Genomic DNA, 57,671 nt, shown 5'->3' on the forward strand with positions numbered 1-57,671 from the left:
GCCCCCGCGGGGCCCCCCCCGGGCAGTTCCCCCGCCCCCCCCCCCCCCCCCCCCCCCCCCCCGCGGGCCCGGCCCCCGGCGGGGCGCCCGCGCGGGGGGGGGGGGGGGGGGGGGCGCCGCGGGGCCCCCCCCCCCGGGGGCGGGCTGGCGCGGCGGCGTGCGCCGCACCGGGGAGGCGCGGCGCACCGACGTCGAGCTGCCGCACTTCCCGGGCCGGGTCACCGTGCTCACCCAGCTCAGCACCGAGGACGAGCGCCTCGCCGCCGAGCTGGGCCTGGAGCGCGGCGACTGGCGCACCGTGCTGTGCGGCGAGCACGTGCCCGCCGTGTTCGACCGGGTGCGCGGGACGGACCGGGCCACCGCGATCGCCGACCTGCGCCGGGCGAGCCTGCTCGACCTGGCCGGGCGCTCCCGCTTCGTGACGATGACCGTCCGCGCGGACGGGGAACGCGGTGGTGCGCCCGAGTCCCGCACCGCCGTGCTGCACGGGGCGGGCAACGCCGAGCTCAGCGGGGAAGTGGCGGCCGCCGCCGTCGCCGCGGTGCTCGCCGGGACCGTCCCGGCCGGGCGGCACTACGCCGCGGACGTGCTCGACGCGCGCGCGGTGGTCGCCGAGCTGTCCGCCCGGGTGACCTGGCCCGCGGACGACGACGAGGAAGGTGTGCTGTGAACGTGCCCCTGGACGCGCTGCGGCGCGTCGAGCGGACCAGCCTGGCCGCGATGCTGCGGGTGCTGCGGGACGCGGTGGGTGCCCAGCCCGCGAGCGAAGCCCAGCCCGTCACCGAAGCCCAGCTCCGCCGCGCGCTGCGCGTCGCACCCCGCCACGAGTGGCTGCTGCGGCGCTGGCTCGTCGCGCTCAGCGAGGAAGGTCTGCTCACCGCCGAGCAGGACCGCTACCGGCTCGCCGAACCGTCCGGGATGGACGTCGACGGGCTCGCCGCCGACTACCGGGAACTCGGTTTCCCCGACGGCATGGCGCGGTTCCACCGCGCCGCGCTGGACCGGCTCCCGGAACTGCTGCGCGACGAGGTGCGCGCGCAGGACCTGCTGTTCGACGGGGACGACGTGCTGGACGCGCTCACTGCCTACCAGCGCAACGCGTTCACCGACCACCTCAACGAGACCTGCGCCGCGCTCGTGGTCGCCGCCGCCTCCCGGCGCGCCCCGCTGCGCGTGGTGGAGCTCGGCGCCGGAGGCGGCGGGACCACCGAGGCCGTGCTGCGCGCGGTGCGGGCGGCCGGGGCGCCGGTCGAGCACCGGTTCACCGACGTCTCCCGGCTGTTCGCGCCCGTCGCGCAGCGGCTCGGGCTGGCGGCGGAACTGCTCGACGTGGACGCCGACTTCGCCGCGCAGGGCTTCGCGGCGGGCAGCGCCGACCTGGTGCTGGCCGGCAACGTGCTGCACAACGCCCGCCACCTCGGCGAGACCCTGGCGCGCGTCCGCGCACTGCTGGCGCCCGGCGGGGAGCTCGTCTGCACCGAGTCGGTGCGGGACAACCGCGCGATGCTCACCTCCATGCAGTTCCTGCTGTCCGCGGAGGACGGCCGGGATCGGCACACCGACCGGCGCGCCGCGAGCGGCGAGGTGTTCCTGGACGACGCCGGGTGGCGTGCCGAACTGCGCGCCGCCGGGTTCGAGCTGCGGGCCGTGCACCCGGAACCCGGGTCGCCGTGGGCGGCCGCCGGGCAGCTGCTGTTCCACGCGGTGCGCCCCGGCGCGGCGGACGTCGCCGACGTGCTGGCCGAGCTCGGCGACCGCGTCGTGCTGGAGACCGGCACCGCGACCCGGACCGCCGCGCGGCTGCGGGCGGCGCTGGGCGGGGAACCGGAAGCGGACGAGCGGGTGCGCGGCCTCCTCGCCACGCTCGGCGCGGGCACCGGCCTCGCCGCCGCGCTCGGCCCGGAACCGGGACGCACCGGCGTGCTCACCGGCGACGGGGCGGCCGCGGTGTGGTCGGCGGGCGGAACCGCCGTGCTCGGCGACCCGGCGGCGACGCCCGCCCGGCTGCTGGCCTGGCTGGAGCGTTCCGAGGTGGAGACCGCCGTGCTGCCCGCCGAGCAGGCGCGGGCCCTCCCGGACCTGCCCGCCGCGCTGATGACGGACCTGTCCGCGCTGCGCCGGGTGGTGCTCACCGGCGCCGAGCTCACCGCGGCGGAGGCGGCCGCGTGGGCGGAGCTGGACGTGGAACCGCGCGGTGCCGTCGCGCCCCGACCGGCCGGAGATCTCGCCGCGGACGTGGCGGCCGCCGCCGACGCCGAGATCGCCGGGCTCGACCAGGACGCCGCCCTCGACGCGCTGCGGCTGGTGGACGCGGCGGCGCTGCGCTCCATGCTCGCCGCCCTGGTGCGCGCCGGATGGTCCGCCGCGGCAGGTGGAACCGACTCGGCGGAGCGGATCCTCGACGCCGCCGCGGTCGCCCCGGAGCACCGGGCGCTGGTGCGTCGCTGGCTGGTCGAACTGGCGCGGGAAGGGCTGCTGGTGCACCGCGACGGCGGCTACGCGCCCGTGCCGGAGCACGCGGAACTCCTGCGGATCGACGATCCGTGGCGGGAAGCGCGGGAGCGCTGGCTGGCCGCGTTCGGCGCCGCCGAGACCGTGGACTACGCGCGCGGCAGCGCCGAAGCGCTGCCCGAGCTGATCACCGGCCGGGCGCAGGCGGTGCTGCTGCTGTTCCCCGAAGGCCGCACCGACCTGGCCCGCGCGCTGTACCGGGAGAGCATCACCGCCCGCTACCAGCAGCGCGCCGTGGCCGCTCTCGTCGCCGAGTCCGTCCGGCGCGCGGCCCGACCGCTGCGGGTGCTGGAGGTCGGCGCGGGCACCGGCGCCACCACCGAGGTCGTGCTCGACGCGCTCGGCGGCGCCCGGGTGGACTACCTGTTCACCGACGTGTCCCGGTTCTTCCTCGACCAGGCGCGGCAGCGCTTCGGCGCCGCGGTGCGCTACGGGCTGTTCGACCTCGACGCCGAGCCGGACGCGCAGGACTTCGACGGAGGCCCCTTCGACCTCGTCCTCGGCGCGGGGGCGTTGAACGCGGCCACCGACACCGACGCCTCCGTGCGTCGGCTTCGCGGGCTGCTCGCCCCCGGCGGGCTGCTGGTGCTCACCGAACCGACCACCGAGGAGCACTGGGTGATGGCCTCGCAGGGCCTGCTCATGGCCGACGCGCACGACGACCGCGCCGGGTCCGGAGCCACGTTCCTGTCGCTGCCGCAGTGGCGCGCGGTGCTCGACCGCGCCGGGCTGCACCGCGAGCTGGAACTCCCGCCGCCCGGGCACGCGCTGGAACCCCTGGGGCACCGCGTGTTCGTCGCGCGCGCCTGAACCTCCCCGCTACGAAAGGAAGAACCCATGTGCGGCATCACCGGTTGGGTGGCGTTCGACGACGACCTGCGGGCCCACCGCGACATCGTGGAGGCCATGACCCGCACCCTCGCCGACCGCGGACCCGATGACGGCGACGTGTGGCTGGACCGCCCGGTCGCCCTCGGCCACCGCAGGCTCGCCGTCATCGACCTGCCCGGCGGCCGCCAGCCGATGCGGGTGGAGACCCCGAGCGGGCCGGTGGTGCTGGTGTACTCCGGCGAGACCTACGACTTCACCGAGCTGCGCGAGGAGCTGGCAGGCCGCGGCCACCGCTTCGCCACCGCCTCCGACACCGAGGTGGTGCTGCGCGGCTACCTGGAGTGGGGCGAGTCCGTCGCCGAACGGCTCAACGGCATGTACGCCTTCGCCATCTGGGACGGCAGGCACGAGCGGCTGGTGCTGGTGCGGGACCGGATGGGCGTGAAACCGCTGTACTACCACCGCACGCGCGACGGAGTGCTGTTCGGCTCCGAACCGAAGGCGGTGCTGGCGAACCCGGCGTTCCCGCGCCGCGTCGACACCGGCTGCCTCCGTGAGCTCGTCGGGTTCACCAAGGCCCCCGGCTGGTCGCTGTGGAAGGACCTGCACGAGGTCGAACCGGGCACGGTGCTCACCGTCGACCGGGACGGGATGCGGGAACGCACCTACTGGCGGCTGGAGACCGCGCCGCACACCGACGACGCGGAGACCACGATCGCCCGGGTCCGCGAGCTGCTCGGCGACGTGGTGCCCCGCCAGCTGGTGTCGGACGTGCCGCAGTGCGTGCTGCTGTCCGGCGGCCTCGACTCCAGCGCCATCACCGCGCTCGCCGCCCGGCACCTGGCCGGGCAGGGGCGGGCGGTGCGCTCCTACTCGGTGGACTTCGCGGGCTACGAGGAGAACTTCCGGCCCGACGAGTTCCGCGAGACCCCGGACTCGCCGTTCATCCGCGACGTCAGCGCGCACGTCGGCTCCCGGCACCGGGACGTGGTGCTGGACTCGAAGCTGCTCGGCACGCCCGAGCTGCGGCGGGCGGTGGTGGCGGCGCGGGACATGCCGATCGGGCTCGGCGACATCGACAGCTCGATGTACCTGCTGTTCCAGGCGATCCGCGAGGAATCGACCGTCGCGCTCTCCGGCGAGTTCGCCGACGAGCTGTTCGGCGGCTACGTCTGGTTCCACCACCCGGCCGCGCGCGACGCCGACACCTTCCCGTGGCTGGCGTTCCAGAACACCTACACCGCCGACCGCACCGGGCCGCTGCGGCCGGAACTGCGGCAGGCGCTGGACATCGGCGGCTACGTCGCCGACCAGTACGCGGACGCCGTCGCCCGCGTCGAGCACCTCGACCACGAGGACGCCGCCGAACGACGCATGCGCACCAGCAGCCACCTGCACATCACCCGCCTGGTGCGGGCGATGCTGGACCGCAAGGACCGGATGTCGATGGCCGTGGGCCTGGAGGTCCGCGTCCCGTTCGCCGATCACCGCCTCGTGGAGTACGTCTACAACGCGCCGTGGGCGCTGAAGACCCACGACGGCCGGGAGAAGGGCCTGCTGCGCGGCGCCGTCGCCGACCTGCTGCCGGAATCCGTGGTGCGGCGGGTGAAGAGCCCCTACCCGTCCACTCAGGACACCCGGTACGCGGAGGAGTTGCAGCGCCAGACCCGCGACGTGCTCGCCGAACCCGACCACGCCGTGTTCGAGGTCTTCGACCGGGACTGGCTGCGCGGCACCGCCGAACGCGATCCGGCCACCGTCACCGGGGAGGTCCGCACCGGGCTCGAACGCGCCCTCGACTTCTACCACTGGGCCGACCTGTACCGGCCCGAACTGGAACTCGCATGACCACGACCGAAAGCGGGGGAACCGCCATGACCGACCTCCTGGAACCGCTCGTACTGGACGAGGACTTCGTGCAGCGCTCGCACGAGGTGACCGCGCGGCTGCGCGAGACGACGCCGGTGCGGTTCGTCGTGCTGCCCGGCGGTTTCCCGGTGTGGCTGGTCACCGGCCACGCCGAGGCCCGCGCCGCGATGACCGATCCGCGGCTGAGCAGCCACCACGTCTACGACCGGCTGGAACGGATGCGGCTGGCCGCGGCCGGTGCCGGGGAGGACGCGGAGAGCCTGTTCGCCCCGGAGCTCGCGCAGAACCTGCTCAACCTGGACCCGCCGGACCACACCCGGCTGCGCAAGCTCGTCTCCGCGGTGTTCACCACCCGCTCGGTCGCCCCGCTGCGCCCCCGCATCGAGGAGATCACCGACGAGCTACTGGACGCGATGGCCGCCGCGGGGGAGGCGGAACTGCTCGCCGACTACGCCTACCCGCTGCCGATCCGGGTGATCTGCGAGCTGCTCGGCATCCCGTTCGCCGACCGGGACCGGTTCACCGACTGGTCCCGCACCATGGTCGCCGCGACCACCCCGGCGGAGGTCGGGGCCGCGTCCAAGCTGATGGCCGGCTACCTCGGTGATCTGGTGGAGGCCAAGCGGGCTGACCCCGGCGAGGACCTGCTGTCGCGGCTGGTGCACGTGAGCGAGGACGGCGACCGGCTGTCCCGGGACGAGCTGATCTCCACCGCCGTCGTGCTGCTGACCGGCGGTTTCGAGACCACGGTGAACCTGATCAGCAGCGGGATGCTGGCGCTGCTGCGCCACCCGGACCAGCTGGCGCTGCTGCGCTCCCGGCAGGACCTGCTCGGCGGGGCGGTGGAGGAGTTCCTGCGGTACGAGACGCCGAACAACCTGTCCTCGCCGCGCTACGCCACCGAACCGGTCGAGCTGGGCGGGGTGGAGATCCCCGCCGGGCACTTCGTGATGGCCTCCTGGCTGTCGGCGAACCGCGAACCCCGCTTCGCCGACGCGGACCGGCTCGACATCACCCGCAAGCCGGGCGGGCACCTGGCCTTCGGCCACGGCATCCACTACTGCCTCGGGGCGCCGCTGGCCCGGCTGGAGGGCGAGATCGCCTTCGGCCGGTTGCTGGCGCGCTTCACCGACGTCGAGCTCGCCGTGCCGGAGGAGGAGCTGCGCTGGCGGTTCAGCACCGCCATGCACGGCCTGGAAACCCTGCCGCTGCGGCTGCGCTGACCCCGCTGGAGGAACGAGACATCATGGCTCCGCTCGAAGGAACCACCGGCTGGCCCGCCGACTTCGCCGCCCGCTACCGCGAAGCCGGGTACTGGGCCGGGCGCACGCTCGGCGGCCTGCTGCGCGACTCGGCGCGGCGCGCACCGGAGCGCACCGCGCTCGTGGACGGCGACCGCCGATGGGACTACCGGGAGCTCGACGACGTCGCCGACCGGGTCGCCGCCGGGCTCCGCGCGCACGGCATCGCGCCGGGCGACCGCGTCCTGGTGCACCTGCCGAACGTCGCCGAGTTCGCCGCGCTGCTGTTCGGCTGCGCCCGCGCCGGTGCGGTGCCGGTGCTCGCGCTGCCGCCGCACCGGGAGACCGAACTGGTGCACCTGGCCGAGCTCGCCGGTGCCGTCGCCTACGCGATCCCCGCCGAGCACGGCGGGTTCGACCACCTCCCGCTCGCCGAGGCCGTCACCGCGGGCGCCCCGTCGGTGCGGCACGTGTTCGTCGTCGGCGGCGATCCGGGCCGGTTCACCCCGTTCGACGCGCTCACCGCCGCCGAACCGGGGGACCGCGCCGACGACGCCGCGCCGGAGGACGTCGCGGTGCTGCTGCTGTCCGGCGGCACCACGGGACTGCCGAAGCTGATCCCGCGCACCCACGACGACTACGCCTACAACGCCCTCGCCAGCGCCGAGGTCTCCGGGCTGGACGCGGCATCGGTGTACCTGGCGGCGTTGCCCGCGGCGCACAACTTCGCGCTCGCCTGCCCCGGTCTGCTGGGCGCGTTCGCGGTCGGTGCGACGGTCGTGCTCAGCCCCGGCGGTGACCCGGAGACCGCGTTCCCGTTGATCGAGCGGGAACGGGTCACGGTGGTCGCGCTGGTGCCGCCGCTGGTGCTGGTGTGGCTGGACGCCGCCGAGCTGTTCCGGCCGGACCTGTCCAGCCTGCGGTTGCTGCAGGCCGGTGGATCGCGGCTCAAGGACGATCCCGCCCGCCGGGTGCGGTCGGTGCTGGGCTGCGCGCTGCAGCAGGTGTACGGGATGGCCGAGGGCCTGCTCAACTTCACCCGCCTCGACGACCTGGACGAGCTGGTCATCGGCACCCAGGGCCGGCCGCTGTCCGCAGATGACGAGGTGCTGGTGTGCGACCAGGACGGCGACCCGGTCCCCGACGGCCAGGTCGGCGAGCTGCTGGTCCGCGGTCCGTACACGCTGCGCGGCTACTTCCGCGCCGAGGCGCACAACGAGCGCTCGTTCACCGCCGACGGCTTCTTCCGCACCGGCGACCTGGTGCGGCGGCTGCCTACCGGGCACCTCGTCGTGGAGGGCCGCAGCAAGGAGGTGATCAACCGCGGCGGCGACAAGATCCCCGTCGAAGAGGTGGAGAACCACCTGCTGTCCCACCCGGCGGTGCACGACGTGGCGCTCGTCGGCTTCCCCGACGAGGCGATGGGGGAGCGCAGCTGCGCGTTCGTGCTCGCCGCGGGCGAACCGCCGAACCGGCGCGACCTGGTGGAGCACCTGCGGCGGCTCGGCGTCGCCGCGTTCAAGCTGCCGGACCGGGTGCGGGTGCTGGAGTCCTTCCCGCGCACCGGCCTCGGCAAGGTCGACCGGCGGGCGCTGGCGGAAGGGCTGGTGCGGCCGTGACCGTGGAGACTTACCCGTTCAACGCGGCGGAAGGGCTCGACCTCGCCCCCGCCTACCGGCGCGCCCAGCGCACGCCGGGCCCGGTCCGCGTGCAGCTGCCGTTCGGCGAACCCGCCTGGCTGGTGACCCGCCACGACGAGGCCCGGTTCGTGTTCGCCGACCCGCGCTTCAGCCGGGCGATGGCGCAGGAGCGGGATTCGCCGCGCACCACCCCGCACAACCCGGTCGGCATCGTGACGATGGATCCGCCGGAGCACACCCGGGTGCGCACCCTCGTCGCGAAGGCGTTCACCGCGCGCCGCGCCGAACGGCTGCGCCCGTGGATCCGAGAGCTGCTGCACGAGCGCATCGACGCGATGGCGGCGCCTGCCGACCTCGTGGCCGAGCTGGCGCTGCCGGTGCCGATCGCCGTCATCTGCGAACTGCTCGGCGTCCCGGCGCGGGACCGGGACCGCTTCCAGGGGTGGAGCGAGGCGGTGCTGTCCACCAACGGGCTGCCACCGGAGCAGATCGTCGAACGCACCGGGGCGCTGCGGACCTACGTGGCCGAGCTGATCGCGGCCCGCCGCGACCGGCCCGCCGACGACCTGATGTCGGGGCTCGTCGAAGCGCGCGACGAGCAGGACCGGCTCTCCGACCTGGAGCTGGAGCAGCTGTGCATCGCGCTGCTCGTCGGCGGCTACGAGACCACCGCCTCGCAGCTGGCCAACTTCGCGCACCTGCTGCTCCAGCGGCCCGGCGGTCTCGTCGAGCTGGCCGCCGGCCCGGACCGGGACCGCCGCGCCGCCGCCTGGGTGGAGGAGCTGCTGCGCTACGTGCCGATGGCCGCCGCCGCGGCGATGCCGCGCTACGCCCGCGAGGACGTGGCCGTCGGTGGACAGGTGGTGCGCGCCGGCGAGCCGGTGCTGGTGGCGATCGGTGCCGCCGACCGCGATCCCGGGCGCTATCCGGACCCCGACGTGCTCGACCCGGACCGGGATTCCCGCGGGCACCTGGCGTTCGGGCACGGCGTGCACCACTGCGTCGGCGCCGCGCTGGCGCGGATCGAACTGCAGGAGAGCGTGCTGGCGCTGGCGGAGCGGCTGCCCCGGCTCCGCCCGGCGGGCGAGGTGCGCTGGAAGACCGGGCTGTTCTTCCGCGGCCCGCAGACGTTGCCGGTGACCTGGTGAGGAAAGGGGCCATGACCGTGCCCGCACACGACCCGACCGACCTCGCGGCGTTCCGCGCCGAAGTGGCGGAACTGCTGGACCTGCCCGCCGACGGGATCTCCGACGCGGAGAACCTGATCGCCCTCGGCCTGGACTCGATCGCGATGATGCAGCTGGCCGCGGGACTGCGCCGCCGCGGGCGCGCCGTCTCGTTCGGCGACCTGGCGGCCGAACCGACCTTGGCGGCCTGGGGAGCGCTGCTCGGCGGTGGCGCGGCAGTGTCCGAAGTGGACTCGATGGCGGCCGGAACCGCACGAGGCGAGTCCGATGTGGACGAAGGGGCGCCGTTTCCGCTCGCGCTGATGCAGCACGCCTACTGGGTCGGCAGGCGCCCCGGCCAGCGCCTCGGCGGCGTCGCCGCGCACTTCTACGACGAGTTCGACGGCCGCGGCGTCGACCCGCACCGGCTGGAGGACGCGGTGCGTGCCGTGCTGCGCAGGCACGGCATGCTGCGGGTGCGGATCCTCGACGACGGCACCCAGCGGATCCTGCCTGCCAGCCCGTGGCCCGGGCTCACCACACACGACCTGCGCGGTCTGTCCACTTCGGATGCTGAAGCTGAGCTGGAGCTGATCCGCGCCGAACTCTCGCACCGCAGGCTCGACATCACCGCGGGCGAGGTGTTCGACGTGCGGTTGTCGCTGCTGCCCGGCGGGCGCACCCGGGTGCACGTCAACCTCGACATGATCGCCGCCGACGCGCTGAGCCTCCGGGTGCTGCTCGCCGACCTCGCCCGCCACTACCTCGGTGAGGGCGAGCCGGAACCGCTGGCGTACGGCTACCCGCGCTACCTCGCCGACCGCGCCGCCCGCCGCAGCGCCGCCGACGCGGCCGCCGACCGCGAGCACTGGCGGACCCGGCTGCCGGAACTGCCCGGCCAGCCCGAACTGCCCGCCGCGGGCGACTCCGCCGACGACGCCACCGTCGTCGTGCGACGGCACCGGCTGCTCGGCCCCGACGAGGTGGCCCGCTGGGAGACCGCGGCCCGCGGGCACGGGTTGACGCCCGCGATGGCGCTCGCCGCCGTGTTCGCCGAAACCCTCACCGCGTGGAGCGCGCAACCCCGTTTCCTGCTGAACCTGCCGCTGTTCGACCGGGAACCGCTGCACCCCGACGTGGCCGGGCTCGTCGGCGACTTCACCTCCTCGGTGCTGCTGGAGTGGGACGGCGCCGCGCCCGGCACGTTCGCCGAGCGGGCCGGGCGGGTGCAGGAGCGGTTCCACGCCGACGCCGCGCACGCCGGGCACTCCGGCGTCGAAGTGCTCCGCGACCTGTCCCGCGCCCGCGGCGAGCAGCAGCTCGCGCCCGTCGTCTACACCAGCGCGCTCGGGCTCGGGCCGCTGTTCCCCGACGCGGTGCGCCGCGCGTTCGGCGAGGCGTCCTGGATCATCTCGCAGGGGCCGCAGGTGTGGCTGGACGCGCAGGTCACCGAACTGGACGGCGGCCTGCTGGTGAACTGGGACGCCCGCGAGCACGCGTTCGCGCCCGGCGTGCTCGACGCGATGTTCACCGCCTACTCGGACCTGCTGGACCGGCTGCTCGCCGACGACGCGGCCTGGACCGCCCCGCCGCCGCGGCTCGCGCCGGACGCGCAGCTCACCGCCCGCGCGCCGGGCGGCGACGCGCCGGAACCCCGGTGCCTGCACACCGATTTCTTCCGCCACGCCCACGAGGACCCGGGCGCGATCGCGCTGCGCTGGGGCCGCGGCGGGGAGCTGAGCTACGGCGACCTGGCCGGGCGGGCGCTCACCCTCGCGGGCGCGCTGCGCGCCCGTGGCGCCGGGCCGGGTGAACTGGTCGCGATCTCGCTGCCTAAGGGGCCGGAGCAGGTCGTCGCCGCGCTCGGCGTTCTGGCCACCGGCGCCGCCTACCTGCCGCTGCCGGTGGACCACCCGCCCGCGCGCCGGGAGCGGGTGCTCGCCTCCGCCGGAGCCCGGATCGTGGTCGACGCGGACTTCCCGGTGCACGGCGCGGCACCGCTGCCCGCACCCGCCGCGACCGCGCCGCGGGACCTGGCCTACGTGCTCTACACCTCCGGTTCCACCGGGGAACCGAAGGGCGTGGAGATCACCCACGCGGCCGCGATGAACACCATCGGCGACCTGGTGGAGCGCTTCGGCCTCGACGAGCGGGACCGCACCCTCGCCGTGTCCCGCTTCGAGTTCGACCTCTCCGTGTTCGACGTCTTCGCCCCGTTGAGCGTCGGCGGTGCCGTGGTGTGCGTCGAGCAGGACGCGCAGCGCGACGCGACGAGCTGGCTGGACTCGGTGCACCGCCACGGCGTCACGGTGCTCAACTGCGTGCCGACGCTGCTGGACATGCTGCTCACCGCCTGCGACGAGCGGCCGCTGCCGCTGCGCGCGGTGTTGCTCGGCGGGGATCGGGTCGGCACCGACCTGCCCGGCCGGCTCGCCGCCCGCGCCCCCGGTTGCCGCTTCGCCGGGCTCGGCGGCACCACCGAGACCGCCATCCACTCCACCGTCCAGGAGGTCGTCGGCGACGCGGTCCCGGCGAGCTGGAGCTGCGTCCCGTACGGCGAGCCGCTGCGCGGCGTCAGTTGCCGGGTCGTCGACGCGCTCGGCCGGGACTGCCCCGACCAGGTGCCCGGGGAGCTGTGGATCGGCGGCGCGGGAGTCGCCCGCGGCTACCGGAACGACCCGGAGCGCACCGCCGACCGGTTCGTCGAGCACGCCGGGGTCCGCTGGTACCGCACCGGCGACCGCGCCCGCTACCTGCCGGACGGCGGTATCGAGTTCCTCGGCCGCGCCGACCACCAGGTCAAGATCCGCGGCCACCGCGTCGAACTCGGCGGCGTCGAAGCGGCGCTGGCCGCGGCGGAGGGCGTGACCGGCGCGGTCGCGGTGCTCACCGGCGGCAGGCTCGGCGCCGCGGTCACCGGCGCGGCCGACCCGGAGCGGGTGCGGGCCGCGCTCGCCGAACGGCTGCCCGCGCACATGCGGCCCGACCTGCTCGTGGTGCTGCCCGCGTTCCCGCTCACCACCAACGGCAAGCTGGACCGCGCCGCGGTCGCCACCGCCGTCGCCGAGCAGGACACCGCCGTACCGGAGCGGATCAGCCCGCCGCGCGGCGCCGTGGAGCCGGCCGTGGCCGCGGCGTGGCGCGACGTGCTCGACGTCGCGGAGGTCGGCCGCGAGCAGGACTTCTTCGCGCTCGGCGGAGATTCGCTGCTGGCGACCAGGGTGGTGGCGCGGCTGCGCGCCGACGGGTTCGCCGGTGCCGGGCTCGGGGCGCTGTTCGAGAGCCCGGTGCTAGCCGATTTCGCCGCGGTGGTGGGGGAATCCGCTGCTGAGGTGGCGGGTTCCGCCGCCGCGTCGAGCGGATCCGTCGCGCCCGCCGTGCGCACCGACCCCGCGGCCCGCTTCGAACCGTTCCCGCCCACCGACGTGCAGCTGGCGTACTGGCTGGGCCGCGCGGACGGCTTCACCCTCGGCGGCGTCGGCTGCCACTTCTACCGCGAGTACGACGTCCCCGACCTGGACGTCCCGCGGCTGGAGGAGGCCGCGAACCGGCTCATCGCCCGGCACGAGATGCTGCGCGCCGTCTTCGACGAGCGCGGCGAGCAGCGGGTGCTGCCCTCGGTCGGCCGGTTCCGGATCGCGGTCACCGACGCCGGCGACGACCCGGAGCGGGCGTTCGCCGAACTCCGCGAGACCTGGTCGCACCACGTCTTCGACTCCGCGCACTGGCCGCTGTTCGGCATCGCGGCCTGCCGCGCCGGGGACCGCACCCGGCTGGCGATCGGGATGGACAACCTGGTGCTGGACGCGTTGAGCATCCTGCACTTCTACGCGGAGCTCGCCGCGCTCTACGCCGACCCGGACGCGGAGCTGCCGCCGGTCGGCCTGTCGTTCCGGGACTACGTACTCGGTGCGGAACCGGACCCGGCGGAGCTCGCCGCGGCCCGCGAGCACTGGGCGCGCGCGGTCCCGGAGCTGCCGCCCGCACCGGAGCTGCCGCTGGCGGTGGACCCGGCGCGGGTCGTGCGGCCCCGGTTCACCCGGCGCGCGGCGACGATCGACGCCGCGGACTGGGCGGTGCTCGCCGCGCGCTCCGCCGAGCACGGCGTCACCCCGTCGGCGGTGCTGCTCACCGCGTTCGCCGAAGTGCTCGGGCAGTGGAGCGCCCGGCCGGACCTGACGCTGAACCTCACCCTGTTCGACCGCCGCGAAGTGCACCCCGACGTGCAGCGGGTGTTCGGCGACTTCACCTCGCTGCTGCTGGTCGCCTGCCGGCCGGAGGCCGCGGACAGCTGGCTGGACCGCACCCGGCGGGTGCAGGGCGAGCTGTGGCAGGCGCTGGACCACCGCAGCGTGTCGGCGGTGCAGGTGCTGCGCGAACTCGCGAAGCGCACCGGCGCCGCCGAGGTCACGATGCCGGTGGTGTTCACCAGCGCGCTGGGCGTGTCGGCGGGCACCGAACCCGGCGATCCGTTCGGCGAGCAGGTCTGGGGCATCACCCAGACCCCGCAGGTGTGGCTGGACCACCAGGTGGTCGAGCGCAGCACCCCCGGCGGCACCTGCGTGGACCTGAACTGGGACGCGGTGGAGGAGCTGTTCCCGGCGGACGTCCTGGACGAGATGTTCGACGCCTACCTGCGGCTGCTCGCGCACCTGGTGCGGCGGCCGTGGCGGGATCGGGTCCCGGAACTGCTGCCCGCGGCGCAGCGCGCCGCGCGGGAACGGGTCAACGACACCGCGGCGCCGGAGCGGGAGCCGCTGCTGCACGCGCCGTTCTTCCGCCGTGCCACCGAGGATCCTGCCGCGGTGGCCGTGCTCGGCGACGAGGGCGAGCTCGCCAGGGGCGCGTTGGCGGAGCGCGCGCTGCGGATCGCCGCGCTGCTGCGCGACCGCGGCGTCGAACCCGGTGCGGCGGTGGCGATCTCGCTGCCCAAGGGCGTCGACCAGATCGCCGCGGCGCTCGGCGTGCTCGCCGCGGGCGCGCACTACGTGCCGATCGGCGTGGACCAGCCCGCGGTGCGCCGCGACCGCATCCTCGGTTCCGCGGGTGTGGCGCTCGCGATCGTCGAGGACGAGGTGGACTTCCCGGTGCCCACCGCCACCGTCGCCGAAGCCGCGGCCGGTCCGGTCGCGGAACCGGTGGCGGTGGACCCGGAATCGCTCGCGTACGTCATCTTCACCTCCGGATCCACCGGGGAACCGAAGGGCGTGGAGATCACCCACCGGGCGGCGGCGAACACCGTCGAGGACGTGGTGCGGCGCTTCGGGATCGGTTCGCGGGACCGGGTGCTGGCGGTGTCGGCGCTGGAGTTCGACCTGTCGGTGTTCGACCTGTTCGGGCTGCTCGGCGCCGGGGGAGCGGTGGTGTCGATCGCCGAGGACGAGCGCCGCGCGCCCCGGCGGTGGGCGGAATCGGCGGCCCGGCACGGGGTGACGGTGTGGAACTCGGTGCCGATGCTGCTGGACGTGCTGCTCGACGTGGTCGACGGCGGTGCTCCGACACCCGCCGCGCTGCGGCTCGCGCTGCTGTCCGGGGACTGGGTGGGGCTCGACCTGCCGGACCGGCTGCGCGCCGCGGTGCCGGGCGCGGACCTGGTCGCGCTCGGCGGGGCCACCGAGGCCGCCATCTGGTCGAACGCCTTCGAAGTGTCCGGAGTGGACTCGGAGTGGCGGTCGATCCCGTACGGTTTCCCGTTGCGCAACCAGCGGTTCCGCGTCGTCGACGAGCTCGGCCGAGACCGGCCGGAGTGGGTGCCGGGCGAGTTGTGGATCGGCGGCACCGGGGTCGCGCGCGGCTATCGGGGCTCCCCGGAGCTCACCGCCGCGAAGTTCCTCGACGACGGCGAGCACCGCTGGTACCGCACCGGTGACCTCGGCCGCTACCGGCCCGGCGGGCTGCTGGAGTTCCTGGGGCGCCGCGACGACCAGGTGAAGGTGCGCGGCTACCGGGTGGAGCTCGGCGAGGTCGAATCCGTGGTGGCCGAGCACCCGGCCGCCTCCCGCGCGCTGGCGGCGACGGCGGGCGACGGCTCCTCGCGGCGCGTCGTCGTGGGGGTGCTGCCCGGCGAGGTGGTACCGGACCCGGCCGAGATCCGGGCCTGGTGCGCGGACCGGCTGCCGGTGCACATGCTGCCGGACCAGGTGCTGCTGCTCGACGAGGTCCCGACGACCGCGAACGGCAAGCTCGACCGGGCACGGGTCGCCGAGCTGGCGGCGGCCGACGACGGCGTCGCCGAACCCCCGGCGGGCCCGGTGGAGCAGGCGGTGGCCGCGGCGTGGAGCGAACTGCTGCGCACCCCGGTGACCAGCAGGGACGCCAACTTCTTCGGTCTCGGCGGGGACAGCGTGCAGGCGATCCGGTTCATCGAGCTGGCCCGCCGCGAGCTGGACGTGGAGCTGGAGCTGGCGCAGCTGTTCATCACCCCCACCGTCCGATCGCTCGCCGAGCACGTGGCGGAACTCGGCGCCGAGGAGGTCGTGGAAGGAGCCATCTGACCGCCGCTGAGCTCTCCTCCGGTTGCGCAGCACCGGGGTGGCGGAACCTCGGGCGGTTCCCTCGCCGCCCGTTTTCCCGGTGTCGCCGCGATTTCCGATGTAGCACGACGACATCGCCGTCCTCGCGAGGGAACCGCTGAGAACCCGCGGGTGGTCCGGTTGCTCTGGTAGCCGTCAGCCGCTGCGGGACTATTCGTCCAGCAGCCGGGCCATCGCGGCGCTCGCCTTGAGGCCGGAACCGGTCAGCACCGCGACGACGGTGTCGTCCGGGCCGAGCAGCCCGTCCCGGGCGAAGCGCGCGATGGCCGGTACCACTTGGGCGCTGGTCGGCTCGGCGTACAGGCCGGTCCCGGCGAGTTCGAGGGTCGCCGGGCGCAGTTCCCGCTCCGGCACGGCGGTGGCCGCTCCGCCGCTGTCCCGGAGCGCGCGCAGCACCTCCCGGTCGCGGACCGGCCGGGCGATCGCGGTGCCCTCGGCGATCGTGCCCGGCCAGTCGGCGTCCTCGACGTGATCCGCCCCGGCGGCGAAGGCGCGCACCAGCGGGCTGCACCGCTCCGGCTGCGCGACCAGCAGCCGCGGCACCCGGTCGATCTGCCCGGCCCGCCGCAGTTCGGCGAATCCCGCGGCGCAACCCAGCACCAGGCTGCCCGCGCCCGCCGGGACGACGACCGCGGTGGGCGCCCGGAACCCGAGGTCCTCCCAGATCTCGTAGGCGATCAGCTTGATCCCGTCCAGGAACGCGGGATGCCAGTTGTGGCCGGCGTAGCACCGCCGCGCGGAACGGCGCACCGCCTCGTCCGCGGTGCGCTGCCTGCCGCCGGGGACCAGGTCGACGGTGGCGCCGTGGACGCGGCTCTGCAGCACCTTGTCCGGTGACGTGGAGTCCGGGGCGAGGATCCGCGCGTCGATGCCCGCCGCCGCGCAGTAGGCGGCGACCGAGGAACCGCCGTTCCCGCTGGAGTCCGCCAGCACCGCGCGCACGCCCTGCGCCCGCACCGTGCTGATCAGGACCGAGACGCCGCGGTCCTTGAAGCTGGCCGTCGGGTTGCTCGCCTCGACCTTCACCGCGACGTCCAGCCCCGCGAAGCGCCGCGGCAGCAGCGGAGTCCGCCCCTCGCCGAGGCTGACCGGTGCGAGGTGCGGTTGCGCGAGCGCGGCCGCGTAGCGCCACTGCGAGCCGACGCCGGTGTCGACCTGCTCCCGCCCGATGCCCGGCAGCGGCGCCACCAGCAGCGGGGACCCGTCGTCCCCGCGCCAGCGCGGTTCGTCGATCCGGTAGCGGCGCCCGGAACGGTCGACCAGGTGCGGTTCGTCGCCCACCGTCACCTCGCGTAGTTGTAGACGGTCGCCCGGGACACCCCGAGCAGGTCGGCGATGGTCCGCGCGGCGTCGTGCGAGGCGAAGTGGCCGTCCGCGCGCAGCCGCCGCACCAGCTCCCGCTTCGCCTCTCTGGGCAGCGCCCGCGGCGTGGCCGCGCGCTCCGCCGCGGCGCGTTCGACGGCCCGGCGCAGGGCGTCGCGGTCCCGCGCGTGCGCCTGCGGTTCCGGGGATTCGCCGGCGTCCGTGGCGACCAGGTTGGACAGCGCCAGCGCCACCGGCGAGAGCACCGAGACGTCCAGGTCCACCCGCAGCGCGGCGATCCGGCGGCCCGCGGCGTTCTCGATGCCGATCGAGGTGCTCTTCGCCGGACGCCCGTCGGGGAACCGGCTCGGCCGGTTCTGCAGCACGCCCGGCTGGCCGGGGTCGCTGAGCCGCGCGAGTTCCGCGGCGGGGTCGCCGACCTCGCGCCCGGGCGACCCGTTCTCGACCACCCGGGCCGGGTGCGACGGATCGCGCAGGTCGTGCAGCACGACCTCGCACAGCCCGGGGAACATCCTGCCCAGCGCGGTGGCGATCCGCCCCGCCTCGCGGAGCAGGTGTTCGTCGGAGTCGTCGCCCACGGTCCCCTCCGGTGTCGCCGTGCCGGAACCCTGGCACGGTTGGACGACGTTGTCCAGAATTGGACCGCACGTCCACGGCTGGATTACCGTCCGGGACGGCCGCGGCACGAGGACGCGGTCCCACCGCGGCGAGGAGGACGTCCCGAATGAACGTGCTGTTCCTGTACACCGGCGGCACGATCGGCATGGTCGGCACCCCGCGCGGCCTCGAACCGGGCGGCGACGTCGAAGCGGAGATCGCGTCGCTGCTGCGGGACCGGCCGGACCTCACCACCGCGTTCGCCCGCTTCGAGCACCTGATCGACTCGTCCGACGCCACCCCGGAAGACTGGCAGCGGATCGTCGACCGGCTCCGCGCGCACCGCGACGAGCACGACGCGTTCGTGGTGCTGCACGGCACCGACACCCTCGCGCACTCCGCGGCCGCCGCCTCCTACGCGCTGGCCGGGTTCGGGAAACCCGTCGTGTTCACCGGGGCCCAGGTGCCGTTCGGCATGCCGGGTTCGGACGCGCCGGACAACGTGCGCGGCGCGGTGGAAGCGGTGGCCGACGCGGCGATCGGGCGCGCGGTGTTCTTCGACGGCGAGCTCATCGCGGGCACCCGCGCGACGAAGAGCTCCGCGCTGGACCGGCACGGCTTCACCAGCCCGCACCCGGCGCCCGCCGCCGAACGCCCGGCGCCCGACCTCGGCGTCCCGCTCGCCCCCTACCGGCGCCACGACATCGCCGTGGTCACCGCGGTGCCCGGCATGACCGCCGAGCGGTTCCGGCACCTGACCAGCCCCGCGCCGGACGCGGTGCTCCTCCGCGGGTACGGGCTGGGAGTGGGCCCGAGCGGCGAGCCGGGCTTCACGCGGGTGATCGAGGACCTGAACTCCGGTGGCACGCCCGTGGTCGTGCTCAGCCAGTCGCAGCGGTCCCGGATCGACCTGGAGCGGTACGCGGCCGGGCGCGCCCTGCTCGACGCCGGGGCGATCGGCGCGGCCGACATGACCTTCGAAGCCGCCTACACCAAGCTCTGCTTCCTGCTCAGCCAGGACCTCCCCGCGGCCGACCTCCCCACCTGGCTCCACACCGACCTGGCCGGAGAACTCACGCTCCTGGCAGAGCCGGTGGCCACCGCGCTCGGGTGAGGAAACTCTTCGGGGACGCGGCGGAGGAGCGAGGTCGAGCCGGGCCGGTGCGCGGGTTCCGCGCTTCGCGCCGGGCTCACCTGTCGGGGCCAGCGCCTTGCTCCGTTCGGGCGTTGATCAACGAAACCGATCGCGTTCTCCCCGCACGGCCGGTACGGACTCTGCTGTGCACCACGATGCGAATCATCTTCCGGCCGGTTTCCGCGCGTTGCTGGGCGATCGGCGCTGGGCGGCCCTGGTCGGCTCCGGGGTACGGCGCAACCACCGCGCCGGGGAGTACCTGCTGCGCCAGAACGATCGGGGCGGGCACCTCTTCGCCTTGATCAGCGGGCGGGTCAAGGTCCTGGCGGGACTGGACGGCTCCCAGGTGTTGTTGTCGCTCCGCGGTGCCGGAGATCTGGTCGGGGAGATGGCGGCACGGGGGAATTCCCGCCGGATGGCTTCGGTCCAGGCCCTGGACGCGTGCACCTCGTGCGTGCTGAAGCGCGCCGAGTTCGACCGGTTCCTCCACGACCACGGGGCGCACGGCCTGCTCAGCGACTACCTGGTGGGGAAGCTGTCGGAAACGGTGCCCTACCAGGTCCAGCAGTTCCACTTCGGACCGTTGCAGCGAGTGGCCCGGTTGTGCTTCGAAGTCCATTCCCTGGCCGACGCGCGACAGCCGGACCGCGCGCGGATCCCCTTCTCGCAAGAAGCTCTCGCCCAGGCGTTGGGCATGGCGCGCAGCACCGTCGCCGAGCAGATCGCGGTGCTGCGTTCGTCCGGCGCGCTGGGGCCGGGACCGCGCCTCGTGGTCGACGACGAGCACGCGCTGGCCGCGCAGGCGGGCGCAGTGCCGCCGTCCTAGTGGCGCACCTCACCGGTGGGCCCCCCGCCACCGCGCGTCCGACCCTTGCGGTGATCGCACGAACGCAGTGAAGGGGCAACACGTGGAACCGCACCAGCAGCAACGGATCGCAGAACTGCCGCCGTACCGCGCACTCCTCGTGGTCGACATGAAGGACTTCAGCGGCGAGAAGGGAAGTGACCACGCCCGCATCACGGAGCAGATCCCGCTGATCCTCGAACAGGCCTTCCGCCGGCGCGGGCTCGACGAGGTGTGGCGCTCCGCGCGTTTCCACGGGACCACCGGGGACGGCTACTTCGCGGGTTTCGACCCGCACCACCTCCCGACCCTGCTCGACCCGTTCCTGGCCGATCTCCAGGCGGAGCTCGAGTACCAGAACCGGGTGCGCCCGGGAGACCGGCCGATGCGGATGCGCGTGAGCTTGACCGTCGGGCCGATGACGGATTCCGGGCGGAACGCGATCAGCGACGGCAGCGGGAACACCCGGATCGAAGCACACCGCATCCTCGACGACCGGTCCGTCCGGGACCTCCTGACCAGATCCAACGCGACGACGTGCGTAGCCGCGATCGTCTCGGGTCGAGTGCACGACGACGTGGTCGAGCCCGGCTACACCGGGGAGGACCCCGGTCTGTACGTGCCGGTGGAGGTCGAGGTGAAGACCTACCGCGGGCAGGCCTACCTGCGGGTGCCCAAGCCTTCCGGTGACCTGCTGCGCAACGGGTTCTCGGCGCCGCGGCCCCCGGAAGCGGACGGCGCGGACGAGAAGCCCCGTGGCGGCGGCGGAGGAGGGGCCGGTCCGACCTACACCGGGATCGCACAGGCGCACGGGGCGGTCGGCCACGTCGTCGTAGGACCTGACGCCCGGGTGAACACCGGATCGGGCCACCAGATCAACGATGCGCGCAACGAAGGCGACGGTGTCGCCGTGTTCGGCACCAGCAACGGTGGGGTGCAGCACCGGGTCGACAAGGGAGACCGGTGAGCGTCGACGAGCAGCGCGGGGCGCCGGACTACGTCGGGGTGGACCAGCTCGACGGGAACGTCGAGACGGTCGTCGCGGGCTCGCGTCCGCAGGTGAATTCGGGCTCCGGCTTCTTGATCAGCGGCGACGTCGGCGTCGTGCTCATCTCGGAGTCGCAGGGCCGGGAGCGCCGGAAGCGCGCACGACCGCTGAGCCATTCGGCGTGGCGGCGGGAGTACTTGAGCAAGCGCTTCGTACCACCGCGGAAGTTCGAAGCGGCCCAGGACGCGCTCGTGCGGAACGGCACCGTCTTCATCAGCGGTGCGGACGGCAGCGGCAGGCAGAGCACCGCCGAGATGCTGCTGTGGCTGCGCTTTCCGGACAACGAAGCCGGATTCCGGCGTCTCACCTTCGACAACGAGGAGGACGTCGACGAGCGTCCGCTGGACGCGGAGTCGGTCCAGCGGGGAGAACGGCTGCTGCTCGACCTGTCCGCCGAAACGGGGGAGAACGTCGAGCCGTTGCGGCGCGATCTGGACACCTTCCGCGCGGCGGTCGAACGCGAGGGCGCCGCACTGGTCGTCGTCCTCCCGGTGGATTTCGAGCAGCTGCTCGGGGACGAGGTCACCAACCCCCGGGTCGTGATCGAGCGACCGGACGGATCAGCGGTGATCCGGAGTCATCTCCTCGCGGAGAACATCCCGGAGAACGTGCACGAGCTCGACGCACTCGGCGAAAGCCGGGCGAGTGAACCGATGCGCGGGCTGGAACGTCTCGTGGCTCGAATCGTGCAGGCCGAGGAGCGGAATCCGGAAGCGGGTTTCGCGCAGTGGGCGAAGTCGGCGACGGAGACGGTCGCCGAATACGTGTCCAAGGTCGCCGGACAGGTCAAGAACTACACGCTCGGGCAGCGGACCACGCTGCTGGCCGCGTCGATGGTGGAAGGCGCGCATCCCGACTCCGCGCACGTCGCCCGACACGCCTTGCAGACGGGACTGGGGTACCCGCAGGACGACGGTTTCGTGCTCGAACGTGCCGGTCTCGGTGACGCGCTGAAGAACATCGCAGCCGGAGTCGAGAACAGACGAGCGATCAAGTTCGAATCACCCCGTTACGCCGAGGCGGTGCGCGAGTACTTCTGGAGCAATTTCCCGGAGTTGCGCGAACATTTCCGGGACTGGGTCGGTACCTGCCTGGCGATGGATGAGCTCACGGATGCCGACCAGGACCGGATGGTGGCGCGGTTCGCGGTGCAGGCGTGCCGGACCGGTCGGACGCTCGATCTATGGGTGTTGGCAGAACGGTGGACGGCGGGCGGGGGAAGGGGAACTCGCCATCGGTCCGCCGTGAGGTGGGCGGCGAGCGCGTTGGGGTACGGCCTCCAGGACGACAGGTCTCTCGGAGGAGCCGGCGAACTCCGCCGCAAGATCTACGAAGCCGCGAGCAGAGGCGAGCCCTCCGAGGACCTCGCTCGGGTGCTCGTCCTGGTCTGCGCGAACGTCATGGCCGAGGAACACCCGGAGCAAGCGCTGGTCAGGTTGCGGTTGCTCGCCGGGCATCCTGCGCGTGACGTAGCGGATACGGCTCGCAGCGCGGTGCGCGACCTGACGAGCAGCGACCGCCTGTACCGCAGGTTCCTGTGGCGGATGGTGACCTGGCTCGAGAATCCGCGACGCGCCGACCCGGGGCTGTTCCTCCTGCTGGCGCGTGCGGACCGGGTGAGCGGGCGCGGGCCGGGTTCGCGGGTCCTACTGCACAGCAAGGTCATTCGGGAACAGCTCGCCACCTGCTGGAACCGCGTCCTGCCGCTGGACGAGTCGGTCTGGCGATCGAGCGTCCGCGCCTGGCTCGATGCCGCGGGCACGGCTCCCCACGGTGACCTCTTCCTCGACGTCCTGGTCGATGCGGCGCGAGGTCGGCTCTCGGTACTGGCGCGGTTGCACGTGGTCGCCCGGGATTGGGTCCACCAGCACGGGAACGAACGACGAGCTCGCGATCGGGAGGTGGCGCGACGGCTCGCCGTCCGTCTCGACCGAGCTCAGGAACACCGGCTCTACAGCTAGGGAAGAACATGTTGAACGACAACCAGAAGCTCGGGCTCCGCGTGGTCTCGGTGCTCGTCGCGGCTTTGTGGGTGGTGCTGGGCCTGGTCGGTGGCTGGCCGCTGTGGGTGTGGTTGCTGCTCGCGGCCTCGTCCCTCGCGGCACCAGCGCTGTTCGGGGTGGTGCTCACGGAGTCGGTGCTGCGCCGCGGTACGCGCACTCGGGTGCCACCGGAGGACTTCCGGACCGAACCGCCGCCCGCGCCCCGGCCGCCCGAACCGCCGCAACCGCAGTCCTTCCCGGTGACCGACGTGGTGCTGAGCAGTGCGCGGGCCGACTACCGGTTCCTGTTCTCGTGCACGGTCCGGTGGCTGCCGTGCGGCAGCGCATCCGGCCTGCCGCACACCAAGCCCGGAGCTCTCGCCGCCGGTGCGATCCTCGACGAGGTGACGAGGATGGCCGCCGAGGTCCGCCCGGAGGACGCGAGTCGCGCGCAGTACCAGCTCATGGGCTCGCTCGGGGCACCGCGCGTTGATCGCACCGGTCGGGTGCAGGCGTGGGCGGACCAGGTCGTGCTGCGATTGGCGGATGCGGACGCGGATCGCCTCAAGCGGTTGGCCGAGGTGCGCAAGGACGAAGAGGTCTGGGAGTACGAGCGCAGCTACGAGCGCAACGTCCGCTCCTACTTGGGTGGCGAAGTCCTGACCAGCACAGGAAACGCGCTCGTGTGGTGGTTGGCGGGTCCGCGGACCGACGAGAAGAAGCGGGTGGACGAGGCGGTCGGACGGATCGCCGATCTGAGGCAGCTGACCCGGACCGTGAACGGGGAGGACGATGGTCCGGAGTCGGTGGGATTCGCCGGTTTCGACCACGAAGGGTTCGCCTTCGCCGCCGCCGAGATGGCCGGGCCGCCGTCGCCGATGCCCGCGATGATCTCCGCGCCGGTCGCGCAGAACGGGAACGGCGCCACGGCGCAGGAAGACCGCGAGCGCCCGCTGGACGAGCGGGCGCTGGACTTCCTGAGCGAGCTGCCGGACTCGCCGGAAAGGGCGCTGCTCGCGCGCCAGGTCGCCGACCACCTGCGGGAGCAGGGCTTCGCCGACGAGGCAGCGACGATCAGCAGGCGTTTCGACTCCCCGGCGGGGGAGGGCGACTCCGGAGAACCGCACGAACCGGGCGGAACCGGCGAACTCGGAGGGGCACCCCCGCTTCCGGACGAGGTGGTCGCGGAAGCCGAAGAGGACGTGGTGGTGGACGACGAACACGACGAGACGTCCCGCGGAGCAGCGACCGGGACGGACGGCTCGGACCGGGCGGCGGCCGAGCCCGGTCACTGAGAGCCGACGGAGCAGCGGGGGGGGGGGGGGGGGGGGGGGGGGGGGGGGGGGGGGGGGGGGGGGGGGGGGGGGCGCCGCCGGGGGGGGGGGGGGCGGGCGCCCCCGGGGCGGGGGGGGGGCGCCCCCCCGGGCCCCCCCCCCCCGCCGGCCCGCGGGGCGGGGGCCGGGGGGGGGGGGGGGGGGGCCCCCCGGCCCGGGGCCCCCCCCCGCTCACCTCGTGGCGGGGTCCGCCGTCACCGGCCGGCGAGGGCCGGGGCCTCGGTGTAGGTGCGGGGTTCGATCGACGCTCCCTGCTCGAAGTTGGCCTCGACCTCGGCCTTCTCCTCGGCGTTGGGCAGGGTGCTCTTGCAGTCGGTGCCCGCGCTGTGCCCGGACATCAGGTCCTCGCAGATACCGGTGCGATCGTCCGGCAGTCCGAGGATGTGGCCGAGCTCGTGGGTGGCGATGCGCGGGACGAAGTGGCCTTCGTCCACGGCCTGGCGCCCCATCCACACGGTGCCGACGCCGAGCGACTCGACCTGGGCGCGCGGCCAGTCGTCGTCGGCGAGGACGGTGAGGTCGGCCTGCCCGTCGGTGGCCTTCTCGAACTTGACGTTGGTGACCTGGTCGTTCCACGTCGCGGTGGCCTCGTCGATGGCCTCCTGGAACTCCGCGGCTTGGCTGGCGTCGTAGGTGACGACGTGCGGCTCGGCGGCCGCACCGGTGTCCGCTCCGGCAACCGGTGCGCCCGCCACCAGCAGCAACGCGGTGGCCGCACCGGAGAGTGCGGCGGTCAACGAGTACCTCGCCATGTCGGCTCCTCCTGATCGGCAGGTGTCACGCACGACGGAGGCTAAGCGCGCGCCGCTCCCCGATTCGGACAGTGGCGCCTACCCGCCAGCCCGAGGCCGCGTTCGGGTGCCGGGCCGGCACGCATGGCCGATCCGCCACGGATTTCCCATTTCCGATGCGGTTCCGGTGCGCACGGTGGTGTCACGCCCGGGAGTGCGGGAGGGCGATGACCCGCACCGCGTCCCCGGCGCGGAGGCCGCCCGGGGGGACGGCGGCGAAACCGTCGGCCAGCGCCAGGCCGCGCAGCATGGCGGGACCGCCGAAGGGCAGCGGTGCCGCGGCACCGGACCGCAGCTCCACCGGCACCAGGCTGGTGTTGCGCGGATGCCCGCGCAGATCGGCGGCGGCCGTGGCCTGCTGGAACTCGGTCTCGGCCCGCCCGCCGAGGGCGTCGAGCAGCGGCGCGGCCAGCGTGACGGTCCCGGCGACGGCGGCCAGCGGGTTCCCGGGCAGGCCGACGAGGTGCCGGACCCGGCCGTCGGCGGCGCGGGGGAGTTCGGCCAGCAGCATGGGGTGCCCGGGACGCACGGCCACGGAATCCACCAGCAGCCGGGCGCCGAGCTCGGCGAGCGTGGCGTGCAGGAAGTCGACGGGGCCGGCGGCGGTGCTGCCGGTGGTGATCACGACGTCCGCGGTCGAGTCGCGCAGCGCCTCGTGCAGCGGCTCGGCGGCGTCCGGGATGCGGCGCCGCCCGATCAGCTCGGCGCCGCAGCGCAGCCAGGGCGCGAGCATGGGGCTCAGCGCGTCCCGCACCCGGCCGCCGCGGGGCGCCCCGGAGTCGAGCAGTTCATCGCCGAGGACCAGCAGTTCCACTGTCGGCGCGCGGTGCACGACGAGCCGGTCGTACCCGGCGGCCGCGGCCAGCCCCAGCACCGCGGGCGTCACGGTGGTGCCCGCGGGCAGCAGCGGTTCGCCGACCTGGCATTCCTGCCCGCGCTTGCGGACGTCGCGCCCCGGCTCGGGCAGCGTCGCGGTCCGGTCGACGAGCAGGCCGGTGGCGCTCTCGACGCGGCCGTGCTCGCGGCGCAGCACCGCGGCCCGCCCGGGCGGCCGCTGCGCGCCGGTGGCGATGCCGACCGCGACCCCGTCGGCCAGCGGCTCGGGTTCGGTACCGGCGAGCGCCTGCCCGGCGCGCAGCCGCCACGGCCCGGGACCGGCCACGGCCCACCCGTCCATCGCGGAGCTGTCGAACGGCGGCAGGTCGGTCAACGCGGTCAGCGGTTCGGCGAGGGCGTGGCCCAGCGCGTCGTGGAGTTCGCGGTGCTGCCGCGGCAGCGGACGACCGGCGTCGCGCGCGAGGGCGCGGGCGCGGGCCCAGGGGACGTCGGTCGCGTCGTCGTGCTCCGGCATCGTCCTCGGCTGCTCCTGGTCGGTGGCGCGGGCGGCGCCGCGTGTCGGGGACCAGGGTTCGCCGGAACGCACCGCCGGTCCAAGCGGAGTTGCCGAACGGTCGATAGGCGGTCGTTATCGACGCAGGTGGCGCCGATCGGGTCCGGTCGCGGTGATCGTCTTCACCTGCCGGCGTGCCACCGGACGCGACCTGACGTCGTCCCGGACCGGCGCGGCGCCGAGCCGCGCCGCGGGAGGCGCCCGCGCGGTGCGGCCGATCGGCTGGAGAGGCCGCTCCGACCGGGCACTGGGCGTGGTCGAATGGGGCATGTTGTTCCGACAGCTCGAGTACTTCGTGGTGCTCGCCCGGGAGGGGCACTTCGCCCGCGCCGCCAACGCCTGCTACGTGTCCCAACCGGCGCTGTCCGAGGCGATCCGCAAGCTGGAGCACGAGCTGAAGGTGCCGCTGGTGCGGCGCGGGCACCAGTACGAGGGCCTCACCCCGGAAGGGGAGCGGCTGGTGCTGTGGGCGCGGCGCGTCCTGGCCGAGCACGACGCGTTGAAGCACGAGGCCGCGGCGTTGCAGACCGGCCTCACCGGCACGCTCCGGCTCGGCGTGATCCCGGCCGCGGCGAGCACCGTCGCGCTGATCACCGACCCGTTCTGCGCCGAGCACCCGCTGGCGCGGGTCCGGTTGGCGACGGACATGCGCTCGGCGGACATCCTGGAGCGGATCCGCCGGTTCGAGCTGGACGCCGGGATCATCCACCCGAAGGAGCAGGAACTGGCGGACCTGGCGGTCACCCCGCTCTACGAGGAACGGCACGTGCTGCTGGCCAGCGGTGAGCTGATCACCGGCCAGTCCGACTCGATCAGCTGGCCGGAGGCGCTGGAACTGCCGATGTGCCTGCTGGACGAGGGGATGCGCGGGCGCCAGCTCATCGACGAGGCGATCTCCGCGCGCGAGCTGGCGGTGGCGCCGCGCCTGGAGTCCGATTCACTGGTGACCTTGATCGCGCACGTCGGCACCGGCCGCTGGGCGACGATCGTCCCCGAGTCCTGGCTGCGCACCCTGCACCCGCCCGCCGGGTCCCGGGTGCTGCGGCTGGCCGACCCCGCGCCCACCGCGTCGATCGCGCTGGTCACCAGCGCGGTCGAACCGGGCTCGGTCCTCACCCGAGCCGTCCGCCGAACCGCCGAACGAGCGGCAACGGACAAGGCCTTCGGCCACCTGGGCACAACCTGACCGAAAGCCGGGCTCCTGTCAGCGGCGAAGCCGCTGAGCAGCGGCCACCTGATCAACCGGCACCGCAGCGGGTTCTCAGCGCTTTCCTCGCGAGGACAGCGTTTTCGCATGTGGCGGAGCCACCTGTGAAAACGATCCCGCAGCGAGGAAAGCGCTGAGGTTCCGCCACCCGTCCCCTACGCAACAGGGGAACGGCGATCACCCCGCGAAGCGGCGGACCGAGTTGATCTCTCCCATGTACTTGACCTCTTCGACGGTCACGGTCTGCCCCTCGGTCGGGGCGTGCACCATCTTGCCGTTGCCGAGGTAGATGCCGTCGTGGCTGCCGGAGCTGTAGAAGAAGATCACGTCCCCGGGCTTCATCTCGCTCTGCGAGACCTTCTCGCCCTCGGAGATCTGCGACTGGGTGGAGCTGGGCAGCGACACCCCGGCCTGCTTGAACGACCACTGCACGAGGCCGGAGCAGTCGAACTGGCTCGGGCCCTTCGCGCCGAAGACGTACGGGGAGCCCTGCTTGCTCAGCGCGGCGTTGACCGCCTTGATCGCGGCGCCGGAGCCGATCAGCGAGCCCACCTTGCTGCCGCCGCCGGACAGCGAGTCCTGCTCCTGCTCGGTGAGGCTCTCGTACTGCTGCTTCACCTTGGCGATCTGGGCGTCCATCTCGTCCTTCTTGCCCGCGATCTCGCCCTCCAGCCGCGCCGCGTCGGCTTCGGCCCGAGCGGCCCGCTCGTGCGCGGACCTGGCTTCCCGCTCGCCCCGCTCGGCCTGGGCGGTCGCCCCGGCGAGCTTGGTGACGGCGTCGTCGTTGTCCCGCGCGAGCACGTCCAGCGCGGAGGAGCGGTCCAGGAACTCGTTCGGCGATTCGCTGACCAGCAGCGCGGACAGCTTGCTCATCCGGGCGCCCTGGTAGGAGGCGTGCACGAACTGGTCGACCTGGCCGCGGAAGCGCTCTTCCTCGGCGCGCGCGTCGGCGGTCGTGCGCCCGGCCTGCTCCGCTTCGGCGTTCGCCCGGCCCAGCTCGTCCTGCCGCGCGGCGTGGTCGTCCTGCGCCTTCTTGTAGGCCTCGGTGAGCTCCTCGGCCTGGCGCCCCAGCTCCTTGAGCTGCTTCTGCGCGTCGGTCGCGCTGCCCGCCGGTTCCGCGGTCGCCGGGACCGAGGACAGGCCGACGGCGGTGGCGACGACCGTGGCCGCCAGCGCGGCGTTCCGCGAACGCTTCAACCGGGATGAACCCACGACACTCCTCCTGCTGCCACCGCCCGGTGGCCCCCGACCGTTCGAGGGCGCACCTGCGCGAGCCGTCCGAACCGGTCCGCGGAACGGCGAACGGCCGATCACCGCGAAACCGCGGCACAGGCTACGCACCGGGGGACGGGGTGATCTCGAACCGGGTGCGCCACGCAGCGCGAGCACCCGGTTCCACCCCGTGCACACCGCAGGTGAGCCCCGGACCGGGACGGGTGCGGCCCTCCCAGTCCGGGGTGCGGTCACCTGCCCGGCGGGCCGATGCCGACGTCCTCGCGCGGGGTGGGGCTGGTGGTGGTGATCTGCTGGGCGAGGGTGTCGCGGGCGGTGCGGGCCGCTTCGTCCCCGGCGCCTTCGGCCCGGGTGGTGACGCGGTCGAGCAGCGCGATCGCGGTGCCGTCGGCGATCAGGTCGCGGTGCAGGTCCGCGTAGGCCTGCTCGTAGGCGGCGCGGAAGTGCTCGTCGGCGAGGAAGCGCTCCTTGAGGGCGCCGCTGCCGCGAGGTCCGCCGCCGGAACCGCCCGGGCGTCCGCCGGGCTGCTCGCCGTCCGGACCGCCGGGCATCCCGCCACCGGGCATCCCGCCACCGGGTTGACCGGGCACACCGCCTTGATCTCCTGCTCCGCCGCCGGGTTCCTCGCCCGGACCGCCTCCGCCCGGGCCCATCCCCATGCCGCTGAACGACAGGTTCAGGTCCCAGGACAGCACGGTGAAGCGGTCCTGCCCGGTGTCGTACCAGAGGTAGTAGTTGTTCCCGGGCCCGTCCATGGCGTCGCCGTTGGACATCAGGTTCTGCAGCGCGAGGTACCGCGCGAACGAGGCGGTGTCCACGTGCTCGTCCAGTTCCGCGGCGAACTCCTCGTCGTCGGCCTCGTCGACGAACGACAGCAGGTCCAGCACCGGCTGCAGGTCGTAGTCGCCCTCGCTGTTGATCTGCTTGAACGCCTCCTCGTAGTCGGTGGGGTCGTCGCCCAGGTACTCGAAGGACCCGCCGGCCCGCGCCTTGTAGAGCACGCCGTCGCCGTGCAGCTCGGCCCACGCCGCGTCGGGCGGGTCGAGCAGCAACCGCGGCACCGCCGCGCCGCCGTTGACGCTGACCGTGGTGAGCGTGTACGGCTGCGTCGTCTCCCCGGCGGCCGCGGTCAGCTCCAGGGCGAGGGCCTCGTTGAGGGCGGTCGCGGTGCCGCCCGCCTCCGGGCGCAGCGTGATCTCGCTGTGGCCTTGGTAGGCGCGTCCTTCGGCGAACTCCTCGAAGCTGATGAGCCACGGCAGCTTCTCGGGCTCGTCTTCGGACAGCGATGCCATGGACGGGCCGCCGCGGCGGTTCTGCTGCCGGTCCCCGGCGTCGGCGGGAGGCTCCGCGCCGTCGGCCGGAGCGTCGGCCTCGTCGGCGGGAGTCTCCGCACCATCGGCGGGAGGTTCCGCCCCGTCCACGGCCGTGCCGGTGTCGTCCGCGGGCGCATCGGCGGCGGGGTCTTGCCCGCCACCTCTCGGGACCGCCGCGTCCGGGCCGCCACCGGGCATGCCGCCGGGGCCCCTCCCGTCCTGCCCGCGCAGGCTCATCAGGGTCGAGTTGCCCTTGAGCCGCAGCCCCACGTCCTCCACCGCGGTTCCGTCGATGGTGATGTCGGCGCGGATGAACTGCTTCTCGCCCTCCTCGCGGAAGGTGCGCATCATGTCGGCGTACTCGGCCTGGTCGAACCGGACCTCGATGCGGTGGTCCCCGCCGTCGAACAGGTCGCCGGTCCCGGCGATGTCCTGGGTGATGCTCTCCTGCACGACCGGTTCCGCGACGAACAGGGGCCGGACCCTCGCGTCCCCGAAGACGAGCAGCAGCACGGCGACGACCGCGAGCAGGCCCGCCGGGACCTTCCAGTGGTGGCGCAGCCGCACCGGGACGCGGTGCCGCCACCGGCGCTTCGGCGCCTCGGGATCCTGTGGGCTGGTCATCTCACATGTCCGTCTGGTCGTACCCGGTCAGGACGGTCGCCTTCTGCCCGGAGGTGACCTCGCGCAGGGCCTCGATCACGGCGCCCGGCTTGACGTTCTTCTTCAACCGCGCGGTGTAGGCCATCTCCAGCAGCGCGCCGCCGCGCACCGTCTCGGTGCTGATCAGCTCGTACTCGTCGGTGAACCGGATGAGCACGTCGTCGATCGCCGGGCCGCGGTCGTCGCCGTCGGCCGGGACCTGCACCTTGACGACCTGGCGCTGCACGTCCAGCGCGAACCAGTTGAGCCGGTGCATGAGCAGGACCACCGCGCAGACCAGCACCGTGGCGATGATCGCGAGCGTGTAGAAGCGCGTCCCGCAGGCCATGCCGATGCCCATGACGAGGAAGATGAACCCGACGTCGCGGGTCTCCTTGATGGCGTTGCGGAACCGCACCACCGACAGGGCGCCGACCAGCGCGAACGCCCGGGCGATGTTGGACCCGACCACCAGCATGATCAACGAGATGATCATGCCGAGCACGATCAGCGTGTGCACGTAGCTCTGGCTGTAGGAGATGTTGCGGTGGGTGGACCGGTAGGTCCAGGCGACCACGAGGCTGCACGCGAACGACAGCAGCAGCGCGATGGCCACGTCCAGGACGCTGAACGTGCCGGACAGGTCGGTGAATCCGAAGTCGAGGTTCATGGGAGGAGCTCGCGTTCTCTCTGCGGGACGTCCGGCCGCGACTCGGCGACGACGTCCTCTTCGGGAAGGTGGAAGATCGAGCGCGGGGCCAGGCCGTGCGCCTCCACGGACTGGCAGTACTTGGAGATCCGCTGGATCTGCAGGCCGTGGCGGGCGGCGAGGTCGGTGATCCAGTACGGCGCGCGCTCGTTGGCCTTGACCTCCAGCACCGCGTAGTGCGGGCTGAGGATGTAGCGGTTCTCGGTCTCCGCGTTCAGGTCGAAGTCGCGGTCGCGGCCGCGGATCCGGTGGTCCATCGTCACGCGCAGCCCGAGGTCGGCGTCGACGCCCACGTAGGCCTCGCGCCGGTACCCGGTCATCGCGACCGGGCGCAGGTCCAGCCGGACGATCAGGTCGAGGACCTCGTCGACGAAGACCTGGTCGGCGCCCGGGTGCTCGATGCGTTCCCGCTGGTCGCACAGCCGGCGGGCCACGTCGTACGGCAGCAGCACCCGGCGCTTCTGCGTCACCCGGTTCACCCGTTGCTTGATCTCCACCGAGACGGGCGCGTGCTCGGCGGGCTCACCGTAGCGGCGGATCCGGAGCTTCCGGCGGAACTTCAGGCCCTCGATCTTCTCGTAGTAGAAGCGCAGCCGCCGGGTGTCGTAGTACAGGCTCCACACGTCGTAGCCGCCCGGACCGGAGTGGTGGTCCACCTCCATGCGGGCGGCGAGCTCGGCCCGGACTTCGGCGATCTGCGTCGCCGGGACCAGGTATTTGAGCTCGTAGCGGTTGAACGCGTGCAGCTTGCCCGGAGCGCGGAACCGGCTCCCCACCTCGCGGGTGTCGGGAACGGGTGCCACGTGGGCTTCGTCGGGGTCGGTGCGAGAACGGTGCCTCGACGGAGGCGACCCACCTCGCCTGCGGAAGAACATGATCGGGAACGTAGCCGAACATCCCGTGAACTCCTGGGAAACTTCCTGTGAGAACGCTGGGAACTCGCCCGCGGCCCGGACGGCGGGGGCCGGATCCGGTCGCCGGTCCGACGTCCGTCCACATCGGACTTGAGTGCTCCTCCGGTGCCCGGTCCGCGCGGGTGTCCGGGGTGGGCGCGGGCGGGTTCGGCGCGCCGGAGGTCGGCTCGGTGGCCAAGGTCGTCCGCGACGTGTAACCTCTGTGGTGGTCGTTGTTTCTGGGTTCGTGTTCGCGCACGCTCGCAGGATTGTGGATGCGGGCGAGCTGCTGTCTTTGGTTAGCTGGAGTGAAGCCGCCGTCTGAGATCACCCGGCCCGGGCCTCCACGCACGTGTGGTCCGTGATACTTCCCAGCTTTCGAATGGAGATGCACATGGCTCAGGGAACCGTGAAGTGGTTCAACGCGGAAAAGGGCTTCGGCTTCATCGCCCCCGACGCGGGCGGTCCGGACGTGTTCGTGCACTACTCGGCCATCGACGGCGCGGGCTTCCGCAGCCTCGAGGAGAACCAGGCCGTCTCGTACGACGTCACCCAGGGTCCCAAGGGCCCGCAGGCCGAGCTCGTCCGCGCGGTCTGATTTCGCGCTGAGCCGCTCTCCGGCTCGTGCGATCCGCGCGAGCCGGAGACCGCGGTACCTTCCCGTCCCGCACCTGCCCGCCGCCCCGCGGCCGAGGCGTGCCGGACGGACCGGGAGCAGCGACGACCCCACCACGGCGAGGACGCCGCCCACTCAGGGCGCGACCCTCCTCCCGTCGCTCGTCGCGCACCGGTGTTCCACCTGCCGGTCGAGTCGAATCCCGCTCAGCGCGGTGCGTTCCCGGCCCACGTTCCTCCCTGCGGCCCGCAGCTGCGACGCCTCGCGTCCGCGCCGTGCCGCGCCCATCCGACTACTCGTGCTGGAGATCCCATGCGGGCCATCACACCCCACTTGATCACGAACAAACCCGTCCCGTTCACCGTGCGCGGTGACCTCGCCGGAGCCGAGGTGGCGACGCTGGCCGAGCGGCTCTGGCCCCACCTGCTGACCGCGCCACCGCAGACCGTCGTGGACCTCGCGGCGGCCGGGGAGATCGACCCGGCGGGGGTGGACCTCCTCGCCGCCGCCGACGCCTACGCGGTCCACAGAGGACTGCGGCTGCGCATCACCGGTGCGGCACCTGCCGTGCGGACCGCGTTGCGCGCCGCCGGGGTGGAGGCTTTCCCGGCCGGTGGCGAGGTGGTGCCGAGGCGAACGTCCGGGCGCCGTCCCGCCGAGGTCCCGGCCTGATGCGCCGGATCCGGTACGTCGCGCTGACCTTGGCCGAGGACGCCTGGCAGATCACCGATGCCGAGGGCCAGCACACCGCACGGGTCATCGGCACCGAAGCCGAGGCCGTGGCCAGCGCCCACCGCCAGCTCGCCGTCGTCGGCGGCGGCCGGGTGCTCGTCACGGGCTGACCCGGAACTCCGCCGCACGGCGGACATCCCACTTCGAAAGGATCGACCGATGAACCTCTCCGCAACCGATCACCCGACCCGCACGGCCCCGGCCCCTCGCGTGGTCGCCCCGCGCGCGCCGGTCGCCCCGGTCGCGTTCCTCGCGCCGGGCCCGGAAGCCGAGGTCCCGGAAACCCAGCGCCGGAGCGCGGAGCGGGACGGCGAGCTCCTGCGCGCCCCGTTCACCCCCGGCGCGGCGGACGACCGCTGAGCGGTCCCGCCGGCCCGCGACGGCCTTGGCGAGTTCCTCTGCGCGCCGCCCGGTGCCGAACACCGTGCGCGCCTCCCTCGGCGAGGTGTTGCGCGGCGCGCTTCCCGGCCGCTTCGGTGTGGTAAGCCTTGCTCCATCATGGGAGATCGCGCGGAGCACGTGCAGGGCGCGGTGCGCCGGTTCAGGACGTCGGACGGCCGCACCTTGCACGGACGAGAGCTGGAAGGGCCACCCGGTGCGCCGACCGTGGTCTTCGAGGCGGGGGCGGCAGGGACCGGTAGCACGTGGGCGCTGGTGCAACCGGCCGTCGCCGAGTTCGCCCGGGCCGTCGTCTACGACCGCAGCGGGCTGGGCGCCAGCGAACCCGATCCGGTCTCCCGCACGCTGCGGCGGATGGCTGACGACCTCGGCTCGGTGCTCGACGCGCTCGGGCCCGGGCCGTTCGTGCTCGTCGGGCACAGCGCGGGCGGACCGCTCATCCGCCTCGCCGCCGCCGACCGGCCGGAGCGGGTCGCGGGGCTCGTCCTCGTGGACCCGAGCGACGAGGCGTCGCGGACGCTGTTCACGCCCGCGTTCCGCACCGCCGAGAAGTGGGTGGTCCGGATCAACCTGATGCTGGCCCGTGCTCGCCTGCTCGGACCGCTGTGCCGGCCGATGGTGCGGCCGCTGCCCGCGGACGCGCGCCGCGATCTGACGCGCGAGGGGTTCACCCCGCGGCTGGTTCGCACCCAGGCCGAGCAGTCGCGCACCTTCCTCGACGAGCTGCTCGCCTTCCGCGCCGCACCGCCGGACCTCGGCGACCTCCCGGTCGTGGTGATCTCCGGGGGCCGCACCGGCGGCGGCATGAACGCGACGGTGCGGGCCGACGCGAACGCGAGCCACGCGCACCGGGCCGCGCAGTCCCCGGCGGGCAGGCACGTGGTGGCGGAGCTCTCCGGTCACCAGGTGCCGATCGCGGAACCGGACGTGGTGGTCCGCGAGATCCGGCGCCTCCTCGGCTGAGCGCCGCGCTGCTCCCGGGCCGCGGCGCCGCGGCGGGTGCTGACCTCGACGCCGACCCGCAGGCCGGTGATCCGGCGCGCGTCGTCCCGGTGCTCCGGCCACGTGCTCCGGGGAACCGCGGATCGAGCTCGGATGCCACCGCACGTCCGCTCGTGGCCGGTGCGGTCCCCGCACGCCGGTGGTGGCGCACCGGATCGCGGCGCTCCACCACCGGGTGCGGTCGACGCCGGATCGCCGGGGAGGCGGCGGAACCGGCGCCGGGCGTGATCAGCCCGGGCCGGGCCGTTCCGCCCCTCCCGGAACCGGCGCGGACGCCCCGGTCGGGGCCGGTGCCCGTTCCGGGTGCCAGAAGTCCGCACCCTTGATGTTCAGCGCCACCGGGTCGAAGACCGGGTCGACGCCGAGCTTGCGCTGCCGGTCGTAGTCGCGGCAGATCTTGTGCACGACCGGGTACAGCAGCACCAGGCACGCCAGGTTGACCCACGCGATCAGCCCGAGCCCGATGTCGCCCGCGGCCCACACCAGGTCCGCGTCGAGCACCGAACCGGCGAACACCACCGCGACCGTGCCCAGCCGCAGCACCATCGTCCACCCCGGACCCTTCCGCCCGTCCAGCAGGAAGAGCAGGTTCGAGTTCGCGACGTAGAAGTACAGCAGCAGGCAGGTGAATCCGAACAACAGCACCGCCACGGCGACGAATCCAGCGCCCCACCCGGGAACGAGCGTGTCGATGGCCGCCTGCACCCAGTTCGGCCCGGCGTCGAGGCCCGGCACGTTCTCGATGAAGAACCCGCCGGAGTGGTCCGAGACGTTGTACTTCCCGGACACCACCATCATCAGCCCGGTCGCCATGCAGATCAGCAGCACGTCGATGTAGATGCTGAAGCTCTGCACCAGACCCTGCTTGCCGGGGTGCGAGGTGCGCGCCGCGGCGGCCGCGAAGGTCGCCTCGCCGAGCCCGTTCGCCGAGGCGAACACGGCCCGCCGCACGCCCCACGCCACGGCCGCACCGGTGATCCCGGCCAGCATCGGTTCCTGCCCGAACGCGGAACGCACGATGAGCGACACCGCCGCGGGCACGTTCTCGATGTTCGTGCCGATCACCGCGAGGGCCAGCACCAGGTAGCCGACCGCCAGCACCGGCACGAGCAGCTGCGTCACCTTCACGATGCGGGTGGTGCCGCCGAAGATGATCGCCGCGATCAGCGCGGTGATGATCAGCGCCGGGATCCACGACGGCAGCCCGAACGCGAGCTTCGCGCTGGAGGCGATGGTGCTCACCTGGAACCCGGGGAAGACGAACCCGTACCCGACGAGGCCGAGGACCGCGACGAGCCCGCCGAGGAACGGGATCCGCAGGCCGTGCTTGATGTAGTACGGCATGCCTCCGATGTCCTCGTTCGCCTTCTGCCGGTCCTCGTCCTGCACCTGGCGCTTGAACACCTGGGACAGGGCCGCTTCGGCGTAGCCGACGGTGCAGCCGACGAGCCCGGTGAGGCCCATCCACAGCAGCGCGCCCGGGCCACCGCCGCCGATCGCGGTCGCGACCCCGGCGATGCTGCCCACGCCGACGCGGCTGCCGAGTGCGAGCACCAGCGCCTGAAACGAGGACAGCCCGCCGGACTCGCCCGGCGTGTCCCGCAGCTGCCGGAGCATGTCCGGGACGCGGCGGAACTGCACCGCCTTGGTCGCGATCGTGAACAGCACGCCCAGTGCGATGGCGAAGTAGGCCATCGGCGTCCAGATGGCGTCGGCTACCGCCGAGAGGCGTTCCGCGAGGGAGGACAGGTCCATATCACCGCGCCTCCTCCCGGATCGCGGCCAGCGCTTCCTCCACGCGGGCCGTGCTCACCTCGTCGAGCGGCGAGGTGGGGCGCCGCGGCGAGCCGACGTCGAGCCCGCGCAGCGCGACCCCGGCCTTCACCGCGGGGATGAACGGCGCGGAGATGAGCGAGTCGATGACCGGGTACAGCGCCTTCCACCGCGCGAGCGCACCGGACAGGTCGCCCTCGGCGATGCTCCGGCTGACCGCCACGATCTCCTCCGGGACGACGTTGGCCGCACCGGCCATGACGCCCGCGGCGCCTTCGACGAGCGCGCTGTAGATGTAGACGTCCCAGCCGATGAAGGTGCCGATGACGTCGCGGTGGTGGTGGATCAGCTGCAGCGCCTGCTCCCAGTTGGCGCTGGAGTCCTTGATGTACCGGATGTTGCCGGTGCTCTCGGCGAGCCCGCGCACGGTCTCCGGGTCGAGGTTGACACCGGTCGCGGCGGGGATGTTGTAGAGCATGATCGGCAGTTCGACCGAGGCGGCGACGTCCTCGAGGTACGCGACGGTCTCGTCGAGCGTGATCGGCTCGTAGAACGGAGTGACGAGCATGAGCACGTCGGCGCCGCTGCGCTCGGCGGCGCGGGAGAGCCGGATGGCTTCGGCGGTGCTGGTGGCGCCGGTCTGCGCCACGACCGGGACCCGGCCCGCGGTGTGCTCGACGACGGTGTCAACGAGGCGGAGCCGCTCGTCCGGGCTCAGTGCGCCGACCTCGGCGGTGGAGCCGGCGGCGACGACACCGTCCACACCGGACTCGACGGAGCGGTCGACGACCTTCTTCAGCACGGGCAGGTCGATCGCCTCGTCCTGGTCGAACGGTGTGACCAGAGCGGTGAGGACGCCGTTGAGGTTGTTCGTCACGGGTGTTTCTCCTTCTCTGCTGCGACGGTGTGGCGGGGTCAGACGACAGCGGGCGCGGGTGCGGCCCGGTGGGGTCGCCGTTCGGTGGCGAGGAGGCTCGCTGCCTCCTGCGCGGCCGAGAAGCCGGAGGTGATGGCGCTCTCGGTGTAGAGCGTTCCGAGGTAGTCGCCGGCGAGGAACACGCGGTCGGCGCCGCGGGTGAGCGTGGACTGGAGCTTGGCGCGGCCGGGGAACGAGTACGGGGAGGCGACCGCCCAGCGCTCCGCTTCCGCTTCGACGACGGTGTCCGCGAAGCCGTGCCCGAGGATCTGGTCGAGGTCGGCCAGGTGGGTGCCCACCACCTCGTCGTCGGACTTGTCCAGCAGCGCCCGGCCGAGCGAGGCGGGGGAGAAGGTCATGAAGCTGCCGCCGGGCTGCCGCGCGGATTCGGTGCCGCGCACCAGGTTCGCCTGGTTCAGCGCGATCGCGAACGAGCGCTTCGGGGCGGCGATCGCGTAGATGTCGTCCCAGGGGCGCGCGGAGGTCTCGTCGGTGAGGAAGGCGGAGCTGACGTGCGGCCCGTACTCGATGCGGCCCAGCGCGTCGCGGAGTTCGGCGGGCAGGTCCACCCCGATGCGGTGCGAGACGTCGGCGGTGGTGGCGAGCACGACGGTCCGGGCCTCGACCTCGTGGTCCACGCCGTCCTGGCGGTAGCGCACCACCACGGAGCCGGGTTTGCGCACGATCTCCTGGACGGCGGCGCCGAGCCGGACGCGGTCGCCGAGCGCGGCCGAGATCGTTTCGGTGAGGGTGGAAGGGCCGCCGACGATGCCGCGGCTGAGGCCCTGCCCGAAGCCGAGCACCAGGCTGAAGTAGCCGATGCCCGCCCCGGCCGAGATCTGGTCCATGTCCCCGGCCGAGCGGGTGACGGTCGTCCGGAACAGCGCCGCCGCGTCCTCGGGCAGGTTCCCGACGAAGTCCTGGAACGAGCGGTCGTTGGCGAAGTCGTAGATGCGCTGCTGCCGCGCGGCACCGGATTCGCCGGGGCGCTTGCGCACCACGCCGGTGTACCGGGCGACTTCGGCGACGACTTTGAGCCCGGCGCGCACGGTGCCGATCCGCGCCGCGGTGGGCATCGGGATCCGGAACGGGTAGGTCGCGATGTGGCCCTTCTTGAGGAACTTCCCGTTCATCGCCAGCGCCTGCAGCGAGCCGGGGACGGCCATCGCGGCGACGCCGATCTCGTTGAGCAGCGCGTCGGTGGAGGAGTCGGCGCCGGCGAAGACGTGCCCGCCCCAGTTCAACCAGTAGCGCCCGCGGCGTTCCGAGCGGATCCGGCCGCCCACGCGCTCGTCGGCTTCGAGGAGCAGCGCGTCCCAGTGCCGGAGCCGCCAGGCCGCCGACAGGCCGGCCAGGCCGGCTCCGATGACGATCGCGTCCTTCATCTGTCACTCCATTCGTGGTCCGCGAGGTGGGTGCCGTCGAGCGGCGGTCGTGCGGGCGCTTCCCGCGGTGCGGGGCGGTGCGCACCGGGCGTGGCCACGGGTCGTCCACGACGCCTCCCTCCGTTGGGATGAACTCGTCCGGGCTGGGCCGGGCGGTCAGGGTGGGGCGCGCGCCCCGCTGCGATCAGGCCGGAGCGGTGATGGGCGCCACTGACCCGAGAATGTAATCTGTGATCACAAATCAAATCAACCCTTTCGGGGGTATGAACTCAACCGGCCCCGGAGTGGACGCGGCGGCGGGGCGCAGCCGCAGGTACGGGTTGCGGCGACCCGCGATCGACGCAACTAACCTGTGATCCGTGGCCACCTCCCGACGCATCGAGCCGACCCTGCTGACCGACCAGGTCTACGAGTTCCTGCACGACGCGATCTTGAACGGCGAGTTCGCCGCGGGCGCGCGGCTGCGGATCCGGGACGTCGCCGCGGAGGTCGGCACCAGCGTCATGCCGGTCCGGGAGGCGATCCGGCGGCTGGAGGAGGCCGGGCTGGTCGAGCGCGAACCGCACAAGGGCGCCGTCGTCCGCGGGCTCTCGCTCGAAGAGCTCATCCACGTGTACGAGGCGCGGCGGGTGCTGGAGGTGGCCGCCGCGCGCGCCGGAGCCGAGCGCATCGACGCGGCCGGGCTCGCCACGATGCGCGCCGAGTACGAGCGGATGCTCGTCAGCCTCCGCGAACGGCGCGTCGTCGAGAGCCTCGACCACGATGAGGCCGTCCTGGAGACGCTGTACGCGGCCTCCGGGAACCCGGTGCTGGTGCAGCTGATCCGCAACCTGTGGCGGCAGTGCCGCCCGTACAAGATCGTCGGTGCGCAGGGTACGGTCGAGACGGCAGCGGACGATTCGCTGTGGCTGTACCAGGAACGGCTCATCGCTGCCGCGGAGCGGCACGACGCCGAGGCCGCCGCCACGGCTTCGGACGAGTCGCTGCGGGACGCGACCGGTCGGATCGAGGCGCTGCTGGCCGCGCAGCGCTCCGGCTGACGGCCACCGCGTCCCGCGGGAGCTCGGCCCGGCGCGGCCGCGCCCGGCGACCCCGGAAGCCGTCGGCGGCCAGGAGCGCCAGCGCCACCGCCAGCAGCCCGTAGACGCCGATCGACGCCGCGTCCAGCCGTTCGCCCAGCAGCAGCGCGGCGGCGAACAGCAGCACCGGCTCGACGTAGCTCAGCAGGCCGAACAGCGGCATCGGCAGCAGGCCGGACGCGGCCAGGTAGGCGCTCATCGCGACCGCTCCGGCGAGGCCGGCGGCGAGCACCGCGGCCTGCCCGCCCGGCGTGCTCGCCCCGGGGACGGCGAACACGAGGGCGATCGCGAACGGCGCGCCGAGCAGCACCTCGCCGCCGAACGCGGCCGGACCGTCCAGGCCCGCGCGCTTGCGGGCGGTGAAGTACACCGCGTACCCGACCGCGACCACGAACGTCACCCAGGACAGCGCCAGCGTGGTGCCGATCCGGATCGCCACCGCGGCGGCGGCGATCCCCACCGCGATCCACTGCACCCGGCTCACAGCGGCTCCGAAGACCAGCCGGCCGACGATCACCAGCACGATCGGCAGCAGCAGGAAGCCGAGCGAGGCGTCGAGCGCGTGCTCGTGCACCGGCGCCCACGCGAACAGCCACAGCTGGAGCCCGATGAGGGCGGAGAGCGCCACGAACGCGAGCGGGCGCCACCACCGGGCGCGGAGCGCGGTCCGGAACGCCGCCGCGTGCGCCCGGCCGCGGCGGGTGCCGAGCAGCGCGAGGTAGAACGCGGCGGTCAGGATGACGCGCCAGCCGAACACCGCCTCAGCCGATGCGTCGACCAGCCCCGAGGCGAGGAAGATTCCGCCGAAGAGGGCTGATGCGGCCAACGATGCGGCGGTGCCCTTGGCGCGCTCGGATCCGTTGCGTTCCACGCTGCCTCCTTGCGCGAAGCCGTTCCCGGAAGGGAGTATGTGATCTGTGATCACATCCTAGGTTATCGACGGATCACGCCGAGACGAAAGGATTTCCCATGTCCCGGACCAGCACCCACGACAACGACGCCGCCGTGGTGCGCCGCGCGGGCGAGGACACCCCCGCCCGCGACTCGTTCCCGCCCCTCGGGCACTTCATCGACGGCGCCTTCCACACCACCGCCGCCGAGACGATCGCCCTGATCGATCCGTCCACCGGCGGGACCGTCGCCGAAGTGCCCAGCGGCACCCGCGCCGACGTGGACCGGGCGGCCGCCGCCGCACGCGCCGCTTTCGCCGACTGGGGCCGGACCACCCCGCGCGAACGCGCCGACCTCCTGCTGGAGATCGCGAGCCGCGTCGAGGCGCGCGCGGACGAGTTCGCCCGGCTGGAATCCCTCGACACCGGCAAACCCCGCACCGTCGCCGCCGACGACGTCCAGGGCACCGTCGACGTCTTCCGGTTCGCCGCGGGCGCGGGCCGCGCCTTCACCGAGGCCGGGGCCGCCGAGTACGTGCGCGACCACACCTCGATCCTGCTGCGCGAACCGGTCGGCGTCGTCGGCGCGATCGTGCCGTGGAACTACCCGCTGCTGATGGCCGCGTGGAAGATCGCGCCGATCCTCGCCGTCGGCGACACCGTGATCGTCAAGCCCGCCGAGCAGACGCCGCTGACGCTGCTGCTGCTCGCCGACGTGGTGCGCGACCTGCTGCCCGCCGGGGTGTTCAACGTCGTACTGGGGATCGGTCCCGTGGTCGGCGCGGCGCTGGCCGAGCACCCGCAGATCGACCTCGTCGCCGTCACCGGCAGCGTCGGCAGCGGCCCGGCCGGCGCGGCGGCCGCGGCCGACTCCGTCAAGCGGGTGCACCTGGAACTCGGCGGCAAGGCGCCCGTGGTGATCTTCGAGGACGCCGATCTCGAAGCCGCCGCCGAAGCGCTGCGCACCGCCGGGTACTGGAACTCCGGGCAGGAATGCGGCGCGGGCACCCGCGTGCTCGTGCACGAGAGCGTCGCGGACCGGTTCGTCGAGCTGCTCGCCGAGCAGGTGGGCGCCATCGCAGTCGGCGAACCCGGCGCCGGGGACGACATCGAGGTCGGTCCGCTGATCTCGCAGGCCCAGCTGGACCGCGTGCGGGGGTTCGTCGAGCGCGCCGAGGGCGAAGGCGCCCGCGCCGTCGTGGGCGGCCGCGCGCTGCCCGGCCCCGGTTTCTTCCTGGCACCGACCGTCCTCGTCGACGTCGAGCAGGGGACCGAGGCCTCGCGGGAGGAGATCTTCGGGCCGGTGATCACGGTCGAGACCTTCCAGGACGAGGAGGAGGCCGTGACCAGGGCGAACGATGTCGTGTACGGGCTGGCGGCCTCGGTGTGGACGACGAACGCCGCGCGTTCCCTCGACGTTCCGCGCCGCCTGGACTTCGGCACGGTGTGGGTCAACAGCCACCTCGTGCTCGCCAGCGAGGTCCCGTGGGGCGGGTTCAAGGGATCCGGCTACGGGCGGGACCTGTCGGTGTACGCGCTCCAAGACTTCTCGCGGACCAAACACATCCAGCTCAACCACGCTCGATGAGCGAACGGCGGCCACCCGGCGAGGAACCGCGCGGTGGCCCGTCCACCGCATCTCCGCCACCGCGCGCGGCCCGCGCGCGGTGGTGCGTGCCACCGCGCCGGGCCCGCCCGCGCCGTCCTGTCGCGGCGGATCCGCGGCGGCCGGGGCGCGGTCGCTGACCCGGCCCGGGCTTCCGCGCGGCACCTGCGCGGGAGCCCGGGCCGCCTCACCGCGCTGGACGGGCCGCCCGTGCGGGAAGCGCGCGGGCGCGCACTGCTCGCGCCGCGCCGTCGGAGGTCGTGGCCGCGACGACCCGCTACTCCTCAGTCCGTTGTGGACGAGTTATGCTCCCGCCTCGCCGCGGGGAAATCCGCTCGGTCGCGATCTGAGCGGACGGCGTGCCACCTAACCGGGGGTTCCGGCGATGACGGCGAGGAGTTCGGCCGGTCCCTCGTCGACCGAGCGGAAGTGGTGCGGCTGGCCGCCCCGGAAGTACGCCGAGTCGCCGGTGCCGAGCACCTCGGTGCGGTCCGGGAAGCGGAGCTCGACCCGGCCGCGCAGCACCAGCACGAACTCGTCGCCGTCGTGCTCGCGGAAGGTGCACTGCGCGGAGGTCGCCGTCGGGTGCAGCACGAACGGCAGCATCTGCTTGCCCGCCATCCGCGTGGCCAGTCCGGTGTAGGGCGAGCTGTCCGGCGGGGTGTGCCGCGCCCCGTCCGCGCGCGTCGGCGCGGCTGATCTCCACCACGGCCTGGTCAGACCTCATCGACGCCGAATGGGCCGACGTCGCCGCCACCAGCATCGACGCCACGGGCGGGCGCGTCCCGGCCGTCGTGGGGGTCTCCGCGCTCACCACGGCCGCCACCACCGGGCGGGCCCGCACCGCGGCGCGGCTCGGCGCCGACATGGTGATGGTGCTGCCGATGTCCTACTGGGAGCTCGCGCCTGACGAGGTCCGCGCGCACGTCGCCGCGGTCGGCGCCAGCACCGACCTGCCGATCATGGTCTACAACAACCCGGCGACCAGCGGCATCGACCTTCCTCCGGAATTCCTCGTCGACCTGGTCGAGTCGATCCCGAACGTCGTCGCCATCAAGGAGTCCAGCGACATCACCCGCATGCAGCGCATCGCCCAGCTCGGCGGCAGGGAGGTGCGTTCTTCAACGGTTCCGACCCGGTCGCGTTCCTCGCGCTGGCGGCCGGGGCGACCGGCTGGTGCACGGCGGCGCCCGCGCTGTGTCCGCGGCAGGTCCTGGACCTGCACCGGCGGTCGCCGACGGGGAGCTCGGCCGGGCGCGGCAGATCTCCGGGAAGTTGTTGCCGCTGCTGGAGTTCATCCTCGCCCGCGGGCTGCCCACCGCGGTCAAGTCCGGGTTCGCCGAGCTCGGCGTGGACACCGGGGTGCCGCGGCTGCCGCTGCAACCGCTCGACGCGGCGGGCACCGAACAGCTCCGCACCCTGCTGTCCGACCTGGACATCACCGCGGCCGACGTCCCCGCCGCGAGCTGAACACAGGGCCGGGGTGCGGCCTCCGCGCACCCGACCCGGCACCGTCCTGGTTGCCCCCGTGCGGTGCGGGCCGGCCGAGCTCATGAAGTCCTGATAGGACGGTGCCGTCGAGGAGGCGCGGATGCGGCCCGAGCCCACCGCGACACCTCACTGATCGGCCTGCTCGGCGGGGTCGCGGAGGAACGCGGTCAACGCGGTCGCGAGGGCGGGCAGCGGCAGCAGCACGGCCAGCGCCGCGGTGGTGCCGTGGACGTTGGCGAACGCGCCCAGCGCGGGCACCGCCGCCCCGCCGCTGCTGACCGAGATGCCGAGGGTGACGGCCCCGGCCACCCCCAGGTTCCGCGGCAGGTAGTGCTGCCCGAGGGTGGTGTGCACCGGCAGCGGCAGGTTCACCGCCGCCCCGAGCGCGGCCGCGGCCACCAGCGCGATCGGCACCGCGGGCGCGGTGATCAGGCAGCCGAGCAGCAGCAGGCCGGTCACGTGGCTCACCCGGAGCACGGTGAGCCGCCCGAACCGCTCGACCAGTCCGCCGCCCGCCAAGGTCGACAGCGCCCCGGCACCGGAGAACAGGACCAGGGCCAGCGATGCGGTGCTCGGCGTCGCGCCGAGGCGGTCCGCGACGGACAACACCAGGAAGGTGCTCACCCCGTAGAACAGCACCGACCGCAGCACGATGATCAGCGTCAACCAGCCGAACTCCCGCCACCTGTTGAGGCCGGCCACCAGCGCCCCGGACTCACCGTCCGGTTCGCCGCCCGGTTCGGGGGAACGGCCGCGGAAGCGGCCGACGATGACCGCGGCGACCGCGGGCACCGCCAGCAGCGGCGTGGCCACCAGCCCGAACGGCAGCAGCACCGCCCCGGCCGCGACCGGGCCCGCCGCGTAGCCGGCCAGACCGCCGAAGGTGAACCACCCCATGCCCCGATCGCCGGTTCCGGTGCGGTGCACGGCCTTCGCCGCCTCCGGGTGGTAGGCGGCGACGCCGATCCCCGAGAGCACCAGCGCGGCGCAGGTCGCCGCGTACGAGGCGGTCGAACCGACCGCTCCGACCCCGGCCGCGGCGAGCAGCAAGCCCACCGCCCGGACCCGGCCCAGCGCCGGTCCGCGATCCGCCAGGACCCCGAACAGCGGCTGGGCCAACGAGGACACCAGCGTCGCGGCGAGCACCACGCCGCCTGCGTGGGCGTAGTCGTAGCCGCGCTCCGCGACCAGCAGCGGCACCAGCGCGGGCACCACGCCTTGGTAGAAGTCGGTGACCCCGTGCTCCGCGGACAGGGCGAACGCGCCGCGGTGCCGCGCGATCGTGTCGGGCAGGACGGGTTTTCGGCGCAGTGGCACCCGAATTCGCTCCCGTTCGGGCGGCGCGCCGCTTCGGGACGTGCCGCATCGGCGGAGCGGTGGGCTCCGCTGTCGGATGTGTCGATCTGTCGGACGTGCCGGGGTGCCGGACGTGCCGGGACCCGGCCGCCGATCAGTCCCGGTCGCCCGGTGGCGCTCCGGACACGGCCCGCGAGATCCGGTCGGCGGCGTCGCGCACCAGCCGTCCGGCGCGGTCCAGGTTCCGGGCGAGGCGGAAGGTCGGTGCGGACACGTTCACCGCGGCGACGATCCGCCCGCGGAAGTCGCGGACCGGTGCGGCGGCCGCGACCAGGCCCTCCTCGAACTCGTCGCGGGAGACCGCGTAGCCGCGCTCGCGCGCCTCGTGCAGCCGGGAGATCACTCCGGCGACGTCACGCGGTGCTCGCGGTCCGCCGGTGTCGAAGGGGGCGTCGGCGAACATGGCTTCGAGCTCGTCGTCCCGGTGGTCCAGCAGCAGCGCCCGGCCGGTGGCGCTGCGGTGCAGCGAGCTGCGCTGCCCCACCCAGTTGGTGGTCTGCACGGTGCGCGCCGGTGTCTCGGACAGCACGGTGAGCGCCGCGTCCCCGGACGGCACCGTCAGGTAGACGCGTTCGTTCGTCGTGGTCCGCAGCCGCCGCAGCACCGGGGGTGCCTCGGCGAGCAGCCGCTGGTGCCCGGCCTGGTCGGCCATCGTGAACACCCGCCACCCGAGCCGGTAGCCGAGCGTCTCCGGATCCCGGTCGACCATCCCCGTCTCCTCCAGCGCGCGCAGCGCCCGGGACACCTGGGACTTCTCCTTGCCGACGCGACGGGCGATCTCGACGACACCGAGCCCGCCCGCCTCGCCGGATGCCGGTTCGCCCAGCGCCTGCAGGATCGCCATCGCCCGGTGCACCGCCGACGCGTTCTCACCGCTCATGCCACGATCCTCGCCGCCCGGGGCGACAGCGGCAACCCTCGTTGCTGTCCCAGCAACGCATGCCGTGCGGAGTTCGAGACGCCGGACGGTGCCGATGACCGCCAGCCCGAGCCGTTCGGGGGCGCCGTGCTCCCCGGTGAGCAGCTCAAGGTCACCGAGGCCGCGCCGCGCTCGGGTCAGCGGCCGGTCCACCGGGGTGGTCGGCGTTCGGCGAAGGCGCGGGGGCCTTCTTCGGCGTCCGCGGAGGTGAGCACCGCCCGGTAGTGCGGGAGCGCGTCGCTGCGCAGCAGCCGCTGGCCGGCTTCGACGTCGAGGGCGGCGGTGCGGCGGGTGATCTCCTTGATGGCGGTGACCGCGAGCGGTGCGGCCGCGCAGATCCGGCGCGCGAGCCCGTCGGCTTCGGCGAGCAAGTCGGCGGCGGGCACGACCCGGTTGATCAGGCCGTACCGGTGCGCTTCGGCCGCGGTCATCCGGCGCCCGGTGAGCAGCAGTTCCGCGGCGATCGCCCGCGGCAGCCGTTGCGGGAGGCGCAGCACGCCGCCGGAATCGGGGACGATGCCCAGCGTCGCCTCGGGCAGCGCGAACTCGGCGTGGTCGGCGGCGACGACGAGGTCGGCGGCCAGCGCGAGTTCGAAGCCGCCGCCGAGCGCGAGCCCGTTCACCGCGGCGATCACCGGCTTGTCGAGCGCGAAGAACTCGGTGAGCCCGGCGAACCCGCCCGGCCCGTGGTCGGCGTCCACGGCCTCGCCCGCCGCGGCCGCCTTGAGGTCCCAGCCCGCGGAGAAGAAGCGGTCCCCGCCACCGGTCAGCACCGCGACGCGCAGCGCGTCGTCCCGGTGCAGCCGGTCGAACGCCGCGTGCAGCGCGCGGCTGGTGGGCACGTCGACGGCATTCGCCGAGGGCCGGTCCAGGGTGATCGTCAGGACGCCGTCGTGGACGTCGGTGCGCACCGGGTCAGTCATCGGAACTCCTCGCCTCCCGTACCAGCACGTCGACCGCGACGGCGCCGTGCGGGAGCGCCAGCAGCGGGTTCACGTCGAGTTCGAGCAGCCGCGGGTCGGCGCGGGCGTGCTCGGCGATGGCGGCGACCGCGTCCACCACCGCGTCCACGTCGGCGGCGGGGCCGCGGAACCCGGTCAGCAGCGGCCAGATCCGCAACTCCGCCAGCGCGGTGCGGATCTCCGCCCGGGTGACCGGCAGCAGCAGCGTCACCGCGTCGCGCACCAGCTCGACCAGCACGCCACCGGCGCCGACGGTCAGCGCCGGGCCGAACCGCGGGTCGCGGCGCACCCCGACGATCAGCTCGGCGACGGCGCCGCCGACCATCCGCTCGACCAGGAACCGGTCGGCGAGCCCGGACATCGCCGCCACCGCCGCGCGCACCTGCTCCCGGTCGGTCAGGCCGAGCCGGACCCCGCCCGCGTCGGACTTGTGCGCCAGGTCGGCCGAGACCGCTTTGACCACGACGGGGAAGCCGAGTTCGGCGGCCGCTGCCGGGGCTTCCGGTTCGGACACCACGCGCCCGTCCGGGACGGTCACGCCGCGGGCGGCGAGCGCGCGCTTGCCGGTGGGCTCGTCCAGCAGTCGGTCCCGGCCGCCCAGCTGCGGAACCGGTTCCAGCGGTGCGGGCGGATCGGGGTTCCGCTGCGCCTCGCCGATGCGCGCGGCCGCGGCCAGCGCCGCCGCGCAGTCCGCGGTGCCCTGCATCGGCGCGATCCCGGTGGCCAGCAACCGGTCCCGCACCGGTTCCGGCAGCCCCTCCGGCAACGAGCTCACCACGCAGGCCGGGCCCGGGTCGGTGGCGTGCGCCGCGCCGAACGCCTCGACGGCGACGTCCCAGGTCGCCTCTTCGCAGCGGTCACCGCGCGGAAAATCGGCCAGCAGCAGGTGGCAGTCGACGCCCGCGCGGAACAGCTCGGTGAAGCAGGCGGTCTGCGCGTCCCGGTCGCCCCAGATGTAGGTGTGGTAGTCGAGCGGGTTCGCCACCGACACCCGCTCGCCGAGCAACGTCCGCATCCGGCGCTGCACCGCGGCGGGGAATTCGGGCAGTTCCAGCCCGGCCCGCTCGGCGAGGTCCGCGAGCAGCGCGGCCTCACCGCCGGAGGCGCTCGCCGAAGTGATGCGCCGACCGGGGAGCGGGCCGTTGGCGTGCAGGAACTTCAGCGCCTCCACGAAGGTGCTGACGTGCCGCACCCGCGCCATCCCGACCCGCCGGAACAGGGCGTCGCACAGCTCGTCCGAACCGGCCAGCGAACTGGTGTGGCTCAACGTCGTGCGCGCCCCGGCCGCGGAACTCCCGGTCTTGAGCACCACGATCGGCACGCCGCGGCGCAGCGCGCGGAGCCCGGCGCGGGACAGCCCGGCGACGTCGTCCACGCCCTCCAGGTGCAGCCCGATCGCGGTGATCCGCGGATCGTCCAGCGCGGCGTCGATCAGCTCGGCGACGGCGGTGACCGCGCCGTTGCCGAGCGCGACGAGCTGCGCGAGCGGCAGGGACCGGCGCTGCATGGTCAGGTTCTGCCCGACGGTGCCGCTCTGCGCGATCACCGCGACGCCCCGGTCCACCCGGTGCCCGCCGTGCTCCTCCGGCCACAGCGCCGCGCCGTCCAGGTAGTTGAGCACGCCCAGGCAGTTCGGCCCGATCAGCGGCATCCCGCCCGCCGCCGCCACCAGGGACCGCTGCAGCGCGGCCCCGGCGGCGTCGTGCTCGGCGAATCCCGAGGCATGGCAGACCACGCCCCCGGCGCCGCGCGCGGCCAGCTCGCGGACGGTGGTCACGGTGGCCGCAGGCGGCACCGCGAGGAACGCGGCGTCCGGTGCTTCCGGGAGTTCGGCGGTGCTGCGGACGCAGGGAATCCCGTCGATCTCGGCCCGCCGGGGGTGCACCGGCGTGATCCGCCCGGCGAAGCCGATCTTGCGGCTCTGCCGGATCGCCGCGGCGGCCGCGGCTCCGCCGTAGACGGCGACGTGCCGGGGCGCCAGCAGGCGGTGCAGGCCGCGCCCTGTCGTGTCCGATGTGGACTCGGTCGTCATGTCGAGCTCCTCGCGGTGCTGAATCGTCCACAGTGGATGGAGGTCAACCGCCCAGCGGCCGCAGCAGCGAACGCGAGATGATGTGCCGCTGGATCTCGCTGGTGCCGTCCCAGATCCGCTCCACCCGCGCATCGCGCCAGAAGCGCTCGACCGGCAGCTCGGACATCAACCCGGCGCCGCCGAAGACCTGCACCGCGCCGTCGGTGATGCGGGCCAGCGCCTCGGTGGCGAACAGCTTGGCCATCGCCGCGTCCCGGTCCGACATCGCGCCCCGGTCGAGCTTCGCGGCGGCCCGCAAGGTGAGCAGTTCCGCGGCCTCCAGCTCGGTGGCCATGTCGGCGAGCGGGAACGACACCCCTTGGAAGCGCCCGATGTTCCGGCCGAACTGCTCGCGCTCGGCCGCCCAGGACGTGGTCATCTCCAGCACCCGCCGGGCCCGGCCGACGCTGGTCGCGGCGACGCTGAGCCTGCTCGCGCCGAGCCATTCGCCCATCAGCTCGAACCCCGTCCCTTCGGCGCCGAGGCGCTGCGCCACCGGGATCCGGCAACCGTCGAAGGCCAGCTCGCACTGGTGGTAGCCGCGGTGCGACACGCAGGCCGAGCCGCGGGTCACCGTCAGCCCGGGGGTGTCCAGGTCCACCAGGAACGCGGTGATCAGGTTCCGCGGGCCGCGCTCGCTCCGCTCGACGCCGGTGCTCGCGAACAGCACCACGAAGTCGGCGACGTCGGCGTGACTGATGAAGTGCTTCGTGCCGGTGAGCACGTATTCCTCGCCCTCGCGCACCGCGCGGGTGCTCATCGAGCGGACGTCGGAGCCCGCCCCGGGTTCGGTCATCGCCAGGCAGTCGGTGCGCTCGCCGCGGATGGTGGGCAGCAGGTAGCGCTCCCGCTGCTCGCCCGCGCAGGCCTGCAGGATGTTGCCGGGCCGCGCCACCAGCGCCTGCAACGCGTACCCGGTGCGGCCGAGTTCGCGTTCGACCAGGGCCAGGCCGACGGCGTCCAGCCCGCCACCGCCGAGCTCGGCGGGCATGTTCGGCGCGTACAGCCCGGATGCGACGGCCTTGGCGCGGATGCGGGCGGCGAGCTCGGCGGGCACCTCGTCCAGCCGCTCCACCTCGTCCTCGTGCGGCACCAGTTCGGTGCTGACGAACTTCCGGGCGGTCTCGACGATGGCCTGCTGCTCGTCGGTGAGTTCGAAGTCCACGGTGTGCTCCTCGCTGGTCAGCGCCGGATTCCCATCGGCCGCCCGACGCGGCCGGGGACCGGGAGGTCCTGGTGGGCTCGGTGGATCGCGCTCAGCCGGTCCCGGAGTTCGACGGGCAGCTCGCAGGAGCGGCCGCGCTCGGTGTCGACGTGCACGAGCAGCTGCTCGGCGGTGGCCAGCAGCAGCCCGGAACCGGCGTGGTGCATCTCGTGGAACAGGTGCAGCCGCTTCGCGTCGTGGTCCAGCAGCCGGAGGCTCAGCGCGATCGGTTCGCCCTCGGCGACCTCGCGGTCGTGGTGCAGGTGGGTGTCGGCGGTGTACAGCGACCGCCCGTTCGCCCGGTACCGCTCGTCGATGCCGAGGTAGCGGAAGAAGGCGTCGGCGGAATCGCCGAATACCAGCAGGTAGCAGGACTCGCTCAGGTGTCCGTTGTAGTCGACCCACCGCGGGTCGACGGTCGTCTCGTGCAGCCGCAGCGGGGCCGGGACCGGCGCCGCGTCGTCCCAGGGCCGGTACCCGGAGCCTTCGTAGGGGGTGACCACTCGATCCATCGGCGTCTCACAATGTGCGTCGGATGTTCGCGATGTGTGACGCTAGGGTGGCGGGTGCGGCGCGGTCAAGGACCGTCGCCCGAAAGCAGGCGCGGGCATCGGAGCGGCGACGGGATCGCCCGGGCGGATCACTAGGGTGGGGGCATGAGCGTGGAAGCGGCGCACACCCAGGAGGAGCAGTCCCGGGCGGCCGGACGGGTGCAGTCCCTCGACCGCGCGGTGGCCCTGCTCAACGCGGTCTCCGCCGGATCACCGGAAGGCCGCTCCGCCCCCGACCTGGCCGCCGACTGCGGGCTGAACCGGGCCACCGCGTGGCGGCTGCTGGCCACCCTCGAACACCACGGGCTAGTGGAGCGGGACCCGGTGAACAACCGCTACGCGATCGGGTTCGCGATCAGCAGGATGGCGGCGACCGCCGGCGTGGACGGGCTGGTTCGCCGCGCGCACGGCACCCTCGAACGGCTCAGCCGTGAGACGGGGGAGACGGCGAACCTCGCGGTCGCCCAGCGGCTCGGGCTGACCTACGTGGACGAAGTGGCACCGCAGGCGGTGCTCAGCGCCCGCTGGCTCGGGCAGCACGTGCCGATCCACGCCACCTCCGCGGGCAAGGCGCTGCTGGCCTGGCTGCCGCAGCCGGAGGTCGAATCGCTGCTGGACACACCGCTGGCCGAGTACACCGAGAGCACCCGCACCGATCGGGACGCGCTGCTGGCCGAACTCGCCGAGATCCGCGAGCAGGGCTACAGCGGGGCGGACGGCGAACTCGAATCGCACGTGTGCGGGGTGTCGGCGCCGGTCCTCGACGTACGGCGCCGCCCGGCCGCGATCGTGAGCATCTGGGGGCCGCGGGACCGCGTTCCCGCCGCGCGCTTCACCGAGCTCGGCGCCCTGGTCCGCGACGCGGCGATCGAAATAGGCGAAGCTCTCGGCTGACCGGCCCCCGCATCAGAAGCGCACCCACTTCCAACCGCCCAGGCGGGTCGTGTCGTTCTCCTGTCAGCGGCGAAGCCACCGGTGAAAACGACCCCGCAGCGAGGAAGCAGCTGACTGCCCGTCTCTGAACCTGCCCGGCGGGCCGTGTCGTTGTCCTGTCAGCGGCGCAGCCGCTGAGCCGCCGACCACCCAAGACACCGGCACCGCAGCGGGTTCTCAGCGGTTTCCTCGCGGGGACAGCGATTTCTCATGTGGCGGAGCCACCTGTGAAATCGATCCCGCAGCGAGGAAACCGCTGAGGTTCCGCCACCCGCCCCCTACGCAACGGGAGCGGAACCGGGCCAGTTCCTCAGCTGACGCTGAGGAACTGGGTCTCCTGGAAGGCCCGGATCCCCTCCTGCGCGCCCTCGCGGCCGAGTCCGCTCTGCTTCATCCCGCCGAACGGCGCCGACGGGTCCGAGACGACACCGCGGTTGACCCCGACCATGCCGCACTGCACGCGGCGGCCGATCTCCAGCGCCCGGCCGGTGTCCCCGGCGTAGACGTACCCGGCGAGGCCGTACTCGGTCGCGTTGGCCACCGCCACCAGCTCGTCGGTGCCGCTCCAGGTCCGGATCGGCGCGACCGGGCCGAAGATCTCCTCGTGCAGCACGGCGGCGTCGTCCGGCACCCCGGCCAGCACCACCGGCGCGGAGAACGAACCGGTGGCAGGCACCTCGACCGGCTCCCGCACGATCCGCGCCCCGCGCTCCACCGCGTCGGCGACGAGCCCGGCGACGCGGCGCACCGCGCGGTCGTCGATCAGCGGGCCGATGTCGGTGCCCGGCTCGGCGGCCGGTCCGACCCGCAGCCGCGCGACGGCGTCGGCGAAGGACTCGGCGAACTCGTCGGCGACGTCCTCGTGCACCAGGAACCGGTTGGCGGCCGTGCAGGCCTGCCCCGCGTTGCGCAGCTTCGCGATCAGCGCGCCCTGCACGGCGGCGTCGATGTCGGCGTCGGCGCACACGACGAACGGGGCGTTGCCGCCGAGCTCCATCGAGCTGTTCACCACCCGCCCGGCGGCGAGGCCGAGCAGGTGCCGCCCGACCCCGGTGGAGCCGGTGAAGGAGAGCTTGCGGACCGCGTCGTGCGCCAGCAGCACCCGGCTGATCGCGTCGGCCCGGGTGCTCGGCAGCACGGTCAGCACGTCCTGCGGCGCACCCGCCTCGACCAGCAGATCGCGGATCGCCAGCGCGGTCAGCGGGGTCTCCGCGGCGGGCTTGAGCACCACGGTGCAGCCCGCCGCCAGCGCCGGTGCGACCTTGCGGGTGATCATGGCCGCCGGGAAGTTCCACGGCGTGATCAGCAGCGCCACCCCGACCGGCTGCGCGGTGACCACCGTCGTGGAGCGGCCGTCGGGGGAGGTCTCGAACCGGCCGTCCGGGCGGACCGCTTCTTCGGCGAACCAGCGGAAGAACTCCGCCGCGTACGAGACCTCCGCGCGGGCGTCCGCGGCGGCCTTCCCGGACTCGCGGCTGATCAGCTCGGCGAGCTCGTCGGCGCGGTCGATCATCAGCTCGCGGGTCGCCGCGAGGATCTCGGCGCGGCGGCGGGGCGGGGTCGCGGCCCAGTCGGGCAGCGCCTCGGCGGCGGTGTCCGCGGCGGCCGCGGCATGCGACTCGTCGGCGTCGGAGACGCGGGCGATCTCGATGCCGGTCGCCGGGTCGTGCACCGCGAACTCGTCCGCGGTGGGGGTGGGCTTGCCGCCGATGAACAGCGGGGACGGCTGGAAGAGCGTCATGGGGACTCCTCGTCGGGGGAAGGGGATCAGGACTGCGCGAGGGCGTCGGCGAGCACGTCCAGCCCGTCGTGCAGCAGCTCGTCGGGGATGGTCAGCGGCGGCAGCAGCCGGATCACATTGCCGAACGAGCCGCAGGTCAGCACGAGCACGCCGGTGCGGTGGCAGTGGTCGGCGACGGCCTTCGCCAGCGCCGCGTCCGGCTCGGTGCCGCCCGGGCGCACGAACTCGACGGCGATCATGGCGCCGCGGCCGCGGACCTCGCCGATGACGGAGTCGGCGTCGGCGAGCGCGCGCAGCCGGGCGGTCGCCTGCTCGCCGATCGCGGCGGCGCGGGCGACGAGACCGTCCTCGCGGATCGTCTCCAGCGCGGCCAGCGCGGCGGCGCAGGCCACCGGGTTGCCGCCGTAGGTGCCGCCGAGGCCGCCCGCCGGCACCGCGTCCATCAGCTCCGCCCGGCCGGTGACCGCGGCGATCGGCAGCCCGCCGCCGAGGCCCTTCGCGGTGGTGATCAGGTCCGGGACGACGTCCTCGTGGTCGGTGGCGAACCAGGAGCCGGTGCGCGCGACCCCGGTCTGCACCTCGTCGGCGACGAACACGATCCCGTTCGCGCGGCACCAGCGGGCCAGTTCGGCGAGGAATCCCGGCGCGGGCACGATGAAACCGCCCTCGCCCTGGATCGGCTCGATCACCAGCGCCGCCAGCCGGTCGGCTCCGGCGGTGCGCTCCAGGTAGTCGGTGGTGCGCTTCGCGGCCTCGGCGCCGGACAGCCCGGCGTCGTCCCGGAACGGGTAGGAGGTGGGGGCGCGGTGCACGTCGGCCGCGAACGGGCCGAACCCGTCCTTGTACGGCTTGTTCTTCGCGGTCAGCGCCATCGTCAGGTTCGTGCGCCCGTGGTAGGCGTGGTCCACGACCGCGATCCCGGTCCGGCCGGTCGCGCAGCGGGCGATCTTCACCGCGTTCTCGACGGCCTCGGAGCCGGTGTTGAACAGCGCGGTGCGCTTCTCGTGGTCGCCCGGGGTGATCGCGGCGAGTTCCTCGGCGAGCCGCACGTAGCTCTCGTACGGGGTGATCATCGCGCAGGTGTGGGTGAACCGGACCAGCTGGTCGGACGCGGCCGCGACCACCTTCGGCGCCGAGTTGCCGACCGTGGTGACCGCGATGCCGGAGCCGAGGTCGACGAACGAGTTGCCGTCCACGTCGACCAGCACGCCGCCGCCGGCCGCCGCCGCGTAGACCGGCAGCGTCGAGGACACCCCGGCGGAGACCGCGGCCGAACGGCGCGCGGCGAGTTCGCGGGACAGCGGGCCGGGGACCTCGGTGCGCAGCTCGCGCCGCTGGGGGAGACCGGGACCGCCGATCAGCTCGGGGGACGGGGCGGATGCGGTCATGCGAGGCTCCTTCGCGGCGGCGGGGACGGGACGTCTCCGACGCTAGGCCGCTCGGCGCGCCGTGGTGAGTGTGCGAACCCGACAGGCAGGCGTGCTCGGGTGTGCAACACTGCCACCGTGCTGAGCCTGGACGACGTCGTCGCGATCCCCGAACTGGCGCTGCGCGTGATCGTCGAACCGGCTGCCGAACGCCCGCTTCGGTGGGTGACGACCAGCGAACTCACCGACCCGGACCGGTACCTGGAGGGCGGCGAGCTGCTGCTGACCACCGGGCTGGTGCGCCAGGACTGGGCGGCCTACGTGCGGCGGATCGACCGCGCCGGGGTGGCGGCGCTCGGGTTCGGCACCGGCCTCTCGCACGCCGAGGTCCCGCGGGCCCTGGTCGAGGCGGCGCGCGCGGCGGGGCTCAGCCTGGTCGTGGTGCCGGAGGCGACGCCCTTCATCGCGGTGAGCAAAGCCGTCGCCGGGCTGCTCGCGGATCAGGAGCGCGAGTCCACCGTATCGGCGCTGCGCGTGCAGCAGGAGCTGACCCGGGTGATCTCCCGCAAGGACGGCCCGGCGCGGGTGCTCGGTGTGCTCGGCCGGGCCGCGCGGGGCAGCGCCGGACTGGTCGACGCGGCCGGGACGCCGCTGGTCCCGGCCCGGTTCCGGCTGCCGGACGCGGCGCGGCGCGCGCTGGGGACGTTGCGCTCCGGCGGCGGAGCCGGAGCCGTCACCGAGACCGGCGCCGAGGGCACCACCGTGGTGCAGCCGCTCGGTGCCGGCGTCGACGGACCGTTCCTGGTGCTGTTGGCCCCAGGACCGCTGGACGCGGTGCTGCGCGCGGTGCTGGTGTCCACTGTCGCGCTGCTGACCCTCGACGCCGAACGATCCCGGGCCGCCGCCGACGCCGAGCTGCGGTTGCGGGACCAGGCGGCGGCGCTGGTGCTGGACGGGGCGGTCGACGCGGGCGCCGGGGTCGCGGCCCTGCTCGAAGGAAGCCCGGTGCCGCCGCGGACCGTGCGGGTGCTGCGCGCCTCCGGGGTCCCCGCCGGGGCCCGCGAGCGCCTGGCCCGCGAGCACCCGGAGGTGCTGACCACGGCCCCGGCCGACGGGAACATCGCGCTGCTGGTGGCCGACGGTGCGGCCCGCGAGGTCGCCGACCTGCTCGCCGGTCTGCGCGCCGGGGTGGGCGTCGGCCCCGCCGTCCCCGTCGCCGACGCGCGCACCAGCGACGCCGCCGCCCGCACCGCGCTGGCCGCCGCGGACCGGGAGGTCGTCGACTGGGACGAGCGGTTCCGCGGCAGCGTCCGCGCCGGGCTGCCCGACCACGCGGCCCGCGCGCTGGCGGCCTCGATCCTGCGCGACCTCGTCGCGGAACCCGAGTTGCTGCGGACGCTGCACACCTACCTGGCGCACCTCGGCCACTGGCAGCCCGCCGCCGACGAGCTGGGGATCCACCGCAATACGCTGCGCAAGCGGATCGCCCGCATCGAGGAGCTCACCGGCCGCGACGTGGACACCGCGGCCGGCCGCGCCGACCTGTGGATCGCGGTCGTGATCGCCCGGGAACCGTGACTTTTTGGTTTTCTCACTCGGTTCGCGTCGTGGTCGGGTGGCGGAACCTCAGCTTCTCCCTCGCTGCGGGATCGTCTTCACAGGTGGCGCCGCCACATGAGAAAACGCTGTCCTCGCGAGGAAGAAGCTGAGAACCCGCGGGTGGTTCGGTTGATCGGGTGGTCGGCGGCTCAGCGGCTTCGCCGCTGACAGGAAAACGGTAGGACCCACCGGGCTGGTTCACGGCCGCGGGGCGGCCTGGGTTGCTCGCTCGCGGGTGGGGGCGGTCAGGCGCGCAGCGGGGCGGTGGCGAACTCCTTCATGCCCGTGCCGAACGGGACCTCCGCGGTGAAACCGAGCTCGCTCGCCGCGCGGGACGGGTCGGCGACGACGTGCCGCACGTCGCCGAGCCGGTAGCGCCCGCTGATGCGCGGTTCCGGCCCGCCGTCGGCCGCGGCCCGCGCGTCCGCCATCTCGCCGATGGTGCGCGGATCACCGGAGCACACGTTGTAGGCGCGGAACCCGGTCCGCTCCTGCGCGGCGGCCAGCGCGTTCGCCGCCGCCACGTCGCCGACGTGCACGAAGTCGCGGGTCTGCGCGCCGTCCTCGAACACCACCGGCGCCTCGCCGCGGGCGAGGCTGGAGCGGAACAGCGAGGCCACCCCGGCGTAGGGCGTGTTCCGCGGCATCCGCGGCCCGTAGACGTTGTGGTAGCGCAACGCGATCGCGGACGCCCCGGTGTCCCGCGCCCACAACGCGGCCAGGTTCTCCTGCGCGAGCTTGGTGGCCGCGTAGGTGCTGCGCGGGTCCAGCGGGGCGTCCTCCGGCACGGTCCCGCGCACGAGCGGCTCGTCGCATCGCGGACATCGCGGCTCGAACATGCCCGCGT

At 73.9% G+C, this 57,671-nt stretch carries 45 protein-coding genes and 1 pseudogene (1 of these 46 running past the window's edge); 24 read left to right on the plus strand and 22 right to left on the minus strand.

From position 1 onward, the window contains the following. Window positions 1–157: 157 nt before the first annotated feature. From LCD33_RS00030 to LCD33_RS00060, 7 genes are read left to right on the plus strand one after another with little or no spacing between them, the layout of a single operon-like run. Window positions 158–670, plus strand: coding sequence for a hypothetical protein (locus LCD33_RS00030; protein WP_224965850.1), 513 nt, complete (start codon window positions 158–160; stop codon window positions 668–670). Beyond that, a complete protein-coding gene (locus LCD33_RS00035) occupies window positions 667–3,321 on the plus strand; it encodes a methyltransferase (RefSeq protein WP_224956320.1) in 2,655 nt (884 codons plus the stop codon). Before LCD33_RS00030 ends, LCD33_RS00035 begins: the two co-directional genes overlap by 4 nt. A gap of 27 nt (window positions 3,322–3,348) precedes the next feature. Beyond that, complete coding sequence (gene asnB, locus LCD33_RS00040; RefSeq protein ID WP_224956321.1) at window positions 3,349–5,190, plus strand: asparagine synthase (glutamine-hydrolyzing); 1,842 nt, start codon at window positions 3,349–3,351, stop codon at window positions 5,188–5,190. A 26-nt stretch (window positions 5,191–5,216) separates the two neighbouring features. Continuing rightward, on the plus strand, window positions 5,217–6,434 hold the full coding sequence (locus LCD33_RS00045) for a cytochrome P450 (protein WP_224977353.1): 1,218 nt from the start codon (window positions 5,217–5,219) through the stop codon (window positions 6,432–6,434). A gap of 23 nt (window positions 6,435–6,457) precedes the next feature. Continuing rightward, the gene (locus LCD33_RS00050) at window positions 6,458–8,071 is read left to right on the plus strand and encodes a (2,3-dihydroxybenzoyl)adenylate synthase (RefSeq protein ID WP_224977354.1); all 1,614 of its coding nucleotides are present in this window, start codon (window positions 6,458–6,460) and stop codon (window positions 8,069–8,071) included. Beyond that, on the plus strand, window positions 8,068–9,240 hold the full coding sequence (locus LCD33_RS00055) for a cytochrome P450 (protein WP_224965855.1): 1,173 nt from the start codon (window positions 8,068–8,070) through the stop codon (window positions 9,238–9,240). Before LCD33_RS00050 ends, LCD33_RS00055 begins: the two co-directional genes overlap by 4 nt. Before the next feature lie 11 nt (window positions 9,241–9,251). Then, window positions 9,252–15,752, plus strand: a complete 6,501-nt coding sequence (locus LCD33_RS00060) for a non-ribosomal peptide synthetase (RefSeq protein ID WP_224977355.1) — start codon at window positions 9,252–9,254, stop codon at window positions 15,750–15,752. Window positions 15,753–15,941: 189 nt separating this feature from the next. Here LCD33_RS00060 and LCD33_RS00065 read toward each other — a convergent pair whose 3' ends face one another. Continuing rightward, window positions 15,942–17,072, minus strand: a complete 1,131-nt coding sequence (locus tag LCD33_RS00065; RefSeq protein ID WP_224965857.1) for a threonine synthase — start codon at window positions 17,070–17,072, stop codon at window positions 15,942–15,944. Window positions 17,073–17,074: 2 nt separating this feature from the next. Then, window positions 17,075–17,692 (minus strand): transcriptional regulator, encoded by a 618-nt coding sequence (locus tag LCD33_RS00070; RefSeq protein WP_224956328.1) that lies wholly within the window; start codon window positions 17,690–17,692, stop codon window positions 17,075–17,077. A 146-nt stretch (window positions 17,693–17,838) separates the two neighbouring features. Here LCD33_RS00070 and LCD33_RS00075 point away from each other — a divergent pair, with 146 nt between their 5' ends. The 5 genes from LCD33_RS00075 to LCD33_RS00095 all read left to right on the plus strand — a co-directional run bounded on the left by LCD33_RS00075 (window position 17,839) and on the right by LCD33_RS00095 (window position 24,015). Next, complete coding sequence (locus LCD33_RS00075) at window positions 17,839–18,825, plus strand: asparaginase (RefSeq protein WP_224965858.1); 987 nt, start codon at window positions 17,839–17,841, stop codon at window positions 18,823–18,825. 166 nt (window positions 18,826–18,991) lie between these two features. Beyond that, window positions 18,992–19,672, plus strand: a complete 681-nt coding sequence (locus LCD33_RS00080) for a Crp/Fnr family transcriptional regulator (protein WP_224965859.1) — start codon at window positions 18,992–18,994, stop codon at window positions 19,670–19,672. Window positions 19,673–19,754: 82 nt separating this feature from the next. After that, a complete protein-coding gene (locus LCD33_RS00085) occupies window positions 19,755–20,657 on the plus strand; it encodes a hypothetical protein (protein WP_224977356.1) in 903 nt (300 codons plus the stop codon). Beyond that, on the plus strand, window positions 20,654–22,699 hold the full coding sequence (locus tag LCD33_RS00090; protein ID WP_224977357.1) for a hypothetical protein: 2,046 nt from the start codon (window positions 20,654–20,656) through the stop codon (window positions 22,697–22,699). The genes LCD33_RS00085 and LCD33_RS00090 overlap by 4 nt, the downstream gene beginning before the upstream one ends. An 8-nt stretch (window positions 22,700–22,707) precedes the next feature. Then, a complete protein-coding gene (locus LCD33_RS00095; protein ID WP_224977358.1) occupies window positions 22,708–24,015 on the plus strand; it encodes a hypothetical protein in 1,308 nt (435 codons plus the stop codon). A 233-nt stretch (window positions 24,016–24,248) separates the two neighbouring features. On the opposite strand, the gene LCD33_RS00100 is transcribed toward LCD33_RS00095, so the two are convergent. Then, window positions 24,249–24,806 (minus strand): snapalysin family zinc-dependent metalloprotease, encoded by a 558-nt coding sequence (locus LCD33_RS00100; protein WP_224956338.1) that lies wholly within the window; start codon window positions 24,804–24,806, stop codon window positions 24,249–24,251. Window positions 24,807–24,987: 181 nt separating this feature from the next. Further along, complete coding sequence (locus LCD33_RS00105; RefSeq protein WP_224977359.1) at window positions 24,988–26,196, minus strand: molybdopterin molybdotransferase MoeA; 1,209 nt, start codon at window positions 26,194–26,196, stop codon at window positions 24,988–24,990. Window positions 26,197–26,503: 307 nt separating this feature from the next. Here LCD33_RS00105 and LCD33_RS00110 point away from each other — a divergent pair, with 307 nt between their 5' ends. Next, window positions 26,504–27,421 (plus strand): LysR family transcriptional regulator, encoded by a 918-nt coding sequence (locus LCD33_RS00110; RefSeq protein ID WP_224956340.1) that lies wholly within the window; start codon window positions 26,504–26,506, stop codon window positions 27,419–27,421. Window positions 27,422–27,619: 198 nt separating this feature from the next. Here LCD33_RS00110 and LCD33_RS00115 read toward each other — a convergent pair whose 3' ends face one another. The 4 genes from LCD33_RS00115 to LCD33_RS00130 all read right to left on the minus strand — a co-directional run bounded on the left by LCD33_RS00115 (window position 27,620) and on the right by LCD33_RS00130 (window position 32,142). Then, complete coding sequence (locus tag LCD33_RS00115) at window positions 27,620–28,654, minus strand: C40 family peptidase (protein WP_224956341.1); 1,035 nt, start codon at window positions 28,652–28,654, stop codon at window positions 27,620–27,622. A gap of 251 nt (window positions 28,655–28,905) precedes the next feature. After that, entirely contained in the window at window positions 28,906–30,612 is a 1,707-nt protein-coding gene (locus LCD33_RS00120) for a CotH kinase family protein (RefSeq protein ID WP_224977360.1), read from the minus strand. A gap of 1 nt (window position 30,613) precedes the next feature. Further along, complete coding sequence (locus LCD33_RS00125) at window positions 30,614–31,300, minus strand: DUF4956 domain-containing protein (RefSeq protein ID WP_224956343.1); 687 nt, start codon at window positions 31,298–31,300, stop codon at window positions 30,614–30,616. Then, entirely contained in the window at window positions 31,297–32,142 is an 846-nt protein-coding gene (locus tag LCD33_RS00130; protein WP_224956344.1) for a polyphosphate polymerase domain-containing protein, read from the minus strand. Before LCD33_RS00130 ends, LCD33_RS00125 begins: the two co-directional genes overlap by 4 nt. A gap of 484 nt (window positions 32,143–32,626) precedes the next feature. On the opposite strand from LCD33_RS00130, the gene LCD33_RS00135 reads away from it, so the two are divergent. The 5 genes from LCD33_RS00135 (at window position 32,627) to LCD33_RS00155 (ending at window position 34,942) form a co-directional block, all read left to right on the plus strand. Further along, entirely contained in the window at window positions 32,627–32,830 is a 204-nt protein-coding gene (locus LCD33_RS00135) for a cold-shock protein (RefSeq protein WP_224956345.1), read from the plus strand. A gap of 351 nt (window positions 32,831–33,181) precedes the next feature. After that, window positions 33,182–33,520, plus strand: coding sequence for an STAS domain-containing protein (locus tag LCD33_RS00140; RefSeq protein WP_224977361.1), 339 nt, complete (start codon window positions 33,182–33,184; stop codon window positions 33,518–33,520). Next, complete coding sequence (locus LCD33_RS00145; protein WP_224956348.1) at window positions 33,520–33,690, plus strand: hypothetical protein; 171 nt, start codon at window positions 33,520–33,522, stop codon at window positions 33,688–33,690. The genes LCD33_RS00140 and LCD33_RS00145 overlap by 1 nt, the downstream gene beginning before the upstream one ends. A gap of 49 nt (window positions 33,691–33,739) precedes the next feature. Beyond that, the gene (locus tag LCD33_RS00150) at window positions 33,740–33,940 is read left to right on the plus strand and encodes a hypothetical protein (protein ID WP_224956350.1); all 201 of its coding nucleotides are present in this window, start codon (window positions 33,740–33,742) and stop codon (window positions 33,938–33,940) included. Window positions 33,941–34,078: 138 nt separating this feature from the next. After that, entirely contained in the window at window positions 34,079–34,942 is an 864-nt protein-coding gene (locus LCD33_RS00155) for an alpha/beta fold hydrolase (protein ID WP_224956351.1), read from the plus strand. A gap of 267 nt (window positions 34,943–35,209) precedes the next feature. On the opposite strand, the gene LCD33_RS00160 is transcribed toward LCD33_RS00155, so the two are convergent. The 3 genes from LCD33_RS00160 to LCD33_RS00170 are packed head-to-tail and all read right to left on the minus strand — an operon-like array spanning window position 35,210 to window position 39,055. Next, a complete protein-coding gene (locus LCD33_RS00160; protein ID WP_224956352.1) occupies window positions 35,210–36,736 on the minus strand; it encodes a sodium:alanine symporter family protein in 1,527 nt (508 codons plus the stop codon). A gap of 1 nt (window position 36,737) precedes the next feature. Then, window positions 36,738–37,631: a 4-hydroxy-tetrahydrodipicolinate synthase gene (gene dapA / locus LCD33_RS00165; protein WP_224956353.1), complete on the minus strand. Its 894-nt coding sequence runs from the start codon at window positions 37,629–37,631 to the stop codon at window positions 36,738–36,740. Window positions 37,632–37,669: 38 nt separating this feature from the next. Further along, window positions 37,670–39,055 carry an NAD(P)/FAD-dependent oxidoreductase gene (locus LCD33_RS00170; RefSeq protein ID WP_224956354.1) on the minus strand — a complete coding sequence of 462 codons (1,386 nt, stop codon included), beginning with the start codon at window positions 39,053–39,055 and terminating at the stop codon, window positions 37,670–37,672. A 359-nt stretch (window positions 39,056–39,414) separates the two neighbouring features. Between LCD33_RS00170 and LCD33_RS00175 the strand changes: the two genes are divergently transcribed. Then, window positions 39,415–40,095: a GntR family transcriptional regulator gene (locus LCD33_RS00175; protein WP_224956355.1), complete on the plus strand. Its 681-nt coding sequence runs from the start codon at window positions 39,415–39,417 to the stop codon at window positions 40,093–40,095. Here the strand turns inward: LCD33_RS00175 and rarD are convergent. Continuing rightward, window positions 39,980–41,005: an EamA family transporter RarD gene (rarD, locus tag LCD33_RS00180; RefSeq protein WP_224965871.1), complete on the minus strand. Its 1,026-nt coding sequence runs from the start codon at window positions 41,003–41,005 to the stop codon at window positions 39,980–39,982. The two genes, LCD33_RS00175 and rarD, sit on opposite strands and share 116 nt — an antisense overlap. Before the next feature lie 98 nt (window positions 41,006–41,103). Between rarD and LCD33_RS00185 the strand changes: the two genes are divergently transcribed. After that, a complete protein-coding gene (locus LCD33_RS00185; protein ID WP_224977362.1) occupies window positions 41,104–42,612 on the plus strand; it encodes an aldehyde dehydrogenase family protein in 1,509 nt (502 codons plus the stop codon). A gap of 384 nt (window positions 42,613–42,996) precedes the next feature. Here the strand turns inward: LCD33_RS00185 and LCD33_RS00190 are convergent, their stop codons facing one another. Next, entirely contained in the window at window positions 42,997–43,251 is a 255-nt protein-coding gene (locus LCD33_RS00190; protein ID WP_224956359.1) for a cupin domain-containing protein, read from the minus strand. Between the two features lie 104 nt (window positions 43,252–43,355). On the opposite strand from LCD33_RS00190, the pseudogene LCD33_RS29540 reads away from it, so the two are divergent. Beyond that, window positions 43,356–43,715: pseudogene (locus LCD33_RS29540) on the plus strand (dihydrodipicolinate synthase family protein); the annotation flags it as partial. Window positions 43,716–43,827: 112 nt separating this feature from the next. Continuing rightward, window positions 43,828–44,100, plus strand: coding sequence for a dihydrodipicolinate synthase family protein (locus LCD33_RS28630; protein WP_255614017.1), 273 nt, complete (start codon window positions 43,828–43,830; stop codon window positions 44,098–44,100). Between the two features lie 147 nt (window positions 44,101–44,247). Here the strand turns inward: LCD33_RS28630 and LCD33_RS00200 are convergent, their stop codons facing one another. From LCD33_RS00200 to LCD33_RS00225, 6 genes are all read right to left on the minus strand, one after another. Further along, window positions 44,248–45,438 (minus strand): MFS transporter, encoded by a 1,191-nt coding sequence (locus tag LCD33_RS00200; RefSeq protein WP_224977363.1) that lies wholly within the window; start codon window positions 45,436–45,438, stop codon window positions 44,248–44,250. 133 nt (window positions 45,439–45,571) lie between these two features. After that, window positions 45,572–46,357 carry an IclR family transcriptional regulator gene (locus tag LCD33_RS00205; RefSeq protein ID WP_224965874.1) on the minus strand — a complete coding sequence of 262 codons (786 nt, stop codon included), beginning with the start codon at window positions 46,355–46,357 and terminating at the stop codon, window positions 45,572–45,574. 176 nt (window positions 46,358–46,533) lie between these two features. After that, window positions 46,534–47,319, minus strand: coding sequence for an enoyl-CoA hydratase-related protein (locus tag LCD33_RS00210; protein WP_224977364.1), 786 nt, complete (start codon window positions 47,317–47,319; stop codon window positions 46,534–46,536). Continuing rightward, window positions 47,312–49,390: an acetate--CoA ligase family protein gene (locus tag LCD33_RS00215; protein WP_224965876.1), complete on the minus strand. Its 2,079-nt coding sequence runs from the start codon at window positions 49,388–49,390 to the stop codon at window positions 47,312–47,314. The genes LCD33_RS00210 and LCD33_RS00215 overlap by 8 nt, the downstream gene beginning before the upstream one ends. A 43-nt stretch (window positions 49,391–49,433) precedes the next feature. Then, window positions 49,434–50,594, minus strand: a complete 1,161-nt coding sequence (locus LCD33_RS00220) for an acyl-CoA dehydrogenase family protein (protein WP_224965877.1) — start codon at window positions 50,592–50,594, stop codon at window positions 49,434–49,436. Window positions 50,595–50,611: 17 nt separating this feature from the next. Beyond that, window positions 50,612–51,145: a thioesterase family protein gene (locus LCD33_RS00225; protein ID WP_224965878.1), complete on the minus strand. Its 534-nt coding sequence runs from the start codon at window positions 51,143–51,145 to the stop codon at window positions 50,612–50,614. A gap of 144 nt (window positions 51,146–51,289) precedes the next feature. Here LCD33_RS00225 and LCD33_RS00230 point away from each other — a divergent pair, with 144 nt between their 5' ends. Then, window positions 51,290–52,078 carry an IclR family transcriptional regulator gene (locus LCD33_RS00230; protein ID WP_224956370.1) on the plus strand — a complete coding sequence of 263 codons (789 nt, stop codon included), beginning with the start codon at window positions 51,290–51,292 and terminating at the stop codon, window positions 52,076–52,078. A gap of 349 nt (window positions 52,079–52,427) precedes the next feature. On the opposite strand, the gene LCD33_RS00235 is transcribed toward LCD33_RS00230, so the two are convergent. Continuing rightward, entirely contained in the window at window positions 52,428–53,858 is a 1,431-nt protein-coding gene (locus LCD33_RS00235) for an NAD-dependent succinate-semialdehyde dehydrogenase (RefSeq protein ID WP_224977365.1), read from the minus strand. A 26-nt stretch (window positions 53,859–53,884) separates the two neighbouring features. Then, window positions 53,885–55,246 (minus strand): 4-aminobutyrate--2-oxoglutarate transaminase, encoded by a 1,362-nt coding sequence (gabT, locus tag LCD33_RS00240; protein WP_224977366.1) that lies wholly within the window; start codon window positions 55,244–55,246, stop codon window positions 53,885–53,887. Window positions 55,247–55,345: 99 nt separating this feature from the next. Between gabT and LCD33_RS00245 the strand changes: the two genes are divergently transcribed. Continuing rightward, window positions 55,346–56,803: a PucR family transcriptional regulator gene (locus tag LCD33_RS00245; protein ID WP_224977367.1), complete on the plus strand. Its 1,458-nt coding sequence runs from the start codon at window positions 55,346–55,348 to the stop codon at window positions 56,801–56,803. A 266-nt stretch (window positions 56,804–57,069) separates the two neighbouring features. Here the strand turns inward: LCD33_RS00245 and LCD33_RS00250 are convergent, their stop codons facing one another. Then, a protein-coding gene (locus tag LCD33_RS00250) for an NAD(P)-dependent oxidoreductase (RefSeq protein ID WP_224957301.1) crosses the window boundary here: on the minus strand, window positions 57,070–57,671 show its 3' portion. The gene runs 442 nt beyond the window's last position; only the last 602 of its 1,044 coding nucleotides appear in the window; its start codon lies beyond the right edge, outside the window — the gene reads right to left on this strand; the stop codon is at window positions 57,070–57,072.

The organism is Saccharopolyspora sp. 7B (genome assembly GCF_020177435.1).
Taxonomy (GTDB): domain Bacteria; phylum Actinomycetota; class Actinomycetes; order Mycobacteriales; family Pseudonocardiaceae; genus Saccharopolyspora_C; species Saccharopolyspora_C gregorii.

Bases quoted from the DNA above. Each gene is read 5' to 3' on its own strand.
- LCD33_RS00225 (WP_224965878.1), bottom strand. From the start codon at position 51,145: ATGGATCGAGTGGTCACCCCCTACGAAGGCTCCGGGTACCGGCCCTGG.
- LCD33_RS00120 (WP_224977360.1), bottom strand. From the start codon at position 30,612: ATGACCAGCCCACAGGATCCCGAGGCGCCGAAGCGCCGGTGGCGGCAC.
- LCD33_RS00110 (WP_224956340.1), top strand. From the start codon at position 26,504: ATGTTGTTCCGACAGCTCGAGTACTTCGTGGTGCTCGCCCGGGAGGGG.
- LCD33_RS00205 (WP_224965874.1), bottom strand. From the start codon at position 46,357: ATGAGCGGTGAGAACGCGTCGGCGGTGCACCGGGCGATGGCGATCCTG.
- LCD33_RS00075 (WP_224965858.1), top strand. From the start codon at position 17,839: ATGAACGTGCTGTTCCTGTACACCGGCGGCACGATCGGCATGGTCGGC.
- LCD33_RS00095 (WP_224977358.1), top strand. From the start codon at position 22,708: ATGTTGAACGACAACCAGAAGCTCGGGCTCCGCGTGGTCTCGGTGCTC.
- LCD33_RS00125 (WP_224956343.1), bottom strand. From the start codon at position 31,300: ATGAACCTCGACTTCGGATTCACCGACCTGTCCGGCACGTTCAGCGTC.
- LCD33_RS00045 (WP_224977353.1), top strand. From the start codon at position 5,217: ATGACCGACCTCCTGGAACCGCTCGTACTGGACGAGGACTTCGTGCAG.
- LCD33_RS00210 (WP_224977364.1), bottom strand. From the start codon at position 47,319: ATGACTGACCCGGTGCGCACCGACGTCCACGACGGCGTCCTGACGATC.
- LCD33_RS00060 (WP_224977355.1), top strand. From the start codon at position 9,252: ATGACCGTGCCCGCACACGACCCGACCGACCTCGCGGCGTTCCGCGCC.
- gabT (WP_224977366.1), bottom strand. From the start codon at position 55,246: ATGACCGCATCCGCCCCGTCCCCCGAGCTGATCGGCGGTCCCGGTCTC.
- LCD33_RS00185 (WP_224977362.1), top strand. From the start codon at position 41,104: ATGTCCCGGACCAGCACCCACGACAACGACGCCGCCGTGGTGCGCCGC.
- asnB (WP_224956321.1), top strand. From the start codon at position 3,349: ATGTGCGGCATCACCGGTTGGGTGGCGTTCGACGACGACCTGCGGGCC.
- LCD33_RS00050 (WP_224977354.1), top strand. From the start codon at position 6,458: ATGGCTCCGCTCGAAGGAACCACCGGCTGGCCCGCCGACTTCGCCGCC.
- LCD33_RS00235 (WP_224977365.1), bottom strand. From the start codon at position 53,858: ATGACGCTCTTCCAGCCGTCCCCGCTGTTCATCGGCGGCAAGCCCACC.
- LCD33_RS00100 (WP_224956338.1), bottom strand. From the start codon at position 24,806: ATGGCGAGGTACTCGTTGACCGCCGCACTCTCCGGTGCGGCCACCGCG.
- LCD33_RS00135 (WP_224956345.1), top strand. From the start codon at position 32,627: ATGGCTCAGGGAACCGTGAAGTGGTTCAACGCGGAAAAGGGCTTCGGC.
- LCD33_RS00170 (WP_224956354.1), bottom strand. From the start codon at position 39,055: ATGAAGGACGCGATCGTCATCGGAGCCGGCCTGGCCGGCCTGTCGGCG.
- LCD33_RS00150 (WP_224956350.1), top strand. From the start codon at position 33,740: ATGAACCTCTCCGCAACCGATCACCCGACCCGCACGGCCCCGGCCCCT.
- LCD33_RS00160 (WP_224956352.1), bottom strand. From the start codon at position 36,736: ATGGACCTGTCCTCCCTCGCGGAACGCCTCTCGGCGGTAGCCGACGCC.
- LCD33_RS00215 (WP_224965876.1), bottom strand. From the start codon at position 49,390: ATGACGACCGAGTCCACATCGGACACGACAGGGCGCGGCCTGCACCGC.
- LCD33_RS00190 (WP_224956359.1), bottom strand. From the start codon at position 43,251: ATGGCGGGCAAGCAGATGCTGCCGTTCGTGCTGCACCCGACGGCGACC.
- LCD33_RS00230 (WP_224956370.1), top strand. From the start codon at position 51,290: ATGAGCGTGGAAGCGGCGCACACCCAGGAGGAGCAGTCCCGGGCGGCC.
- LCD33_RS00145 (WP_224956348.1), top strand. From the start codon at position 33,520: ATGCGCCGGATCCGGTACGTCGCGCTGACCTTGGCCGAGGACGCCTGG.
- LCD33_RS00155 (WP_224956351.1), top strand. From the start codon at position 34,079: ATGGGAGATCGCGCGGAGCACGTGCAGGGCGCGGTGCGCCGGTTCAGG.
- LCD33_RS00105 (WP_224977359.1), bottom strand. From the start codon at position 26,196: ATGCCGGAGCACGACGACGCGACCGACGTCCCCTGGGCCCGCGCCCGC.